This is a genomic window from Mycobacterium sp., assembly GCF_032159565.1.
Lineage (GTDB): Bacteria > Actinomycetota > Actinomycetes > Mycobacteriales > Mycobacteriaceae > Mycobacterium.
The window spans coordinates 1-56996 of sequence record NZ_JAVHWR010000169.1 but is presented as its reverse complement, the minus strand read 5'-3'; the positions used below and the strand labels follow the sequence as shown (position 1 = coordinate 56996).

The following is a 56996-nucleotide window of genomic DNA, read 5'->3' as shown; positions in this document are numbered from 1 at the left end:
TACCGGGTCACCGGTCAGAAGGTGTGGACGACGATGGCCGATCGGGCCGACTGGATGTTCGCGCTGGTGCGCACCGGCCCACCCGGCCGCAGCACCGAGGGCATCACCTATCTGCTGATACCGATGGACAGTTCCGGGATCACGGTTCGGCCGCTGCGCGACATCAGCGGCGCGGCCCACTTCGCCGAGGTGTTCCTTGACGACGTCGAGGTGGCCGTCGAGAACCGCGTCGGCGACGAGGGGCGCGGCTGGTCGATCATGCGCACCTCGCTCGGCCACGAGCGGGCCACCGCGTTTCTGGCCGACGAGTTCAAATACCGAAAGACCGCCGACAGGGTCATCGAGCTGGTGGCGTCTGGACAACTGGACGCCGACCCGCAGGTGCGCCAGGACATCGCCCGGCTCGAATCCGGCGTGCGCACCATCGCGGCCAACAGCGCGCGTGCGCTGGCCGCGGTGCTCCGCGCCGAGGATCCCGGCGGTGTCGCTTCGGTGAACCGCCTGGTGAAATCGGAATTCGAGCAGCACATGCACGCACTTGCACTGCGTGCCGTCGGACCGCACGCGGCGCTGGGCAGTCGGGCAGCCGCCGCAATCGACAAGGGCCGCTGGACATTCGGGTACCTGATGAGTCGCGCCACCACCATCGGCGCCGGCACCGCCGAGATTCAGCGCAACACCATCGCCGAAAGCGTGCTGGGCCTGCCATCGCATCGCGGCGAGGGCAGCCGGGCCGCCGCTGTCGTGCCAGGGGCCCCACTCGCCGTCGCCGACGAGGACGAACGCGAACTGCGCGACGTGCTCTCGCAGACGCTGAGGGCTCGGGTCGACGTCGAAACGCTGCTCGACCCCAAGCGAGCCCACGATGCCTGCGATTCCGCCGCCTGGTCCGCGCTCGTTGAGTTCGGGCTGCCCGGACTGGCCGTCGACGAGGCACTCGGCGGCGAGGGTGCGCGCCCGCAACTGCTCTACGCGGCCATCGAGGAGGCGGGCAAGGCGCTTGCGCCGGTGCCGCTCGTTGCAACCGTGACGGCGCTCGGTGTGGCGGTCGCGGTCGGAGCCAAGGAGGCGGCACAGCGCATCGCGGCGGGCGCCCCCGCGGCATTCGCGGTTCCGCTTGACGACTCCGGCTGGCTGACAGCGGGGCCGGAACTGCCCGAGTGGGACGGGGAGCGGCTGAGCGGCTCGGTACCGATCGTGGCGGGAGCACCCAGCGCCGAGGTGTTGTTGGTACTCGCGCGGACGACTGGGGACGGCGAGGTTCTCGTCGCGGTCGACCCTGCCGGCGACGGCGTCGAGGTGACAGCTCAGCAGCCGCTCGACCTGACCGCGACCGTCGGCGCGCTGACCTTGACCGCGGCCGCCGGGGAAGTGCTGTCCGACGGGGCCGACTTGCGCAACGGGCTGCGCGACGCCCGCCGCCAGGCACTGCTGGCGGTGGCGGCGGACTCGGTCGGAGTGGGTTCGCGGGCACTGGCGATGTCGGTGGAGTGGGCCGGCGAGCGTCAGCAGTTCGGCCGCCCGATCGGCAGCTTCCAGGCGATCTCGCACCGCTGCGCCGACATGCTGGTTGCGCTGGAAGGCGCCCGCAGCCAGGTGCTGGCCGCCGCGCAGGCCGACGAGGACGAATCGGAGTACCTGGTCGACCTGGCCGCGGCCGCAGCGCTCGATGCCGCGGTGTCGGCCACCGAGGGCGCGCTGCAGATCCACGGCGGCCTCGGCTTCACCTGGGAGCATCCAGTCCATCTGCTGTTGCGCCGCGCCGCGGCCAACGCCGTGCTCGTCGGCCGCGCTGAGGCGTTGCGCGACCGCGCGGCCAGTGCGGTCCTGAGTCGATAAGCAGGCGGAGGCAAACGATGGAATACGGCATGGGCGACGAGTTGGCGGAGTTTCGCGCCGAGGTGCGGGCGTTCATCGCTGAGCACGCGCCGGCGATCCCGCCCCGTGCCGGCGTGCGCAGCGCTGAAAACGATGCCGAGTTCAAGGCGTTGCAGGAGTGGACAGGACGTCTCTACGAGGCGGGCTACGCGGGGTCAGACTGGCCGCCCGAATTCGGCGGCCGAAGCGACCGCTCACCCGAGCACGCGATCATCGTTGGAGAAGAACTCGCCCGCGCCAACGCGCCCGGCGCACAAAGCGGTAGCGTGCTGGCCTCCCACGCGCTGCTCCATTACGGCACAGACGAACAGCGCCGACGGCATCTACCCGAGATTCGCGCAGGCCGCGAACTGTGGTGCCAGCTGTTCAGCGAGCCCGGCGCGGGCAGCGATCTGGCGTCATTGCGCACCAGGGCCGTGCGCAGCGGCGATACGTACCTCATCGACGGTCAGAAGGTGTGGACGACCGACGGGCACTGGGCGCGGTATGGCTATCTATTGGCGCGCACCGACTCCGACGCACCGAAGCACAAGGGCATCAGCGCGTTCATCCTGGATATGTTTGCGCCGGGTGTGAGTGTGCGGCCACTGCGCGAGCTGACTGGTACGTCCGACTTCAACGAAGTGTTCTTCGACGGTGTCGAGGTACCGGCCGACGCGATGATCGGGACTCCGGGCCAGGGCTGGGCCATCGCGAACGCCACGCTCGCGCACGAACGCACCAACGTGGGCGGGATCGTGGTGAAGCTTCGACTCGCGGTCGATGCGCTGGTCGATCTCGCCCGCCGGATCACAGTCGACGGTCGTCCGGCCATCGACAGCGATCGGGTTCGCGACCGAATCGGGGAGTTCACTGCCGAGGTGGAGGCGTTGTCGGCGTTGACCTACGCCAACCTGACCCGCTGGCTGCGGGGCGGCGAACGCATGCACGACGCGGCGATGGGCAAGCTCATGTTCAGCGAACTCAATCTGGAAATGGCGCAATTCGCGGTCGAGTTGAGCGGCGAGGCGGGTGTGCTGGTCGAGGGCGACGACAACGTTCTCGACGACGGCCGCTGGCAGGACGAGTGGTTGTACGCGCGCGCCTACACCATCGCCGGTGGCAGTTCGGAGATCATGCGCAACCTCATCGCCGAGCGGGGGTTGGGCCTTCCGCGGAAGTAACTTTCTTATCGCGAGCAGTCGCAAAATCCTTATCGCGAGCAGTCGCAAAATCGCATAAAACCCGCCACGATAGTGCGATTTTGCGTCTGCTCGCGCTAGGTGGCGACCAGTGCGGCGCGGTGCTCGGCCACCGTTCCGTCGACGGCTTCGTCGACCTTGATCCGGCGCAGGAACAGATGCAGGTCGTGCTCCCAGGTGAATCCAATGCCACCGTGCACCTGCAGCGCGGTGCCCGCGACCTCGCTGGCCGCCGATTTCGCGTACGCGACGGCCGCAGAGCAGGCGCGCGACCGGGCGTCGTCGGGCTCCTCGTCCAGCGACAGTGCTGCCGCCCAGAGCGCCGCGCGGCCGGCCTCGACGCCGACGGCCATGTTCGCGCAGTGATGTTTGACGGCCTGGAAGGAGCCGATCGCCGCGCCGAACTGTTCGCGCTGGAGCGCGTAGGAGACGGTCATTTCGAGCAGCCGCGACGCACCGCCGAGCGCGTCGAAGGCCCGGTGTACCGCGAGCGCATCGCGCACATGCTGCAGTGTTCCGGCGGGCAGTGCCACCCAGTCCAGCGCAGAGCCGTCGAGGTCGAGCCGCGCCCAGGATCGGCTGAGATCCAGTGTCGTCATTGCCGACAACTTCGGCCCTCGTACCAGCGCGACGAATTCACCGTCATCGGTCGGCCTCACGACGGCGAAGCCGGTCATGTCGGCAGCCATCGGGACTGGGCTGGTAACCAGGTCGACCGCGCGGGCGAGGCCGACGAGCGGTTCGCCCTCTGCGGCGGTCTCCGCCTCGGGCAGCCCGGCGCGGTCGAGAAGCCAGCAAGCGATTGCGATATCCGCGAGCGGCAATGAGCCCGCCGCGTATCCCTGTTCCTCGCTACACACCGCGAGGTCGACGTGTGTGCCACCGACATCCGGGGTCAGAAGCGCCAGCAATCCAGACTCCGCTGCATGGGCAACCGCGGCTGGATCGACGGTGATCGGAGCCTTGTCGAGAGCCTGTCGCAGGCGTTCGATCGGGTCGTTTCGGCCCAACCAGGACCGCTCCGAATCGGCGAGCTGTTCCTGCTCACCGGTCAGGCCGAAGTCCACCTGCAGCCCCCTTCAGTAAGTTGACCTAGTAAACCATGTCGACTACGTTTGACGAAACAGTTCGGGCAACGGCCGGAGACGCAGGAAGTAGCGATGACAAGCATCCAGACGGCGCTGGGACGGCTGTGGAATGCCCCGGACGACGCTCGGATGATCCAGCGCGACGGGCAGTGGCTGACCTGGGGTCACGTCCGCGAGCTGACCGAGCGGATCGACCGCGAACTCTCCTCCGCAGGGTGCGGACCTGGCGGCCGCGTTGCCGTCGTCCTGGGCAACCGCACGGAGTCGGTCGCGGCGCTCATCGCGATCTTCCGGGTCGATCGCACGCTGGTGACGATCAGCCCCCTGCAGCCGGCCGAGCGGCTCAGCGCAGACCTCGTCGCGTCTGGCGCCGACTATCTGCTGGCGCCGCAGGATCTGTGGAGCGAGCCGCTGTTCGCCGATGCCGTCGAAGAACTCGGCGCCTGGGCATTCAGCGTCGACGGAACCGAGGTCGCTGCCCGCGCGAAGGCGACACATGATCCGCATGAGGGCAATCCGGCGATCGCCATCGAAATGCTGACCTCCGGTACGACCGGGCCTGCCAAGCGCGTCCCCCTTGGCCGCAGGCAGTTGGAGGTTTCACTGTCGGCGGCGCTGCAGCACAACAACCGCCCGCAGAGCAGCGACAAACCACCCCTGACGGGATCCGTCGGCATGGTCACTCTGCCGATTGTGCACATCGGAGGGCTGTGGTCGCTGTTGCAGTCGCTGGTGGCCGGCCGGCCGATCGTGATGCTGGAGCGGTTCTCGGTGTCCGGGTGGCATAACGCGATCAAGGAACACCAACCTATTCTGGTAGGCCTGCCACCGCCTGCCATTCGCGCGGTGCTGAACTCCGACATCCCGCGCGAGGACCTGGCCAGCGTGCGCGCCATCACCTCGGGAACAGCGCCTGTCGATCCCGCACTGGTGGATGCGTTCTTGCAGAGATACGGCATCCCGATACTCATCACCTACGGCGCCACCGAGTTCGCGGGCGCCGTTGCAGGCTGGACCGCCAAGGACTTTCGTGCTTCCTGGGCCGCAAAGAAGGGCAGTGTCGGCCATCCCTTCCCCGGCGTCCGCCTGCAGGTGATCGACGAAGATGGCGCGGAGCTACCCGTCGGGCAGATCGGACGGTTACAGGTGGCCTCGGCGCAAGTGGGGGATTCGCCGGACCGCTGGGTGACGACAAGCGACCTTGCCCACATCGACAGCGACGGGTATCTCTTCATCGACGGCCGCGCCGACGACGTCATCGTGCGGGGCGGGTTCAAGATCGCGCCCGAGACGGTGGTGCGGGCCCTGCGCACACACGACGCGGTCGCAGACGCCGCGGTTGCCGGACTGGCCGACGATCGACTGGGCCAGATCCCGGTCGCCGCAGTCGAACTCAGGTCCGCGATGACCGCAACCGGTGACGAGTTGCGCGCGCACTGCAGGGCATCGCTGACGGCGTACGAGGTACCCGCGAAGGTGTTCGTCGTCGACGAGCTGCCGCGGGGTGCGGCACTGAAGGTCGACCGCCGCCAACTTGTCGCGACGCTCGAGAAGCTCACTGCTGTTGCACAACCCGATTGAAAGGTGACGTGATGGGACGCGTGCAGGACAAAGTCGTTCTGGTGACCGGCGGTGCCCGCGGTCAGGGCCGCAGCCACGCGGTGAAACTGGCCGAAGAGGGTGCCGACATCATCCTGTTCGACATCTGCCACGACATCGAGAACAACAAGTATCCGCTGGCCACGCCACATGACCTGCAAGAAGCCGGGCTCGAGGTCGAGAAGACCGGCAGGCGGGCGATCACCGCGGAGGTCGATGTCCGTGACCGGGCTGCGCTGGAACGTGAATTGGCGAATGCGGTAGCCGAGCTCGGCGGCCGGCTCGACGTTGTGGTGGCCAACGCGGGTATCTGTCCGTTGGGCACCGACCTGCCGATCGGCGCGTTCGCCGACGCGTTCGACGTCGACTTCATCGGCGTGGTCAACACTGTGCATGCCGCGCTGCCGTACTTGAAGAGCGGCGCGTCCGTCATCACGACCGGATCGACGGCAGGCCTCATCGCCGCCCAGCAGGCGGCCAGTTCCGGTGTCGGCCCGCAGGGCCCGGGCGGAATGGGATACAACCTTGCCAAGTCGTTCGTCGGCCAGTACACCAAGGCTCTGGCCCTGCAGCTTGCGCCGATGTCAATCCGCGCCAACGCCATTCACCCGACCAATGTGAATACCCCGATGCTGCAGAGCGATCCGATGTATCGGGTGTTCCGGCCGGATCTGGAGAATCCCACCGCAGAGGACGCCGCACTCAGTTTCCCGTTGATGCAGGCGATGCCGATTCCCTACATCGAACCGCAGGACGTGTCGAACGTCGTCTGCTTTCTCGCATCCGACGAATCGCGCTACGTCACCGGGCTGCCGTTTCTGGTCGATGCCGGAAGCATGCTGAAGTTCTAGGAGGATTCAAGATGACCACCACCGAAGCCGCAGGCGCCGAGACCGCAGCCGTCGAAGGCCGTATCACCGACGAGGACATCGAACGCGCCGAGGCGCAGATCGGTATTGCGGTGAACCAGCGTGACGAGGCATGGAACAAGTTGCCGAGCGCCGACGCCATCACGCATTTCGCGTTCGGATGCGGCGACGACAACCCGTTGTTCCACGATCCGGAGTACGGCCGCGCGACCCGCTGGCACGGCCAGATCGCGCCGCCGACCTTCCCGATCACCACGGGGCTGGATCAGACGCCGAAGTTCACCGATCCGGAACGCAAGAAGCTGTTCCGCGGCCTCTTCCGCGGCACCGGGAAGTACTACTCCGGCGTGAAATGGACGTGGTATCAACCCGTCTACGCCGGGCGGCCGGTGTTGATGGAGTGCTACACACTGGCTGTCGAGGTCAAGGAGAGCCGATTCTCCGGTGGCCGCTCGGTCAAGGAGACCTACCGGTTTCTTTACATCGACGCCGACGGCAACCCGATCGCCACCCGCGACGAGTCGTACATCAACGCCGAGCGGCAGGGTTCGAAGAAGTCCGGCAAGCTGGCAGGCATTGAACGCCAGCACTGGACTGAGGAGGCCTTCGCCGAGATCGAGGCCGCCTACGAGGCCGAGGAGCGGCGCGGCGCCGAACCGCGGTGGTGGGAGGACGTCAACGTCGGTGACGAGCTGCCGATGGTGATGAAGGGGCCGCTGACGGTGGTGGACATCATCAGCATGCACATGGGTTGGGGCTGGGGCGGCTACGGCGTCGGCCCGCTGAAGTTCGCCCACCAGCTGCGCAAGCGGATGCCCGCGTTCTATCAACCCGACGAGTATGGGGTGCCCGACGTGGTGCAGCGACTGCACTGGGATCCCAACCGCGCTCAGGCACTGGGTATTCCGGCGCCCTACGACTATGGGCAGATGCGCGCTGCCTGGGTGAGCCATCTACTGACGAACTGGATCGGCGACGACGGCTGGCTGGCCGAGATGGACCTGCAGATGCGGGGGTTCAACTATCACGGCGACATTCACCGCTGCACCGGCACCGTCACGGAGAAGGGCCAGGGACCGGGGGAGACGGTGTCGATCGACGTATTCGCAACCAGCCAGCGCGACGAGGCAACCACCAAGGGCAGCGCAAAGGTCTTGTTGCCGTCCACGGAAACCGGTGCGGTAGTTCTGCCCGTGCCCGATGTTGACCTGAGAAGGCGTGGGGCGCAGGCCGTCTCGCGGATGTCAGGCAAGGTCGGCGAGGAGATGCGCCGCTTGCATGGAGAATGAGAGGAACCAATGAGGCGACTGGTCCTGGAGGCCGACCACGAGGCATTCCGCGAGACGGTGCGGCAGTTCATCGAGCAGGAGCTCGTTCCGAACGCCGAGAAATGGGAGGCCGACCGGCTGGTCGACCGGTCTGCGTACATCGCCGCGGGTAAGCACGGTTTGATCGGGTTCAACATGCCCGAGGAGTACGGCGGCGGGGGCGTCGAGGACTTTCGATTCAACGCCGTGATCGACGAGGAGATCGCCCGCTACGGCGGACCGGCGCCGTCGCTCAGCCTGCAAAACGACGTCGTAGGCCCGTACTTCTCGTCGTTGTCCAACGACGAGCAGAAGCAGCGTTGGCTGCCGGGCATCACCAGCGGCGAGCTGATCGTCGCCGTCGCCATGACGGAACCCGGCGCGGGCAGCGATCTGGCCGGGATACGCACCTCGGCGGTGCGCGACGGCGACGACTGGATCATCAACGGCGCCAAGACATTCATTTCCTCCGGAATCAACTGCGACCTGGTCGTGGTGGTGTGCCGCACCGACCCCGACGCGGGCCACAAGGGCTTTACCCTGCTCGTGGTCGAAGACGGTATGGAGGGTTTCACGCGTGGCCGCAAGCTCGAGAAGATGGGGCTGCACTACCAGGACACCGCTGAGCTCAACTTCGACAACGTTCGGGTGCCCTCTGCCAACCTGCTGGGCAAAGAGGGGCGCGGCTTCTATCACCTGATGCACAACCTGCCCTCGGAGCGGCTGTCCATCGCAATCTCCGCGATTGCAGGCGCGCGCGAGACCTGGCGCCAGACATTGCAGTATGCCAAGGACCGCAAGGCCTTTGGTCAACCGATCGGTAGCTTCCAGCACAACCGCTTCCTACTGGCCGAGATGGATACCGAACTCGAGATCGGTGAGCAGTACATCGACCGTTGCCTACAAGCTGTGGTCGACGGCGAGCTGACGGCGGTCGAGGCGTCGAAGGCCAAGTGGTGGTGCACAGAGACCGCCAAGAAGGTGATCGACGGGTGCGTGCAGTTGCACGGCGGCTACGGCTATATGACGGAGTACCGGGTGACCCGCGATTACATGGACAACCGCATCATGACCATCTTCGGTGGCACGACCGAGATCATGAAGGACATCATCGGCCGCGACCTCGGCCTATGACCGGCCCGCCGGTGTGGCCTATGACCGGCCCGCCGGTGTGGCCTATGACCGCCCCGCCGGTGTGGCCTATGACCGCCCCGCCGGTGTGGCCTATGACCGGCCCGCGGCGTGGTCTGTGACCCGGCCGTGGTGAACGGCATCTCGACCAGTCGCGACGACGGCGTCCTGCGGGTCCTGCTGGATCGCCCCGACAAGCTCAACGCTGTCGACACCCCGATGCTCATCGAGCTTGTGGCCCGGCTGGCCGACGCGGGGGCCGACGAATCGGTTCGTGCCGTGCTGCTGACAGGAGCCGGGCGCGCGTTCTGTTCGGGCGGCGATCTGTCCGGCGCCGAAACCAGGGGCGCCGTTGAGGCGGCCAACGAGGTGATCCGGGTGATCACCGCATTGCCGAAGCCCGTTGTCGCCGGCGTGCACGGCCCTGCTGTCGGGTTCGGCTGTCCGCTCGCGCTGGCCTGCGACCTTGTGGTGGTGGCCCGTTCGGCGTTCTTCCAACTCGCATTCAGCCGGGTTGGCCTGATGCCCGATGGCGGCACGTCGGCACTGCTGCCTGCCGCGATCGGGCGTGCCCGGGCCGCGCGCATGGCGCTGACCGCCGAAAAGATCTCGGCGTCAACGGCATTCGAGTGGGGGATGGTCTCGCACGTGGTCGATGACGCAGCCTTCGAAACCGAGGTGACCGAGGTGTCGCGCGACGTGGCCGTCGGGCCGACGCAGTCGTACCGGTGGATCAAGCGCGCGTTGGCGGCCGCGACGTTGTCCGAACTCGAGTCGGTGCAGGCGATCGAGGCCGACGGCCAACAGAGACTGGCGAAGACCAGTGACTTTCGTCGGGGCACCGTCGCGTTCCGCGAGCGTCGTCGGCCGGACTTCAAGGGTGATTGAGGAAGGAGGTTCGCATGCAGAAGCCGATGACCGGTGTGCGCGTCCTCGAGGTCGCGCAGTTCACCTTCGTTCCTTCGGCCGGCGCCGTGCTCGCCGATTGGGGCGCCGACGTCATCAAGATCGAGAATCCGGTCACCGGAGACGCGCAACGTGGATTGGTCGCCGTCGACGGGCGACCCGCCATGCACGAGCGCACGTCGTTTGCCCCGGTCGTCGAGGCGCCCAACCGGGGCAAGCGCAGCATCGGTCTTTCGCTTGCGTTGAACCAGTCGCGGCGGGCCTTCTGCGAACTCGTCAAGCGTAGCGATGTGTTTCTCACCAGCCATCTTCCACACATTCGGGCGAAGCTCCGAATCGATGTCGCCGACGTCCGTCGCATCAATCCGGACATCATCTACGTCGCAGGCAGCGGCTACGGGAGCGCGGGACCCGACCGGGACACGGGTGCCTACGACGCGACGGCGTTCTGGGCCCGTGGCGGTAGCTCCGACGGCGTCACACCGGCCGACGCCCGAGAGCCGGCGAACATGCCTGCGGGGGGCTTCGGGGACAACATCGGCGGCATCACCATCGCCGGCGCGGTAGCGGCGGCGCTGTACGGACGGCGCACGACGGGCGAACCCTCGGTCATCGACGTGTCACTGCTTGCGGTCGGCGCATGGACGACGCAGTTCAGCGTGAACCTCGCAATGCAGTACGGCTGCCCACTGCCGAAGACCGACCGCCGGACGCAGGCGCCCGGCAACCCGTTGACGGGGGCCTACCAGTGCGCCGACGGCCGGTTCGTCCAGTTGTCGATGTTGCAGCCGGCCCGTTATTGGCCGGAGTTCTGCCGTCTCTTCGGGTTCGACGAGGCGGCGGCGGACGACCGGTTCAAATCGCTGGAGTCGCTGGCGGCCAATGCCGACGAGGCCACGGCCTTGGTCGCCGACGCCATCGGTTCTCGTAACTTCGATGAGTGCAAGGCACTTCTCAACCAGTCGGGCGGCCAGTGGGCGCCCGTGCAGGATGCCTGGGACGTCGCGAACGACGAGTCGCTGATCGCCAACGGTCGCATCGCCAACCTCGTTGACGCGCAGGGCAACGCGCAGAAACTGGTGGCGAACCCGGTGAAGTTCGACGACGCGTCGCCGAACCTGACCCGCGCCCCGCAGTTCGCCGAACACACCGACGATGTGCTTCGTGAACTGGGCATCGGCGAGGACGAACTACTCGACCTCAAGTTCGACGGCGCGATCACCTGACACCGCCCCGATGACGTGGTTGGCGCATATCGACGCCGTTCATTGCGGCAATGATTGGCCTGCGGTATTCGATGCGACAGGACCGGTCAGCGGACGCGCCCTGATCGGCAAGGCGGTCTATGCCGCGGAGTTACTCACCACACTCGAATCTCGACCGTGCCGGGCAGTGCCCGCCTTGCTCACTGTCAACGCCGATGCCCTGGCGCTCCTTCTTGGCGGGGCGGCCGCAAATCGGCCGCTTGCGCCGCTCGGCCCGAGGCTCACCCCGGCCGAACTGGCCGCCGTCCTGTTCGCAACCGACGCCAGGGTGCTGTTGACGGAGCCCGCCTTCGCTGAAACCGCGCGTGCCGCTGCCGAACTGGCCAACGTCCGCGTCGTGTCGCTCGGATCGCTGCCCTCCTCCGTCGGCCGACTGGATGGGAACTGCGAGGTGGCGTTCCATCTGCACACGGCGGGCACGACCGGTGCGCCGAAGCCGGTGGCTTTCACCCCTTCCGTTCTGGTCGCGCGCGGTGAGGTGCTCACCGAACTGGTCGGGTTCGGGGCCGGGGACCGCTACGCGACCGGCTCGCCGATACATCACATCGGCGGTCTGGGGAACGTCCTCGCGGCACTGGGCGCCGGCGCGGCCATCCTGCCCACCACTCATTTCTCCGCTGCCTGGTGGCGCAGCCTTCGTGAGTTCGGCGCGACTCACTGCCTTTTGGTGCCGAGCATGATCGAAATGTTGCTGCAGGACGGACTCCTCGATGCCGTTCCGCTGCGCAGCCTGATCTACGGCGCCTCGCCGATCACCGAGTACACCCTGAGCCGGGTACTTCACACCCTCCCTGGCGTGCGAGTCGTCAGCCTGTTCGGTCAGACCGAAGGCAGTCCGATCACCAGCCTCGGCCCAGATGACCATCGGCGCGCGGTGGAAGGCGCGCCCCACCTGCTGGGTACGGTCGGGCGCGCTGTTCCCGGATTGCGCCTTGCCATCGACAGTCCGGACGAAACCGGAACCGGAGAGGTGCTCGCGGCGGCATCGCATTTGTCGGTCTGCGGTTTGGATGGCTGGCTACACACCGGCGACCTCGGCGTCATCGATGCCGACGGCTATCTGCGGCTCGTCGGGCGACAACACGACATGGTGGTCCGCGGGGGTGAAAACATCTACCCGGTGGAAGTCGAGAACGTGCTGTGTTCACATCCCCGCGTCGCGGCGGCGGCGGTGATCGGCGTGGCCGATACCCGGCTGGGCGAGACCCTGGCGGCGTACATCGTCCCCGTCGACCGACATGACCCTCCCGACGAGAATGATCTCCGGTCCTTCACACGCGCGCGGCTGTCGGGGTTCAAGGTGCCTGCCACCTGGTCGCTGCTCGATCGGTTGCCGCGCAACAGCGCAGGCAAGCTGAACCGGATGGCGTTGCGGCAGATGCACGATCGGGCGGGAGGCTAACCCGGGTGCTCCCATCGCCGGCACCGCTCGATCAGAATGCGTGCCAACACTTCTGGATGACTGATCATCACCTCATGGCACGCGTCGACGGGAATGATGGTTTCGACGCCGCCAAGCGCCTCGATGCTGTCCCGCTGCGAGGAAACCGAAAGTGCCCGATCGCGAGTCGTCAAGATCCAGGTCCTGGGCACGTCGGTGGGCAGGCCGCTGCGATCGACGGCTTCGGCGGGAACACGCGCCGATTCCGGGTAGAGCCGCGACAACGTGAACCGTCGTTGTTGTCTGGTCATACCATTGCAGAACGCGTAGCGTGCGGCGAACTTCGGCACCTCCCTTGGCTTGCCGATCTTCGCGTAGCGCCGGGCGAACCAGGCCAGCGGCCCGTCAAGAGTGTCCACAATGGCTGCGCCCTGCGGCGGCACGAACGCGGTCGCCAGAATCATCTCTCGCACCCGGGCCGAGCCGAGTTTGGTGACGACACCCGGCACCGTCACACCGGCCATCGAATGGCCGACGATCACGATGTCGCCGAGGCCGGCCTCCTCGATGTCCGCGACGACCGAATTCACCCACTCCCCAATGGTGACGGTGGCGAGGTTCCCCGCCTTGGCGCCGTGGCCGGGAAGATCCATCGCGAGCGTCCGCAATTCCGGAGCCTGGCTGCGCAATTCGACAAGGGTCGGTTCCCAGCAATCACCCGCGTGCTCGCCGCCGTGGACCAGGACGAGGTCGGGCAGTGCCATGTCGGCGAATCCTTCCGGTCAGCGGTGCACGAGTTGGGATGCCAGCATGTCGATGTCGGCGCGGAAGTCGGTGAGGCTCCTGCTGGCAGGCTCGATCGTGATCCAGGTGACGCCTGCTTCGGCGTACGCGTCAAGTTGAGGCGTCACCGCGGAGCAGAAGGCCTTGCTGTCACCGCTCGTCAGCAGTTCGGCCTCGAACGGGACAAACGATACGTCGGCGGCGCAACGACCGAACTCCGCGCGCCGCTTGTTGATGCCGGCGATCCAGTCGGCCAGTGTGGCAATGTCTTCCAGCGGTCGCGCGCGCGTGATCGCCGCCATCTCACCGGACGCGGCCATCGGCATCCAGCCGTCGGCCACTTCGACGATCCGGCGCTGCGCGGCGTTACTGTTCCCGCCGATCCAGATCGGCGGCCCGCCCTCGGTCGGTGGAGGGGGCAAGGCGACGTGGCCTTGCACTCCGAAAGCCGGTCCGTCGTGGTCGCGACAGGCCCATGTCGCCCGCCACGCCTCGATCGCCTCGTCGAGTAACGCGCCGCGGCGACCGAAGTCGGCGCCCAGCGCCTCGAACTCGGACTTGAGATAGCCCGCGCCGGTGCCCAACGTGAAGCGTCCGCCCGACAGCAGATCAAGGCTGGCGGCCGCCTTGGCGGTCAGATACGGATTGCGGTAACCCGAGACCAAAATGTAGGTCATCACCTGAATGCGCGTCGTCGCGGCCGCGGCGAAGCTCAGGGACACGAACGGGTCGAACGCGTGGTGGCCACCGTTGGCCAGCCAGCCCTTGTCGGGATAAGGGTGTTCCGACATCGAGAATCCGTCAAAACCGGCCTCTTCGACCAGTTTCGCGACGTCACCGATCGAGGCGCCCTCGCACCAGTCATTCCAGTGCTTGACTGCGCGCATCGGGAACATCAAGTTGTAGTGCATCGCACTCCTATCTCACTGTGCCTGTTTCAACAACGACCTGGCGATCACTTCGCGCTGGACTTCGGTGGCCCCTTCGCCGAGCCGCTTCACCCTCAGGTCGCGGAACCAGCGCTCCAGCGGCAACTCGTCGGAAAGCCCGAGCGCGCCGTGGATCTGGATGCACCGGTCAAGCACCTTATACGCGGCTTCGGTGCCGAACATCTTGGCCACCGACGCGTCGACGCGGACGTCCCGATTCAGGTCGGCATTCCAGGCCGCCTGATACATCAGTAGCCGGGCCGCACGCAGCTCCACTTCGCTGTCGACCAGCATCCATTGGATGCCCTGTTTGTCGGCAAGCTTGCCGCCGAACACGTCACGGTCCTGCGCCCACGCGCACGCCATGTCCAGTGCGGACTGCGCGATGCCGATCGGCCCCGCTGCGTAGATGATTCGGCCATGCACCAGGAAATCGCTGGCCAGGCTGAGGCCCTGCCCCTCCTCGCCGATCAGCTGTTCCTCGGGAATCCGGACATTGTCGAAGTGCAACTCGTAAGGAGCGAACGACGCCATGACGCCGATGCGGCTGAATATCACACCCGGCGTGTTCTTTTCGAGGATGAATGCCGACACACCGGTCCGGCCTTCACCGGTGCGCGCGTAGACGACACCCCAGTCGGCATCGGGCGCGTGTGAGATCCACATCTTGGAGCCGTCGAGCACGTAGGTTCCACCGTCGCGAGTTGCGCTGAGCTGAATCGCACGCGCGGGGTCCGATCCGCCCGAGGCCTCGGTGATCGCGGTGTATGCCTTCGACATGGTGCCATCGATGATGGGCCGGGCATACCTCTCGAACTGCTCGGGTGACGCCTTGAACATGATGTTCGGTGGATTGCCGCCGAATGCGCCGAGCGCCGGAAAGAAGGCTCCCATACGGCATTTCGCGGCCTCCTCGGCGACGACCACCTGCCCGAGTACGCTGAGCCCGGCGCCGCCGTGCCTCTCGGGTGTCTGGAGCGACCACAGTCCGAGCGCACGGGCCTTGTCCTGCAGTTCGACCAGGCGCTCGCGCGGCAGCCCGATCGCGTCGTGGTCGAGTTTCTCCTCGATCGGGTGCACGTGAGCATCCATGAAGCGCCGCACGGTGTCCCGCAGCATCACCAACTCATCTGGCAGCTCCCATGCACCGGTTTCGCCGGCAGGCGCGGGCATGTCAGACGCGCGACGTCGCGGCCGCCCGCAGATCCCGCGCGCTCTGCAACTGCGGCTCGTGGTTGGCCTCATACCGCTCGATCCATTCGTGCGGCAGCTTGCCCCACGCCTCGCCGATCCGCAGCCGCTGTCCGGAGCTGAACACCTCGGCGGCCACCACATCGCCGACGAAGATGGTGTTTTCGTCATTGTCCAGCGAGCCGGTGACGCGGCATTCGACGTAGCTGTGCGCATCGAGGAGTACCGGTGCCCCCGTGACGCCAGCCTTGGTGCGCAACCGCGACATCTTGTCGCCGTCACGACCGCTGCTGCCACCGAGGGTCATCAGGATCTCCAACGACTTGTCTACCTCGCCAGGATCCGCGGACAGCATGTGCATCACGAAAATGCCCGAGTCGATCAGCATGTCATGCGTGCGGTTGTATTTCGTCAGGCTGACGGTGGCGCGGGGCAGCTCCGGAACGATGCTCGCCGCGCCCGCCGACAACGACATCAGACCGTTGGCGAAGCCGTCGTCGATGGTGGTGACGGCGACGGGGAAGGGTCTCAATCCGGCGAGGACGGCATTGGCTGCCTCGTGGTCGATGGTCATATTGCTCCTCGCGTCCGCGGTGGTCATCGGTTCCTCCTGTTGTTATCCGAGCGTGAAGGGGTCCCGGGTTGCCCCTGAGAGCTCCACCCACACCGCTTTGGTCTCGGTGAAGTCCTTGACGGCGTCGATGCCGTTCTCCCGGCCGATGCCGCTGTGCCCCATGCCGCCGAACGGAACGTGCGGCGCCACAACGCGATAAGCGTTGACCCATACAGTTCCGGCCTTCAATTTCGCCGCGACGCGGTGCGCGCGGTGGACGTCCTTTGTCCACACCGATCCCGCAAGGCCGAATTCGGTGGCGTTCGCCGCGGCGATGGCCTCGTCTTCGTCGCTGAACGTCATGACCGCCAGCACCGGACCGAAGATCTCCTCGGCCACCGCCCGCATCGACGGATCCACGTCAGTCAGCACCGTTGGCTTGACGAAGAACCCGCCGAGCTCACCGGCGGGTTCGCCCCCGTAGGCCACCGTCGCCCCCTGTTCGCGCGCGGATGCGAAGTGTGACAACACCTTTTCGTATTGAGGCTGGTTCGACACCGGTCCCATCTCGGTTGAGGGGTCCTTGGGATCGCCTAGCTTGATCGTCGCCGCCCTGGTAACGATGCGTTCCACCAATGCGTCGGCGACGCTCTCGTGCACCAGAAGTCGTGAGCCGGCAAGGCACGTCTGGCCGGTAGCCGCGAACACCCCGGCGATCACGCCGTTGGCCGCCGCGTCGAGATCGGCGTCAGCGAATACCACCTGCGCCGACTTACCACCGAGTTCCAGCGAGAAGCGGGTCATATTCTCGATTGCGGCCTTGCCGACCGAGATCCCGGTCGCTGTGGAACCCGTGAACGCGACCTTGTCCACGTCGGGATGCGAGGCCAGTGCTGCTCCCGTTTCCGGTCCCCATCCGGTGACGACGTTGATCACGCCCGGCGGGAAACCCGCCTCGGCGAACAACTTTGCGAAGGCGAGTGTCGACGTCGGTGTGTGGTCGCTCGGCTTGACCACAAAGGTGCAACCGGCAGCGAGGCCCGCGGCGAGCTTCCAGGTCAACAGCAGAAGCGGCGAGTTCCACGGCGTGATCGCCCCCACCACGCCGACCGGCTCATGCCGGGTGTAGACGAAGTAGTTCGGCTTGTCTGTGGGCAGCACCTCGCCCTGCAGTTTGTCGGCCAGCCCCGCGTAATAGAAGTAGTAGTCCGGCAGGGACCGCATCTGACCGACCATCTCGCGGACGAGCTTGCCGCCGTCACGGACTTCGAGGTCGGCCAGATTCTCCGCTTCACGCGCGATGATCTCGCCGAGCCGCCACAGCAGCTTGCCGCGATCGGTCGCTGTGAGCTGAGCCCATGGCCCGTTCAGCGCGGACCGCGCGGCAGCAACCGCTCGATCGACGTCGGCCACCGCGCCGTCGGGGACGCGGGCCCAAGGCCGTCCGGTGTACGGGTCGACGCTGTCGTAGGTGGCGCCCGAGGCCGCGGCCGTCGGTTCACCGCCGATGAGCAGTTCGAACTCGACCAGTCGCTGGGTAACGGTGTCAGTCATGCGATCTCCTCATCGAGTCCGCGGCTTCTTCTTGTTGGCGCGGGAATCGGTCCGGCCTGCGCCCGGATTGCCCAGATCTGTGTAGAACTTGCCGTGCCGCGCAGCGGTGCTCGGTGCCAGGTCGCGGGCCTCCCACATGGCGCGGACGGTGCCCTGAACGCTCAGGGGCCGCCGTGCGGCGATCTCGCACGCCAATTCGGTTGCTCGCGAACGCAATTGATCGTCGGGAACGACCTCGGTCACGATGCCTATCCGCAGAGCTGTCTGCGCGGAAATCCGTTCCTCACTGCCGAGCAGCGCCCACCGCATCACCTCGCCGTAGGGCACACCGAGCGCGAGCATGCCCATCGGTTCCAGGGCGGAGACGATGCCGGCATTGGCGTGCGGATCGAAAAAGGTTGCCGTCTCGCTACAGATGGCGAAATCGCATTCGTTGACGAAGTACATCGCCCCGCCGGCCACGATGCCGTGCAGCGCCGCGATCACCGGCTTCCATACCCGGTGCGCTTTCGGCCCCAGCAGCTCGCCTGGGTCTTCCTGGTTGAAGATCGGCTTGTGTGTCCACCAGGTTCCTTCGGACACGTCAATCCCGGTGCAGAAGGCTCGGTCGCCGTTCGCGCGCAGCACGGCGACCCGGATGTCGTCATCGTCGCGGACCTTTGCCCACACCGCGGAAAGCTCGTCGGCCATCTCTTCGGTAAAGCTGTTCAGCTTCTCCGGCCTATTCAGTGCCACCGTCGCGACGTGCTCGCTTACGGCGAAATCGATTGTGCGCAGGTTCTCCAGGTCAGTCACGGGCCGATCCTACATGTGTAACCTGGTTAGCTATCTCGCGTTTGAGGATCTTCCCCGCAGGTCCCAGCGGGAACTCGTCGCGATATTCGAATCGGCGCGGCTGCTTGTAACCGGCCAACTCGGCCCTGCACAACGCCGTGAGTTCGGCGGTCAGCGCGGCACGATCGTTGACGTGGGACTTCGGGATGACAACGGCGACGGGAGTCTCGCCCCACTCGGGATCCGGCACCCCGACGACCGCGACCAGGTCCACGCCTGTGTTCTGCGCGATGACCCGCTCGATCTCGGCGGGGTAGACGTTGAAACCGCCGGAGATGATCATGTCGGTCTTGCGGCCCGTGATGTGAAGATAGTTCTCATCGTCCAGGTATCCCAGGTCGCCGGTGAGCAGCCCGTCCGGCCGGAACGTCGCCGCGGTCTGGGTCGGACGGTTCCAGTAGCCGACCGCGTTGGCGGGGCTGACGATGACGATCTCGCCGACCTCGCCGCAGGGTACGTCGTTTCCGTTGCCGTCCACCACGGTGATGCGGCACATCGGGGTCTCCTTGCCGCATGACGTGGCGATCGATGTCTTGCCTGCAACGATGTCGCGGTGATCCTGTGGAGTCAGGATGGTGGCCTGCCCGCCGCATTCGGTGAGACCGTATCGCTGCTGCAAATCACAGCCGAGCAGATCCATCGCCTTGCGGGCCAGGCCGGGGGGCACCGGCGCCGATCCGTAGGAGATGCGGCGCAGGCTGGACATGTCGCGGTGCGGGCCGTTCTCCAGGATGGCCAGCACCCGATGCAGCATCGTGGGAATGAACGTGGTGAAAGTGATTGAACTGCGCTCGATCTCGTCTATCACCGCGTGCGGATCGAAACGCTGGTGAATCACCATTGTCTGGCCCAGGTATAGCCAGGAGACCGTGCGGACCATGCCGCCCGCGGTGAAGAACGGCGTGGTGGCCAGCATCACGTCGGACCGGTCGGCCTCGGTCACGAGGTTGGTGTCCGCTGCCTGGTAGAGCAGGCCGCGATGGGTGTGCATGACGCCCTTGGCCCGGCCGGTGGTGCCGCTGGTGTAGAGGACGACCGCGATGTCATCGGGGGTGACCGCAACCGGCGGGGCGACGGGTTCGGCCGTCGAGAGGACGGATTCGTACTCTGTACCGATCGTCAGCTTGACCGCCAGTCCGTCGACTTCAGCGGCGAAACTCTGGTACTGGTCGGCGTGGATGATCGCCGCGCGGGCTCCCGAGTCGTCGCGCACGTGCGCAACCTCTTCGGGCGCGAGGCGGATATTGACCGGCACCGCAATGAGGCCTGCCTTCGCCAGCCCGAACGAGATCTCCGGCCATTCAATGCAGTTGCGCGCGATCACCATCACCCGGTCCCCGGGTACCAGCGCGGTGCCTGCGAGATGGTTTGCGAGCCGCTTCGACCGCTCGTCGACCTGCGACCAGGTACGGGTCCGGCCTGCGTCGACGAGCGCCCGCTTGCCGGGATAGCGGCGAGCGTTGTTGGTCGAGATGTCTGAAATGAGCATCATCAGATGAGAAACGCCAAGGTGTCGATCGGGCCGGCTGCATCGATCAGATGAACGATCTTGCGGACCAGTCGGAGGCCGTTCGGTGACCGCCGAAGGGTGTGGACGACCCGGCCCGCCCAGAACCGCTGGCGTACCCGGTATTCGAACAGGGCGAAGTTCGACTCCACCGTCACGGTGTCGTCGATCTGCTCGACGACCTCGCTGTTGGACAGCAGTCTGCGCATCACCGACGGCGGTGTCTGGGAATGCCGGTTGCCGGTGTTCAGCTGTGCCACCCGGCTTTTGATTCGCCTGCGGTTGTCGTTGATGTAGGCCAGCGTCGTTCGTGCATCATCGTCGGGGTGCATGGGAATGCGGTACAGAACGTTCTCGTCATCGTCGGCCCACAACGATTCCCATTCCGAGTAGCGGCCCTCGTCGGCCAGCCGGGATTCCAGATACAGAAACGACAAGACGTCGGCATCCGGTAGCGGCCGTAACACAGGTGTGGACTCAGGTTGAGTCGTGACGGTCATCGCCTCAGGACTTTCCGCCGACTACTGCGGCCCATTGCGAGTAGAAGCCCCGTTGTGGCGTCTCGGCGCTCTTGTCGCGGTTGATGATTCCGGTCTCGTCGGTGATGTCGTCGTCCATCCCGCGCGCCAGCATCAGCCACTCCGGCAGTTCGGCCGCGAGCCCGGCCTGGTTGCGCATCCCGATCTCCCCGTCGTCGGCGATCAGGAAGCCCGCGGGTCCCATCGCGCCCTCGGAGCGCCGCAGCGTGCGTTCGTTGAGATCGTCATGGCCGGGGATCAACACCGCGGTGGTATAGGCGATCGTGCGGTCGGGAGCTTGTGGTTCGACGAACATCACGTTCATCTCCGCCAGAAACAGGTTCGGCCAGATCAAAGTGTGCGGGGGACCGACCACCAGTGCATCGTGCGCCTGATCGGGGCCGTAGGCCCTCTCGAGGGCGTCGACATAACCCGCCAGCTTGGCCCGCGGGATACGGCCGTACCACACGAATTCCTCGTCCAGCTTTCGGTATTCGTCGCTGTAGTCGATCTCCGAATGGCCGCCGCCGATGTCGCGGACCAGAACGTCGACCTTGGTCGGGACATGGGACACCTTCGCCGGCTTGATGGCGTCATACACCGATGCGTGGGTGAACAGCGCGTGGTAGCCGTCGACGTTGTTCTCCACCACCATCTTCCAGTTGGCGTGATGGAGGTGCTTCATCCAGTTGGCCCGCAGGTCGATGCTGCGGTCGGGGGACAGGTTCAACAGCCGGTCGATCGCGTGCGTCGCCCCTCCGAGGTGCTCGGACAGCGAGACGCCGTCGGCCGCCAGCGAGGCGAACACGAATCCGCCATAGCTGTCGATCCTGGGCGCCTGCGCCAGGCCCAGGTCGGCGCGCACCTCGGCGAACCCCTCTCCGTAGCCTTCGCGCATCGGAACACCTTGCAGCGCGCCGGTGTTGCTGAACGTCCAGCCGTGATAAGGGCAGCGAAACGAGTTGGCGTTGCCCTTGTCGGCATTGCACAGTTTGTTCGCGCGGTGTGTGCAGCGGTTCAGCAGCACACGCACAACACCGTCCTTGCCGCGCACCACGACGACGGGATCCGATCCGATCATCCGGGTGAGGTAATCGCCCGGCTCGTTGACTTCGCTTTCGTGCGCGACGTATACCCAGCCGGTCTTGAAGATGGTGTCCATCTCACGGCGGAAGATCTCCGGCGAGGTGTAGACCGAGCCGTGCACGCGGTCGCTGCGAACGACGGTGGCCGCATCGAAATCCTCGGCGGACGTTGTTGTCTCGAGAGTCGTCACTCGGCCTCCAGGTTGACTGCGGGGATCGCCACGTCGCCGAGGCGACGAAATGCGACGTGCACGGTGGCACCGATGCGCGGTGCGGCATCGGTCGGTGTAAGGGTGGTCATGATGATCCGATGACCGCTGTCCATCTCGACGTCGACGATGGGGTAGGGGTCGGTGGCGCGCACCAGTCCCGCTTCCCGTCGGTGCATCATCGTCGCTGCGTGCACGATCCCGCGCGGGTGCACTTGTCTCCAAACGGGTTCGGTGCGACCGCAGGCATCGCAGGTCTGCTGTTCGAGTTCGAGCGCTAATTCGCAGCCTGCGCAGAAGGGCAGCGCGAGGTCGCCGCGCGCCGCGGCGTCGTAGAGCGGGCGAAGGGCGTCGCCGTTGATCGCAGGCGCCAGCGCGGGTTCGAGCAGCCAGTCCTGGCGGGCCGACGTCGTGAGGGCCGTCATGCCGCTCGCTCCAGTATCAGCGCGGCATGGTGATCCATCCGACCGCCTATCCCGCCGACCAGCGCCACGGTGGCGTCGGGGACCTGACGATCTCCGCCGACCCCACGAAGCTGGATCACTGCCTCGGCCAACGGTGTCATGCCCTGCAGGTAGAAGCCGGAGAGTTGGCCGCCGCCGGTGTTCACCGGCAGCACTCCGCCTGGGCCGGCCCGACCGTCCTGCATGAAGACGCCCGCGGGGGTATCGCCGGTGAGCCGGTACTCGTCGAGCAGGGCCAGCGTCACAATCGAGAACGGGTCGTACAGCTCGGCGATGTCGAGCTCGGCGCGCGTGATACCGGCCTCATCGAGCGCGTCGTCTACGGCGCGGCGGCCTCCGCCGAACCATGACTCCGCACCGGCGCGGCGGCGCCGCACGGGATGATCGCGACCTGTTCCGAGAATCCGCAGCCGGGTCGCGCCAATCGAATCTCGGCCCGAAAGAACCACTGCCACAGCGCCATTGACCGGCCGTGCGCAGTCAAGCAGACGCAATGGTTCGGCGATCATCGGGCTGGCCGCATAACCGTCGGAGTCGAGCGGTTCGCGGCTGACCGCGTCTGGGTTGCCCGTCGCCCAGCGCCGAGCCGTGGTCGCCACCGCAGCCAGCGCATCGGCGGAGGTACCGGTGACGTGGAGCCAACGCTGGGCCAGTAACGCGTAGGTCGGGACCGAGCCCAGTAGGCCCGACGCTCGTTCCATACCGCGTGTGCCGGTATTGCCGCCGCTGTGGGCGTACGTCGAACCCGACCCTTTATCCGCGACGAGTGGGGCGTCGGCGAATACGCACACCACCGTGGCCGCTTCTGCGTCCGCGATGGCTTTGCGGGCGCGCTCGACCATCGCGATCGTGGTGGCGCCCTTTATTTCGACGTGCTCCAACAGTCGCAGATTGCCGAACCCACCCTGGGCGGCGAAGCCCACGCCCAACCGGTCGGGCCGCACCCCCTGCGAGGACCCGACCAGCAGCCCGTCCACATCGGCCAGTTCGATGCCCGCGTCGGCGAGCGCCGAGGCGGTCGCCTCGCACGCCAACTGCAGGGGAGTCCCGCCGGGCACCAGTGACATCGGTGTCATCCCCATGCCGACGATGGCGACGCTGTCTCTGTCGCTCATTTCCTGGGCTTCCGTTCACCGCGGTAGTTGCCGACCCTCAGCCAGTCTTCCCGATCCTCCGCCGTGGCCACCGTGAAGCTGGACAGCTCGAGTGGGTCAAGGAAGGCCTCGTCGCCGGTCTCGAGATCCTCGACCAACAGCCGTGGGCCATTGCCGTTCCTGTCGAGCCACAGTCGCACGGCCGCGAACTCGTTGATCAGGATCGCCAGTTCGCGGCGCTTCGGATTGCCGCTCGATGCGTCCATGGCGATGGGCTTTCTGCGCAGGTTGGCTGAATCGGTGAATACCCACACAGTATTACCGCATACTAGTGTCAGAATCAATGTCCGAACGCGGATCGAGTATTGCACGAGATAGCGGTCAACATGCAGACTGGCTGCAGGAACGCTGGAACCACAGAGGCGACACATCTGTCAGAAACAAGTCCCAAAGGAGCAGCATGACCGACACCGCCGTGCCCGGCGCTGTGATCGACACGAATGACTACCGCAGCATCTGGATGTACCTCAAGGAGCTCGAGTTCCGGCAGGGCTTCACCGAGGTACGGGTCAACGGGGCGGCCGTACGCACGCGCTATGCCGAGGCCGGCTCACCGGAGAAGCCACATATTGTCCTGCTGCACGGGACCGGCGGGCACTGGGAGACGTTCGCACCCAATCTCGCGGCACTTTCCGAGCACTTTCACTGCGTGGCGATCGACATGATCGGGAACGGGTTCTCCGACAAGCCCGACTACGACTACGAGATCGCGGTCTACATCGACCATGTGCTCGGCGTGATGGATCACTTCGGCATGGCGCGGGCACATTTGATCGGGATGTCGCTGGGCGCGTGGGTCGCCTCGACGATCGCCGTGAGCCATCCCGATCGCGTTGAGAAGGTCATCCTGATGTCGCCGGCGGGCAAGGAGGCCACGGCGTCGAACATGGCAAGGATCCGTGCCGAACGCACGAAGGCGGTCAACGAACCGACGTGGGAGTCCCTTCACGCGGTGTTCGCGCATCTAATCGCCGAAGAGGCCAACCGGCTGCCCGACCTGATCGGCCTGCGCCAGGCCGTCTATCAGCGCGACGACACCCGCAAGACAATTGATCGTCTGTTGATCCTGCAGGACGCCGCCGCGCGCGACCGCAACCTCATCCCCGAGGAGAAATGGCGAGGCATCACCGCACCGGTGATGATCGTCGCCTCAGGGAGAGACCACGGCGTCTATCAAGAGACGGCCGCCTCGATCGCCGGGCTGATCCCGAACTCGGAGGTGTTCGAGATGCCCGAGGTGCGGCATTGGCCGCACTTCGAGGACCCCGAATCGTTCAATCCTGCCGCTGTCTCGTTCCTGCGCCGATGACGCGGCCCGGGCCGGGGGAGATCGCCGACATCGCTCGTCGGCTCTACACAGCCGAGCAGGAGCGCAAGCCGATCCGGCAACTGTCACTGGACTATCCGGAGATGACGATCGACGACGCCTATGCGGTTCAGCGTGAGCTGGTCGAACTCAAGGTCGCCGACGGACGGGTGGTGAAGGGCCGCAAGATCGGACTGACCTCGAAGGTCATGCAGCGCGCGGTGTCGATCGACGAGCCCGACTACGGGGCGCTCTTCGATGACATGTTCGTCGACGACGGCGGCCGGGTGCCGCCCGGTCGCTTTATTCGTCCGCGAGTCGAGGTGGAGTTGGCGTTCGTCCTTGGCGAGCCGTTGTGCGGGCCGGACGTCACGCTTTCCGAGGTGCTGCGCGCGACCGAGTTCGTCAGGCCGGCAATGGAGATTCTCGACGCCCGGGTACAGATGTCCGACCCCGAGACCGGTCATCTGCGCACGATCGTCGACACCATCGCAGACAACGCGGCCGACGCCGGGCTGGTCCTTGGCGGACGGGAGTTTCGGCCGCTCGACGTCGACTTGCCGTGGGTGGCGGCAGTGTTGAGACGCAACGGCACGATCGAAGAATCCGGGGTGGCCGCCGCGGTGCTCGACCATCCTGGGAACGGCGTCGCCTGGCTGGCGAATCGTCTTGCCCCGCATGGGGTTTCCTTGTGTGCTGGCGAGGTTATCCTGTCCGGGTCGTTCACCAAGCCGGTGTTCGCCGAGCCCGGCGACACTTTCGTTGCCGACTACGGCCCGCAGGGCACGGTGTCGGTGACCTTCGACCGGGAGCCACAGCGGTGACGAACCGGTGGGCCGAGCGAATCGGCGAAGGCCGTCCCCGATTCGGCCTTTGGGTGGCTTCAGGTAGTAGCTATGTCACCGAGATCTGCGCGGGGTCGGGCATCGACTGGGTACTGATCGACCATGAGCATGCCCCCAACGATCTGCGCACCACGTTGGACCAGCTGCAGGTGCTGGCCGGCTACCCGGACGTCGACGTCGTGGTGCGACCGCCCGCGGCCGACCCGGTCTACATCAAGCGGCTGCTCGACATCGGCGCACAGAACATCATCGTGCCGATGATCGACGGCCCCGAGGAGGCGGCCGCCGCCGTCGCTGCCACCCGCTATCCGCCCGCCGGTATCAGGGGGGTGGGTAGCGCGCTGGCGCGGGCGTCGCGGTGGAATCGCATCACCGACTATCTCGCTACCGCCGATCAAGGTGTGTCGTTGACAGTTCAGGTCGAATCGACGGCCGGCCTGGCGGCACTTGGCGATATCGCGGACGTCGATGGTCTCGACGCGGTGTTCATCGGACCCGCCGACCTGGCTGCGTCCATGGGCCGCCTCGGCCAGCCCGAGCACCCGGAGGTGGTGGGCACCATCGAAACCGCACTGAACGAAATCGTCGAGCATGGCAAGAGCGCGGGGGTTAACGCGTTCAACCCGACGTTCGCGCAGCGGTATCTCGCGGCCGGCGCGAGGTTCGTTCTCGTCGGCGCCGACGTTGCTTTGCTCGCCCGCGGCGCCGATCAGCTGGCGGCCCGGTATCGCGGTGGCCGCGAACCGTAAGAACAAAGCTATAACTATCTAGCTGTTTGGCCGTTATGGTTGTTGGATGGATCCCAATCCCGACTACGACGCGAGCGACGAGCTGGAGTACGGCGTCAATTGGTTCGCGTGGATATTGCGCGGCGCCTATCCGCCGCCCGCATACCCGCCCGTTTAGGACGATCGGCCCGCATCAGGCCTGGCGCGCTCGTGGGCCAGGCCTCGGTGGTGCGGTGGATCGGTAGTGGTGTCCGGCGGGTGTGGTGAATTCAGCTGTATGGACGCCCTTCTCGTCGTCACCAGCAACGACCTGCCAGCCCGGTGATTCTTTGGTGTAGTTGCAGCGTTCGCATTTGCCCAGACCGCATCTTGACATGAGGCAACAGGCAAGGCCTGTGGATGAAATCCAGACGGTGGATAAGTCCGTTTGGCCGTTGACTGGCAGCGTCGCCGCCGACTGTGCTCACCGGCGTATCTGACTTGCGCGTCACAATCGACATGGGAACCACTACACGTTCCTAGGTGGAATTCGATGCTGGAGCTTTATTTCTGACTGTTGTGTCACTTATACTCGGGCGTTATGGACCTGGAGTTCTCACCGGATCAAGAGCAGTTCCGCGACCGGGTCCGAACCTGGCTGGATGAGAACAAGCCGACCGAGCCAAGGCCTCGCGACGACGCAGGCATCCGCGAGTACGACCTGGCGTGGCAGCGCACCCAGTGGGAGGGCGGCTGGGCGGGCATCGCGTGGCCGACCGCGTACGGAGGCAAGGGGCTGACCCTGCTGCAGCAGCTGATCTGGTACGAGGAATACGCCGCACGCGGCTTTCCCGGGATCGACGCATGTTTCGTCGGGCTTTCACACGCCGGACCCACGTTGATCACCCGGGCCGCCGAGGATCAGAAATCGTTTCACCTTCCGAAGATCCTGCGCGGCGACGTCATCTGGTGTCAGGGCTTCTCTGAACCCGAAGCAGGCTCGGATCTGGCTGCGCTGCGGACCAAGGCGGTGATCGACGGCGACGAATTGGTGGTGTCGGGGCAGAAGCTGTGGACAAGCTTCGCCACCGTTGCCGACTACCAGGAATTGCTGGTGCGCACGGACAACAGCGGTAGCAAGCACACCGGAATCACATGGGTCATTTGCGACATGTCGACGCCGGGTATCGAGGTACGCCCCATCGAGACCATTGAAGGCGGTTCAGAGTTTTGCGAGGTGTTCTACGACAACGTCCGGATCCCCATGTCGAATGTGGTGGGCGAGGTCGGCGAAGGCTGGTCGGTCGCGATGGCGACGTTGTCGTTCGAGCGGGGTACCGCGTTCACCGCGAACCAGGTGCGGCTCGCCAAGATCATCGAGGACCTGATCGACTACGCCCGTGATCACGTCGGCCCCGACGGTCGTCGACCTGCGATCGCCGACGATGAGATCGCCAGACGACTGGCAAGGGCTCGCGCCTCTGTCGCGTCGCTGCGGGCGTTGACCTACACCAACATCTGCGAGGCGATGAAGACCGAGACGCCCGGCCCGCGCGGCTCGATCGTGAAGCTGATGTATGCCGAACTGGCCAAGGAGATCGGCAAGCTGGCGATGGACGTCGTCGGCCCCGCGGCGATCCGGCGGTCGTCGCGGTGGGACGCGGACGGCTGGGCGGGCTATTACTACTACTCGTTCTCGCAGGCCATCGGAGGCGGGACATCGGAAATCCAGCGCAACATCATCGGTGAACGCGTGCTGGGTCTGCCGCGATGACAGGAGAAGGTCATGGATCTGCTGCCCGGGCCTGAACAGCTCGAGCTCGTCTCGGCCGCGGGTGAGTTCCTGTCCGACCGGATGCCGATCGAACGAATCCGCGCCGACCGGGACGCACAATCGGCTGTGTCGCAACGAATCTGGCGCGAGGGCGCGGAACTGGGCCTACTGACGCTGGGCTTGCCAGAAGAGTTCGGCGGCTCGGGTCGGCCCCTCGGTGATGAGGCGCTGTTGCACGTCGAACTGGGCAGGAACCTGGCACCCGGACCGTTCCTCGCCACCACCCTCGCGGCGCGGATCGCAGCGAGATGTGGCGATAGTGCACTCGCCGACCAGATCGGTTCGGGGAAGGCCCTGGTCTCACTAGCGGTGTTGCGCGGCGACGGTGACGTGAGACCGATCAAAGGCACCTTCGACCTGTTCGATCATGTCGATGCTCGGTATGCGCTCGTGGTCGCGCGCGAGGGGGCGGCGCTGGTCGATATCGCCTCGTTCGGGCGGCCCGTCATCGTCGAATCGGCCGATCCTGGAACTCGGATGGCAACGGCCACTGTGCAATCCGCCGAACCAGTGCACTGGCTGTCGGCCGACAACGAGTGGATCTGGGGTCGTGCAGTAGCGTTGTCGGCCGCCTTTCTCACCGGCCTTGCGAGTGCCGTAACGGAGCAGGCGACCGAATACGCCAAGACGCGGGTCCAGTTCGGCAAGCCCATCGGGATGCACCAGGCCATCAAACACACCTGCGTGAACATGGAGATCGCTGCGCAGGCCGCTCATGCTCAGACGTTGTTCGCGGCGATCGCACTGGAGTCCGGCCGATCCGACGCTCTGCTGCAACTGCTTTCAGCCGTGACGGTTGCCGGGTCTGCCGCCGTGGACAACGCCGCCGCGGGCATCCAAGTGTTCGGCGGAATGGGATACACCTTCGAAAACGACATGCACCTCTATCTCAAGCGTGCCCACGTCTTCCGCCATCTCTTCAGCGAGCCGACCGACGTTCTCGCCGAACTGCTGGCGCAGGACCGCGCACAGTGAACGCAAAGGTCGCCATCGCAGGCGTCGCGTTATCGGATGTGGGCCGCGTCGATGACAAGGGTCCCTATGAGTTGATGGCACAGGCCAGTCGCTTGGCGCTGGCGGACGCCGGTTTGACGCCAGCCGATGTCGACGGATTGGCGTCGACCGGCCAGGGCACCTTGCCTCCTGTCGATGTGGGCGAGTATCTGGGGCTACGGCCGCGGTGGGTGGACTCGACCGCTGTCGGCGGTGCCTCATGGGAGGTAATGGCTTCGCACGCGGCCGACGCGATCACCGCCGGTCACGCCGACGTCGTGCTACTGACCTATGGTTCGACTGCGCGCGCCGACCTCAAGAAGGGCTTGCGCGGCGCGAATATCAACTGGGGTGCGCGCGGGCCGCTGCAGTGGGAGGCGCCCTATGGGCACACCCTCATCTCGAAGTACGCCATGGCGGCGCGTCGGCACATGCACCAGTACGGCACCACCATCGAGCAGCTCGCCGAGGTCGCGGTGTCGGCACGATTCAACGCCGCCGACAATCCGGACGCTTACTACCGTGAGCCGATTTCGATCGACGATGTGCTCGCCGGACCGATGATCGCCGATCCTTTCACCAAGCTGCACTGCTGTATTCGCAGTGACGGCGGTGCGGCGGTGGTACTGGTCAACGCCGACCGGGCCAAGGATCTGCGATCGCGACCGGTATGGGTGCTCGGCGCGGCAGAATCCACCTCACACATGCTGAGCTCGCAGTGGGACGACATGACGGTCGGACCCGCCGCCGTGAGCGGGCCGCTGGCGTTCGCGCGTGCCGGGGTGCGGCCGGCGGACGTCGATGTGGCCGAGTTGTACGACGCGTTCACCTACATGCTGTTGCTCACGCTCGAAGACCTCGGCTTCTGTCCGAAGGGGGAGGGCGGCCGCTTCGTCGAGAAGGGTTCGTTGCGGCTCGGCGGAGAGCTGCCCACCAACACCGACGGTGGCGGCCTTTCGGCATGTCATCCGGGTCAGCGCGGATTGTTCCTGCTTGTCGAGGCTGCTCGTCAGTTGCGGGGCGAGTGCGGACCGCGACAGGTGCCCGATGCAAAGATCGCCTGCGTCAGTGGCACCGGCGGGTGGTTCTGTTCAAGCGGCACAATGGTTCTCGGCGCCGAGGAGCCCTAGATGGATCAGCCGCCGTTGTGCGCGGATCTCGGGAATACCCGGTCCATGTTGGAAGCGGCAGCGCAGGTGCATGGTGACCGGGAAGCCTATGTCGAACCGGGCGCACGGATCAGTTTCGCCGAGTGGATCGAGCGGGCTCGCGCCGTCGCAGCGCAATTCCTGGAGTTGGGCGTTGACAAGGGTGACGTCGTGGCGCTGTGGCTGCCCTCGGGTATCGACTATGCGACGTGTTATGCGGCGGCGGCGATGATCGGCGCGATCACCACCGGGCTGAACCCGAGACTTGGTCCGCGGGAGATCGAATCGATTCTGTCTCGGGCTGATCCGTCATTGGTCGTGGCCGACGAGCGGCTCGGCGCGATCCCGGCCGGCGGACGTCGCGTGTTGCCGCGTGCATCGATGTCCGCCGCCCCCGTCCACGGCGATCTGCCTGCGGTGGAATTGAACCCGCGAGATCCCGTGAGCCTGATCTTCACCAGCGGAACCACCGGGCTGCCCAAGGGCGCGGTGTACGACGCCGCAGGCCTGGCAGCCGGCGCGATGTCGGCAGGTGTGATGAGCGCACCATTTGACCGCAGACTCACGTCTACACCGTTCGCCCACGCCGGCTACATGTTCAAGCTGTGGGATCAACTGACGTGGGGCACCACGTTGGTGGTCCCGCCAGCCCCGTGGTCGGCCGCGGGCATGTTCGACGTCTTGCGCACGGAGAGAATCACCGTTGCCGGTGCGGTACCCACCCAATGGGCCAAGCTGCTCGAAATCGAGGGTGTAGGCCGGGAGTCGCTGGCGCATCTGCGAATTGGAGTCGTCGCAACCGCGCCGGCTTCGCCCGAACTGGTTCGGCGCGTCCGGCAACGGTTCGGCGTCCCACTGGTCGTGCGTTATGCGATGACCGAATGCCCGACGATCTGCGGAACGGCGCCCGATGACCCGCCCGAGATCCAATCCGCGACGGTAGGCCGTCCCGCGGCAGGCATGGAGGTACGCGTTGACGACGGCGGCGTCGTCGAGGTGCGGGGACCGTGTGTGATGCGCGGCTACTGGCGTAATCCCGTGCTGACCGCGGAGGTGCTGCGGGCGGGCTGGCTGCGGACCGGTGACATCGGAACGCTCGACGGGAACGGCTACCTGTCGATCGTCGGCCGGACTGGCGATATGTATATCCGCGGTGGCTACAACGTGCACCCGGTCGAGGTCGAACGAGTGCTTGCCGCCCATCCCGACGTAAAAGAGGCAGTCGTGGTAGGTCGGTCCGCTCCGGTGATCGGCGAGATCGGTGTCGCGTTCGTCGTGCCCATTGATCCGAGGAATCCGCCCACGCTGCAAGAACTCCGGGCTTGGGTGTCCCGCCAGTTGGCGGACTACAAGGCACCGGACGACGTGGTGGTCGTCGATGCGCTGCCCTTGACGGCGATGCTCAAGCCGGACCGGGCGGCACTGCGCGCGGCGACCCCACGGTCCTCATGAAAGAAGATTTACGCTGGCACTTCAACGCGTGACGCTCGATGGGCTCGACATCGAGTACACCGATGCCGGGGCTGGCTTCCGGTGTGCCGTGCCGACCTGGAAGCTCGATGCGGCGCTGGCCCTTCGCGCCGCACCAGCAATCGAGAGCTTCGGCAAGCCGGTGACTCTGGCCTGGGGTACCGATGACAAACTGTTTCCCCTCGATCACGCCCGCCGCCTGCGCGATGCCTTTCCTCAGTCGACCCTCATCGAGGTTCCTTACAGCTCAGCCTTCGTGATGCTCGATGCGCCCGAGCAACTCGCCGCTGCTATCCGCAACCGATGACTGCGCGATGAATGTCTTCTCGAAGACGACAAAGCACGCTAGGCTAAATAGATATATGTATGTCGGATAAGGAGCGTTTGATGGGAAATCTGGATGGACGCGTCGCATTGATCACGGGCGCCGCGCGCGGGCAGGGCCGGGCCCACGCGGTCCGCCTGGCCATAGAGGGCGCGGACATCATCGCGGTGGACATCTGCCGCGACATCGACACCATGGACTACCCGAACGCCACCGCGGACGATCTCGAGGAAACGGTGAAACTCGTCGAGAACGAGGGGCGCCGAATCATCGCGCATCAGGCCGACGTTCGCGACGCCGACGCTCTCGATCAGATCGTGGGAGACGGGGTCAAGGACCTCGGCCGCCTCGACATCGTCATCGCCAATGCCGGCATCATCCGGCTGGGCGGCGGTGGCGACCGCCGTCAGATCTTCCGAGACATCGTCGATGTCAACCTGTTCGGCGTGTGGAACACCGTGGAGGCGGCCATCCCGAAACTCGTCGAGGGTGGCCGCGGCGGCTCCATCGTGCTCACCAGTTCGAGCGCAGGCCTGAAGGGCCCGAATACCGACCGCGCAGGCGCGCAGGCCTACACCGCCTCCAAACGCGGCCTTGTGGGTCTGATGCAGGTGTGGGCAAACCACCTGGCGCAGCATTCGATCCGCGTCAACACGATTCACCCGACGGGGGTGGCCACCGGCATGGTGATGAACGAGACGATGGCGGCCCTGGTCGCGGCCGAGGACGTCGCGATAACGGCGATGCAGAACGCACTTCCGATCCCGGTGCTGATGCCCGAAGACATCGCGGGCGCCGTCGCCTTCCTGGTATCCGACGAGGCGAAGTTCATCACCGGCACCGCATGGCCGCTCGACGCCGGCTTTGCCGTCCGTTCGTAGCCAGGATGTCAGGGCTGATCCGGGCGCAGCTCGATGAACAGCCCCTCGGCTTCGGCGCACAGGACGTCGCCGTGAGTGAGCCTCGCCCGGAGAATCCGTTTGCGGCCCTCCTCGCTGACGAACCAGGCGCTCACCTGAAGCTCTTCGTCGACCGGCGTGATGGAACGGAAGTCGGTGTGCAGATAGGCCGTTCGTGCGGGGGCCCGATCACCGCTACTGGCCAGCCTGCCAAGCACCTCGTCGAAAAGCAGTGGGATGGCGCCGCCGTGTACGGCGCCACCCCCGCCGAGGAAGTAGCGCCCGAACGTGACCCTCCCCTCAACCTTCGTATGGTCGCCCGTGATCGGGACGAAGTTAGGAGACATGGTCTGCCCACGGCCGGGCAGGTCGAGCCGCCGAGCGAAGATCTGCCTGCGCTCCGGGACCGCGGCTCCTGCGAGCCGATCGGTCCACGCGCGCAAGTCCTCCGTCAGCGCCACCGTCGTCTCGGTGGTCGGGGCAGCGGCGGCTACGCCGTCGAGGAAGTCCCGCAGTGCGGTGATCATGTCGCCGTACTCAGCGCCGCCGCCGGGACTGCGAACGCTGGGTTCCTGCCACGTCCGCATCGGCGGGAATCCGCCCCGGGGGTCCTGGTCGTCGGTCACGTTGCGCACCACTCGGTCATATCCGGAGACTAATGCATTGACATTAACTTCGGTCGCTGAGATGCTGGCGTGGCGTGCCTCACAGCACGTCTGTTGAGATCCGCGAGCACCTGTCTAGGGGGCGAAAATGCCGGAAGTCGATTCGGCGCCGCACGGTCCGCTGGCAGGGCTCGTTGTGGTCGACCTGTCGACGACGTTGCCGGGTGCGCAGGCAACGCAGTTCCTCGCCGATTGCGGCGCCGACGTCATCATGGTCGAGCCGCCCGATGGCAGTCCGCTTCGGCAACTCGCGGGGTGGCCCGCGCTACTGCGCGGTAAGCGCAGCATCACCCTCGACCTGCACGACGATTCCGACCTCGACCGGTTGCGTGCGCTGCTGCGCCGAGCCGATGCCATGGTCAACACGCTGCGGCCGGCTGCGGCCGAGCGCCTCGGCTTGACCCCTGAGCTGTTGGCCGAGCGGTATCCGCGACTCGTTGTCGGCGCCATCACCGGCTGGGGCTCGACCGGTCCGTGGCGCAACTACAAAGGTTGGGAAGCGCTGGTCATGGCGAAGACCGGCGTCATGCACGAGAAGCGGGGGCTGACAGCGCGTCCTGGGCCGGCCTACATTGCCGCAGCGTATGCGTCCTGGGGCGCGGCTCACGCTGCGGTGCAGGGCATTCTGGCCGCACTGCTCGAACGGGAATCCAGCGGCCGCGGTCAGATCGTGGAAGCGAATCTCGTCACCGGCATGGGCTCGATGGATCCGTACAACTGGTTCTACGAGATGGTGCTGGAGCGTTATCCCGGTGCATTCGAGCCGATGGACGCGGCCTACGACGACCAGGGGCGTCCCCAGGCGTACCTCATCTATGCGCTGCTGGTGGCGCCGACAAAGGACGGTCGGTGGCTGCAGTTCGCGCAGGTGTCTCCCCGGCTGATCGGCGCATGGCTGACCGAACTCGACCTGATGGGTGAGATCGCAGACCCGAAATGGCAGGGCTTTCCGATGCTGCCGACGCCCGAACTGCGCACCGAATGGTGGGACCTGATGCTCGAGCGGGTGGGGGCCCGCACTCTCGCCGAATGGCAGCAGGCGATGGAGGTCAACAAGGATCTCAGCGGTGAGCTGTTGCGCAGTCCCGACGACTCGCTGAACCATCCGCAGACCGCTCACGAGGGCCGCGCGGTCACCGTGATGGATCCCGACCTCGGTCCGGTGCGGCAGCCCTCGACCCTGATACACGCCGACGGTAAGCCGTTGACCGATCTGCGTCCTGCTCCGCGACTCGGCGAACACAACGACTCGGTGAGCTTTGACGAGGCGACGGGTGCAGCGCCGCCGCCGCGGGACTTGGGTTCCGACCCGCCGCTGGCGGGCGTGACAGTCCTGGAATTCGGAAGCATGTTCGCCGGGCCCTACGGTGCCACTCTGCTGGCCGAGCTTGGCGCGCGCGTGATCAAGGTCGAGCCGCTTGAGGGTGACAACATCCGCACGCTTGTCGCCTTTCCCGAAGCCGGCGGCGGAAAGGTGTTGCAGGGCAAGGAGAGTGTTGCCATCGACTTCACCAAGCCCGAGGGACTCGAGTTGGTCTACGAGCTCGCCAAGCGCTCCGATGTGGTACTGCAGTGCTTCCGCGGCAAGGCGGCCGAGCGCGCCAAGATCGACGAGGCATCGCTGCGGGCCGTCAATCCCGACCTGGCATTTGTGACCACGTCCGGCTACGGCGTCGACGGTCCGTTTTCGCACCGTGCCGCCTACGCACCCTCGATCGGCGCGGCCTCCGGCCTGTCGTTGATCGACAGCCAAGACGACGGCCACGCGCCCGTCGACCTGGACGACACGCACCGCAGGGCGGTGAAGTTGCACGCGGGTGGTGCGGTGCCGGCCGTGCAATCCGACGGGATCGCCGCACACGGCGTCGGCTCGGCGCTGATGGTCGCGCTGTATGCGAAGCGTCGCGGCATCCAGCTCCACAATCTGGTCACCACGATGCTTGGCACCGTGCAGCAGGCACTGGTCGTACACAACACGGCATACGCCGGACGGCCGACGATGCAAGCCGCCGACGACCAGCACTTCGGGCTCACTGCGCTCTACCGGATGTACCGCGCGGCCGACGGCTTCGTCTTCCTCGCCGCACCGCTGCCCCACGAGTGGCCTGCACTGGCAAAGGCCATGGCACCCTACGTCGAGCTGCATATCGACGAACGATTCGCGAGTGCCGAATCGCGCGCGGAGCACGACGAGGCCCTCATCGAGGCGTTGACGCCGGTGTTCGCGACGAAGAGCAAAGTGGAGTGGGAAGACGAGCTGACGGCTCAGGATGTCGGCTGTGTTGAGGTGGTGGAAAGCAACTCCGAGCTGGTGTTGCAGACCGACCCCTACTTCGAGGCGGGCTATGCGGTGCAGGCTTACAGCCCTATTTTCGAGGAGCATCGCCGACTGGCTCCGTTGTGCCGGTTCTCCCGATCGCGTTCCAGGGCCGAAGCGGGCTGCACGATCGGCCAGCACACCGATGCAGTGCTGCGCGAGATCGGACTTGGCGATGCCCGCATCGCCAACCTGCGCTCACGCCAAATCGTCGGCGGCAGCTAGCAGTCAGGCGTCGGTCGATCCACTCATCAGAGCGCGGGTCTCGTACGACACCGGCGCGGTGAGCATGCCGACCCAGGTGTCGACGTAGTTGTGCAACTGCGCCTCGCTGAGCCCGTGGCCCGAGCGGGCGGCCGCAGCCAGCACGTTGATCAGGCTGACGTAAAGCTGGAACGTTCGGCCGCGCCGGATCCGCTCGGGCAGGTCCTGAAGCGCTGCGTCGACGAGCTCCTCCAACCGCTCCTGGGTCCACTCGTCCTCGACGTGATCCGGCCAGTAGTCGCTGCGGGCCCGCGGATCCTCCACGAGCCGCGCCAGAAACGGTGCGAACATCTCGCCCGCCGCGATGCTGTTGGCGAGCGGGCGGGCGAGCAGCCATACGACCGCGCGGGGATCGGCTTCCTTACCCTGCTCACGCATGCTGGCGAGCATCTCCTGTCGGTCTGCTCCGAGCGATGCCTGGCGATAGGAGATCAGCGCTCGGATCAGGCCGTCGCGGGAGCCGAAGTGGTACCGGATCACCGACGTGTTCGACTGCCCGGCCGCCTGTTGGATCTCCCGCAGCGTCACCGCCTCGATGCCCTTGGTGGCGAACAGCCGCTCGGCCACCTCCATCAGCATCACGCGGGTCGATTCGCCGGACGAGTTGCGACGGCGCGTCACGGCCGTCAGCTCCGCTCCCACGTTCGCCATGCACACAATAATAATGCAGATCTATTAGAAAATCTGGACTTCGGCGCGTCGGCCTGCCATCATCGAATGAAGCACAGCAGCCGTTGGAGGACCTAATGAGCGTGATCTGGACGAACTCGGGCGATTCGCATTTCCTGGAGCCCGACGACCTGTGGCAGTCCCGGTTGCCGAAGGCGCTCGCCGACCTGACGCCGCGCGCGGAGAAGGATCCCGACGGCGAGTACGAGACCGTCTCGGTGGACGGACAGATCTTCCGGCGCAAGCTGCCGTCGTCGGCGATGACAGCCTTCATCGAGGAGAGCATGAAGCCGCAGGGCATCCGCGACGCCAAGGCCCGGATAGCGGATCTGGACAAGGAGGGTGTCTGGGGTGAGGTGATCTTCCCGTCGCTGGGCATGTGGGGATCGACCTTCCGCACTCCGGAACTGCTCAAGGCGTGCATGCGCGCCAGCAACGAGTGGGCGCTCGAAGAGATCTGCGCGGTGTCGCCGCGGTACGTGGTGACCGCGCAGGTGTCGACCCTGGTGGTCGAGGATGCAGTCGAGGAGTTGCACTGGGCGGCAGGACAAGGCTTCAAGGCAGTCTTCCTGCCGACCACACCGCATCCCAGCGCTCCGGACTGGCACCGCAAGGAGTGGGAGCCCTTCTGGGCTGCCGCCGAGGAAGCCGGCATGGTGATCGCCTTCCATATCGGCACTGACCCGGTCGACATGACCGTGGGCGGTGCATCTGGCGGGGCGGGGCAGGTCTACCGCGGACCGGGTGGCGCGATCATGAACTACACGGAGACGACGTTCTCGGGTCAGCGCGCGGCGATGAAGATGGTCGCCGGCGGCGCGCTGGACCGGCACCCCAACCTCAAGGTCCTGATCTCCGAGGGGGGCGCGACGTGGGTGCCCTTCCTTGGTGACCGACTGCTGGAGGGCTACCGGCAGCACCACATGGCGGTGCGCCCCAAGCTTTCTCGCAACCCCAAGGAGATCCTGTTCAGCCAGGTTTATGCCTCGTTCCAGCACGACGAGACGGCGGTCGCGGCCTACGACCACATGGGCTACAAGAACGTGATGTTCGGCAGCGACTACCCGCACATGGAGGGCACGTTCGGCCACACACAGGACACGTTGAAGGGGCTGTTCGACGGCGTGAGCGACGAGACCCGGCTTCGGATCACCCAGGGGACGTTCTACGAGCTCTTCCCCGACGTGCCGCCTATCCCCGCCGAAAACTTCTGAGCGCATGGCAAATACATCGGGGTTGCGCGACGTCGCCATCGTGGGCGTCGGCGCGACGCCCTACTACAAGCGCGGTACGTCGCTGCCGAAAACCACCACCGAGCTCGGCTGTGAGGCGATCTTGGCGGCTTGCGAGGATGCCGGGGTGGCAGTGACCGACATCGACGGGTTCGCCTACTACTCGGGCGCCAGCGCCGGGTACACCGAAAAGATGGACACGGCGGACTTCATGGAAACCCTCGGGATTCCCGAAGTCCGGTTCACCGCCGCGCTGACCTCCGGCGGCGGTGGTTCGGCGGGCGCGATCGGACTGGCGCGCGCGGCGATCGTCGCGGGTGACGCTAGCGTCGTGGTCACGTTGATGGCGCTTCAACAGTCCAATCAGCGTCTGGGAACCGTGTTTTCGGCAGTGCCGCCCGACCCCATGACGTCCTTCCTGCAGCCCGCAGGGCTGTCCGGGCCGGGCCATCTGATGTCGGTGTTGGCTCGGCGGCACATGCATCTCTACGGCACTCGACGCGAAGCATTCGCCGAGATCGCCATGTCCACCCGGGTCAATGCGATGAACCGCCCCAAAGCGATGCACCGGGAGCCGCTCACCCTGGACGACTACTTCAATGCGCGGATGATCGCAGAACCGTTGTGCCTCTACGATTTCTGTCAGGAGACTGACGGCGCGGTCGCGGTCATCACCACCAGTGCCGAGCGAGCCAAGGATCTACGCCAGCCGCCGGTGCCGGTGGTCGCCGCCGCGCACGGCGGTGTGCGCGACTGGGGCCGCGCGTTCGCCTGGATGGGGATGCCGGACGAGTACTTCGCGTCGTCGGGCAACAAGCCGATCGCTACTCGGCTCTACCAACAGGCCGGCATCACTGCCGACGACGTCGACGTGGCTCTGCTCTATGACCACTTCACCCCCATGGTGCTCATGCAGCTCGAGGACTACGGGTTCTGCGCGAAAGGGGAGGGCGGCCCGTTCGTCGAGAGTGGGGCGATTCGCTTTGACGGAGGCGCTGTTCCGGTCAACACCCACGGCGGCCAACTCTCGGAGGCTTACATCATCGGGATGACGCACATCATGGAAGGGGTCGAACAGATGCGTGGCACCGCGATCAATCAGGTTCCCGACGCCGAACTGGCGTTGGTCACCGGTGGACCTGCGAGTCTGCCCGTCAGCGGCCTGATCCTGGGGAAAGCCGCGTGAGCATCGTCGAGGCGACCCTGGCGACCACGATCCCCGGCGAGCACGTCCGCATCGCGGTCAACAAGGACACAGAGCCGTTCTGGGCGGCTGCCAAGGATCGTCGGCTGGTCGCACCGCAGTGCGCCGACTGCGGTACCTTCCGGCTGCCCCCGACTCCGTTCTGCCCGAATTGCCAATCGAAACAGGTGGATTGGGTCGAGCTCAGTGGTCAGGCCGTCGTCTACAGCTTCGCCGTCGTCCACGGCTTTCCCGGTATGCCCGACCTGCTTCTGGTGCCTGCGGTGCTGGACCTGCCCGACGCACCCGGCGCCAGATTGGTGTCCAACATCGTCGATGTGGCGCCGACCGACGTGTCGATCGGAATGTCTTTGCGGGTGGACTTCTCGCCCATATCGGACGGTTGGATGCTCCCCATCTTTCGCGTCGATACACCGACCGCTTAAGGAGTGAGTGACGTGTCCGATGACAGTGCGCTGCACGAGAAGCCGCTGGAGTTCCTCACCAGCATCGCCAACACCGGCGGGTCGTGCGACGGCCAGGCGATCCTGCCCGAGGACGATCACTACCGGTGCACCTGCTCGTGTGACAACTGGGACGTCGTCGTCGATGACCCGCAGGAAGGCCTGCGCCAGGCGAGAATTCACACCGCTAGTGTCAGCTGAGCGAGCGGAGAGATCGTGACTGATCGAGGGGAAGTCGAGCGCGAGTTCCGGCGTTATTTCATGACGGGCCCGGTGCTCGAGGACTGGCATGCTTGGGCCAACCTGTTCACCGACGATGCCACCTATTTCGACCACTTCTACGGCACCTTCACCGGGCCCGAAGAGATCACCGCGTTCCTGGAGGGCACGATGGGCGCGGCGCCGCAGGTGTACAGCCCGCTGCTCTGGTACGTCATCGACGGCGAGCGCGTCGCCTACAAGGTCTTCAACAGGGCCGACAACCCAGAACCCGGTGGCGGCCCCATCGAATTTCCGTCGTATCAGTTCATCGAATACGCCGGCGGTGGGAAATGGCGCTCGGAAGAAGATGTGTGGGTATTGGCCGAGATGAAGCGCTTCGCTTCGCAATACGCCGAGGCCGAGGCGGCGAATCCGCAATCGCTGCGGCAGAAGCTGCGCCGGGAAGACTGGGGCCCGTGGGTGGAGTGGGCAAGGCCCGAACCGGAGCATCAGGCCAACCCGTCCTGGTTGGGCAAGGAGGGATTCACCCCCTTCTCCAGCATCCGCGACATCGACTTCGGCGTTCGGTCGCACTGATCGTGCAGGGGGCGCCGGTTTCTTTGACGTTCGACGTCACGGCAGGTGTGGGAACGGGTGAGCGGTTGACTCAGGCAGCATGGGCGTTCCTACCGGACCGGCCCGCCGATGCGTCTGCCGTGCTTCTGTGTCTCGCCGGCGGCACCTACGACAAGCACTACTGGCACATCGACATTGAGGGCTATCCCGGGTACAGCTTCGGTCAGCACCTGGCCGATGCCGGCTTCATCGTCATCGCCGTCGACCACCTCGGCATCGGTGCGAGCACCGACCCCGTTGCATCCGGTTCGCTCGGCTTGCACTTGCTTGGCGCGGGCGACGCCGAAGTGGCGCGACAGGTCCGAGAAGGCCTTAGGCATGGGACATTGCTCGACGGGGTCCCGCCGACCACCACGCCGTTGGTCGGAGTCGGACATTCGATGGGTGCGTGCCTGACCACGATGGTGCAGGCCACTACCCACCCTTACGACGCAGTCGTGCTTCTCGGCTACGGAGTTCAGATCACCAACGTGTACGAAGACACCGCCGATGCAGCCGAACTCGAACAGCGGATCCAGCAGACGATCGAGGCGGCGTGCCAACTCACCGGCGCTAACCCCGGCGACAGTCACACCATCGCGCCACGCGACTATCTCGCCGAACTGGTCTACGCCGGCGAGGTACCGCAGGCGGTCGTCGATGCCGACACCGCGGCACAAAGCCGTGTGCCCGTGCGGGCGGCCGCAGAGGTCACCACGCCCGGTTTCGTCGAGCACTACACCGGAAGCGTCGATGTTCCGGTTTTCCTCGCGTTCGGCGCCGCCACGGACGTCTCGCCGAATCCCCATGCGGAGCCCGCCAACTACACATCCTCTGCCGACGTCACTCTGCACCTGGTGCCCAAGTCCGGCCACTGCCATAACTTCTCGAGTCACCGCGCACAGCTTTGGGACCGCATTGGGGTGTGGGTGCGAGCCGTCACGTCCGGGAGTATTGAATGACGAAGGTCATCGGATTCATCGGTGCGGGGCAACTCGGTGAACCGATGGTGTCGCGGCTGCTTGCCGCCGGTCATGACCTGCTGGTGTACGCCCGCCGGGCCGAGGTGCGCGACCGGGTGGCCTCGCACGGCGCCGCCCTGGCCGATTCGGTGGCGGATCTGGCCTGGCGCAGCGACATCCTGATCTCGTGCCTGTTCTCCGACGCCCAGCTTCGCGAGATCGGACTGGGTCCCGACGGTGTGGTCGCAAACGCCCGTTCGGGTGCGGTTTTCCTCTCACACACCACCGGCACCGTGTCCACGCTGACCACACTGCGGGACAGTCACCCGTCGCCGCCGCTCATCCTCGATGCTCCGGTCAGCGGCACCGTGGAGAGCATCAGCGCAGGAACCCTGACCGTGCTGCTCGGCGGACCGGCCGATGCGGTGCAGACGGTGACGCCGGTGCTGGCCGCATATGCCGACCCGATCGTGCCGACCGGCGAACTGGGCAGCGCACTGGCCATCAAGCTCGTCAACAACCTGCTGTTTTCCTGCAACGCTCAACTGCTGGCCGCGGCAATGCAATTGGGCCAAGCGCTCGGCGTCGACGACGACGCATTACTCTCCGCGCTGCAGGTTTGCAGTAGCGCCAGCCACGCCGCGGCCCAGGCCCATCGCGTCGGCGGAATCCAGCAGTTCACCGAGAGGGCCACGCCTTTTCTGCGCAAGGACATCGCCGCCGCTGCGGAGGCAGCCGGCGAGGCGGGTGTAGACCTCGGATTGCTGGGTGTCGTCGCGCACTCAGGTCCGCTGGAGTTGTGAGGCCGCAGTTCGGGTGCTACGCCTGCTGCAAGTAGTGTTCGACCAGCCCAACGGAGGCTTGCGGATAGCTTTGCGCGGTGGCGTGATCCAGGCCGTCGCGCACCAGCAGCACCGCGAGCCTGTTGTTGATCAGTGACAGCACGAACGCCGCAAGCAGTTGGTAGTAGCCGATGTCACCGGACAGTGTGCCGCCGAATTCCCGGTAGCGGCGCACAAATTCGTCGTCGTCTGGAACGCCCGGTGGCCGGGTGAAACCCAGAGACTCGCACAGGAAGGTCTCGAACATCAGCCACCAACCCAAATCGATATCGGGTGGCCCGGTGGTGGCGGTCTCCCAGTCGAACAGAGCGACCACCGATAAATCGTCGGCGAAGCACATATTCCCGACGCGTGCATCACCCCACACCACCGTCTCTGCATCGGTTCTCGGGGCCGAGTCGAGCAGGACCGTCCACGCTCGGGCGAGTGTTTGCGCACCGACCTTCACGTCGTCGCCGCACCATTCATACCAGCCGGACAACGTCTGCAGGTAGCGCTGCAGCGCGGTGGGACCGTCGGGGGAGCCTGTGCGGAGGAACTCGAGGTCAGCTTCGTCGGTCACCCTATGCACCGCGACGAGCTCGCGTAACGCGTTGTCGCAGAGGAGCTCGCGATCGGGCACAGATAATTCGGCGGTCCATCCGCGCTTGTGCCAGCTGGGCACATCCGACGGTGTTCGACCATAGACCCTACCCATCAGATAGAACGGCGATCCCAAAACCGAAGCGTCCCGCTCGATTCCGACGATTCTCGGGACAGGCACACCGTGTGGCCGCAGCCGCTGCATCACCTCGGCCTGTCTCGGCGCGTCGGGCGTGGAAAACAACTGATGGCTATCGGCCTGCATCCGCAACACGAGATCCTCGGTTCGATGACGCCCTGTCAGATCCGTCCATTCGGCGGTGAAGAAGACGGTCTTACCGGAGTAGCCCGCGTCGGGACTGCTGAACGACGAGATGTCGAAGCTTTCGGCACCTGCAGGCGCAAGCCTTGGGGAAAGCCAGGAACGAAGGACCTCGTGGACCCCTCCGCCCAGCTCACCCCTAGCCGGTGTGTACGCCACCGAACGCCCTCCTGGCCATGAGTGAACACTACTGTCAGAATAGGCGAGTGGCGGGCATCGAATCCAGCAGGGTGGCGCTCGGCGCCTACACGCTGCCGGGGCGTGTCTCCGATCCCCGGGCAGCGATACCGCAGGCGGCGGCAGCACAGCAACTCGGGCTACGGACGCTGTGGCTCAGCGAACGGTGGGGTACGAAGGACCTGGGCGTCCTCGCGGGCGCGATCAGCCAGGTGACGACGACCATCCGGATCGCTTCCGGCATCACACACTTTCAGTCCCGGCATCCCGCTGTCCTTGCGTCGCTGGCCATGACCGCACAGGCCATATCGGGTGGCCGCATGATGATCGGCGTGGGCCGTTCGGTCGATGCGATGTGGACCGCGGTGGGCCTGCCGCCATCGACCAACGCATCGCTGATCGACCACGCCGACATCTTCCGGCGGCTGTGCCGGGGTGAGAAGGTGCGCTACGACGGGCCTGCGGGCATGTTTCCGTCACTGCGGCTCAACGACGTTCCCGATCAACCAGTGCCGCCTTTGGTGTTGGCCGCGATCGGGCCAAGGGGCCTGGCGATGGCGGGCCGGCACTTTGACGGCGTGCTGCTGCACCCATTTCTCACCCCGGACGCTGTCCGACGTTCGGTTCGTGTCGTCCGCAACGCGGAGTGTGCCGCGGGGCGCCCCGAGGGAAGTGTCGGGGTGTATGCCACCGTCGTGGTCGCGTGCGATCTACCTCGCGGCGAGGTGTCCGCGGTGGTCGGCGCCCGTGCGGTGACTTACTACCAGCTGCCGGGGTTGGGGGAGCGGCTGGCGGAGGTCAACAACTGGGATCCCGATGCGTTGACGCGGTTGCGTTCCCATCCGATCCTGGCCGGCGTGAAGGGTTCTGCGGACTCGGTCCTGACCCGGGGCCAACTCGTCGACGTCGTTTCGAGCCTGCCCGACAGCTGGATCGCCGACGCTGCGGCGGTCGGATCGGCTCGTCAATGTTTCGACGTGTTCGAACGTTACCGGGACGCCGGGGCGGACGAACTCGTGCTGCACGGTATGACACCAGATCGGATGAGCAGTCTGCTTTCGTGACGGGGGGCGACGGGCTAACTGCCCAGTCGCAACCCGGTATTGCGAGTGCCGAAGATGTCGGTGGCCATGATCGTCCCGAGCTTGTCCGCGTCCCAGCGTTTCTGGTTGTTCGACACCGTCGTAACCGGTTGCCAGCCCTTGAGCAGTTGTAGGTTCTCGCCGAGCGCTCGGATCACCTGCCCGCTGACGTGACCGGCCTCGGGGCTGGCAAGCCAGGCCACCACCGGTGAACCCAGCGATGGGTCTTTCGGGTCGAAGTCGTCCTCGGCACGCTCGTCGGGTTCGATCGGCGCGGCGGCGCCGGGCATCGTGGCGGACATCCTGGTCCGTCCGCCCGGGCTGATGACGTTCGCGGTGGCGCCGATCGATGCCAGTTCCAGGCTCAGCGTTTGGGTCAGTCCGACGATCGCCGCTTTCGCCGCGCTGTAGTTGGTCTGCCCGAAGTGCCCGTGCAGGCCCGCGCCGGATGTGGTGTTGATGATCCGGCCGTACACCTTCGAGCCCGTCTCCTTGGACTCGACCCGCCACTTGCGCGCAACAGCGCGGCTGGTAAGCCAGCTGCCCCGTACGTGCACCCGCATCACAAGGTCGAAGTCGTCGACGCTCATGTTCCAGATCGCCTTGTCGCGGACGATGCCTGCGTTGTTGACGACGATGTCGAGCCTGCCAAGTTGGGAGTACGCTCGTTCGACGGCAAGATCCACCTGCTCCTCGTCACCGACATCGCTGAAGTCCGAGACCGCCTTGCCGCCACGGCCTTCGATGATCGCGACCACCTCGTCGGCAACCTTGCCTGTGCCCTCACCGGCGAGTGTCGTGCCCAGATCGTTGACGATCACAGTGGCCCCGTGCTTGGCCAGTTCGAGTGCGTGACCGCGACCGATGCCGTGGCCGGCGCCGGTGACAAGCGCGATCTTGCCGTCGAGTAGACCTGTCACGTTGGCTCCTCGCTAGGGGTGAAGACGGTCAGATACGGGCTCTCGGGGTCGTCGGCGTCGACGGGTCGAAAGGAAGCGGTGACTGCCATTCCCACCCGCAACGCGTCGGGTTGGGCGCCTTCGATCGTTGTCATCACCCGTGGGCCTTCGGCCAGTTCAACGATCGCGGCCACGTAGGGCAGCCGCTCGCGAAACGGTGGTAGGTCGTTGGCGTACACCGTCGAGTAGGTGTAAAGCGTGCCGGTTCCACTGGCCCGCAAAGGATGTACGTCATCGCTCCAGCAGTGCGGGCAGAAGGGCCGAGGGTAATGGTGCACCGTGCCGCACGCCCCGCACTCGGCGATCAGCAGCCGGCCCTGCCTGGCGCCGTCCCAGTAGGGTGCGCTGGCCGCATCGATGATCGGAATGTCTGCTCGCGCCACGACTACCCGCCGGTGAACTCGGTAGGGCGTTTGTCGATGAACGCCTGCACGCCTTCTTTGGAGTCGTGGGAGTACGACTGGACCTCCTGTGCCATCGCCTCGGCCACGAACGCGCCTGCGCGATCGGTGTCGGGCGAGTCGTTGAGCAGGCGTTTGGTGAGGGCCACCGCAGTGGTCGGCGCGGCAGCGAGACGATCGGCGAAGTCCGCCACGGCGGTGTCGAGTTCGTCATCCGGCACAACCCGGTTCACCAACCCGAGTGTCAAAGCGTCTGCGGCGGTGAGTCGTTCACCGAAAAATGCCATCTCCTTGGCCTTCTGCATGCCGATGCGGCGCGGTAGCAGATAGCAGCCACCGCCATCGACTACCAGGCCACGTTTTACGAAAGATTCTGCAAAGTAGGCATTCTCGGTCGCCACCACCAGGTCCGACGCATAGACGATGTGTGCGCCGACACCTGTTGCGGCGCCCTGCACTGCGGCGATCACCGGCTTGTTGCAGTCCAGCACGCTGGCCACCAGTTTCTGTGCACCGTTCATGATTCGGCGCATCGGATCCATGACGCGCTTCTCGACCGTGGCGCGCCGGTCGGCCAACGACCCGACATCCGCGCCGGCACAGAAATGCCTGCCGTTGGCGCGCAGCACAACCACCCGCACCTTCTCATCGCCGTCGGCGGCGCCCAGCAGCGCTATCAGCGCGTCGCGGTCCTCCGGTCGTACCGCGTTGGCGGCCTGGGGCCGGTTCAGCGTGATGGTCATGACGCCGCCCGCCATGTCGGACAGTATCGTCGGCTCGTTGCTCACGGTGTGTAGCTTGCCGTCAAGTGTTTGATGCCGTTGACGAAATTCGAACGCAGCATCACCGGCTCGCCAACCGAGGCGATGTCGGGGTAGCGGTCGAAGAGCATCTTGAACGCTACGTTGAGCTCGAGCCGGGCCAGATGTGCGCCGAGGCAGAAGTGCGGGCCGGGACCGCCGAACGCGACATGGTTGTTGGGGGTGCGCGCGATGTTGAACACCTCTGGATCGGCGAACACCGCCGGGTCGCGATTGGCGGCCGGATACCAGACGACGACCTTGTCTCCCGCGTTGAAGGTGTGGGTTCCGGACGCGAGCGCCACCCCGTCGCGAGTGACCGTGCGACGCATGTGGATTACCGGGCTCGCATAGCGCAGGATCTCTTCGACGGCGGTCGACGCCAGGGTCTCGTAGTCGGCGACGAGCCGGTCACGCTGCTCGGGATGACCGCTGAGGATGTGCAGGCCGTGTGTCAGCGCATTGCGGGTGGTCTCATTGCCCGCACCGATCAGCAGGATGAAGAACTTCGCCAGTTCCCGCGGCGTCAGGTTCTCCTCGTCGGACGTGACGAGCTTGCTGATCACGTCGTCGGTCGGGCGGCCGATGCGGTCCTCGGCGATTCCCTTCAGGAGCTCGATCAGCTCTTCGCTCGTCTCGGTGATGGCCGCCTCGATACCCGCAGCGGTCTGGTCGGGAACATATTCGGGATCGGATGCACCCAGCACCACGTTCGTGGCCCTCAAGATGAACTGTTCGTGCTCGCGGGGCACGCCCAGCATGTTGTCGATGATGCGCAGCGGCAGCAGGGTCGCGAAATCGGCGACGAAATCGCACCGGCCCGACGCCGGCATTTCGTCGAGGATCTCGGCGGTGGTCTCCTCAACCAGTCCACGTAGCTCGGAAAGCATCCGCGGGGTGAAGCCGCGCGAGACGATCTTGCGCAGCCGCATGTGTTCCGGATCGTCCATGTCGATGATGGAGCCGCGGTACTCGCGCATTTCCGGGGTCTGATCGAAGATCTGGGTGCCCTGCCCGGAGCCGAACTCGGTGGGACGCCTGCTGATGTCGACCACGTCGGCGTGAGCGCCGACCGCCCAGAAACCGCGGGCCTTCGGCGCGTCCTGGCGATTGGTACGGACGAACACCGGACGCCCCGCCTCACGGAGCCGTCGATACAGGTCCGGCCGTTCGGCAGGGCACTCCTGCCACCACCCCAGGTCGATGAGTGGGGCGAACTCACGTTCGTCTGTATGCACGAGCACCCGTCAATTCTGGCATTAGTGTCACTAAAGTACAACAGCCTGTAGCCAGCTGAAAGAGCCGAATATGAAACGACGGCGCTACGCTCTATTGTACAGTTCTGACTATCCTGTCATTACCGCGAAGGGATGTATGAGTGGATCTCGGGCTGCGCGACAAGGCGTACGTCATCATCGGCGGATCGGCGGGGATGGGTTTGGCCGCCGGGCACGTACTCGCTGCAGACGGAGCCTCGGTGGTCGTCGTCGGACGTGACCAAGCCCGAGCCACTGACGCCGCCGCCGCACTGGCGGATTCCGGCGCCGCAACCGCCTTCGGTCTGGCGCACGACGCGAGCCGACCAGGTGAGGCGGTGGCCGCCGTCGGAGAAGCGGTCGGGCTGCTCGGCCGGCTGGACGGGATCGCGATCACTATGGGCACCGCGGGCATGATGCCGATCGACTCCGATGACGAGGCGTGGGAGGCCGCATTCCGCGATGTGCTGCTTGCGACCACTCGAAGTGTGCAGGCTGCGCTGCCGCATCTGGCCGACACCAAGGGCTCGATCGTCACCACTGCGGCGTATTCGGCGCGGGCTCCGCATGAGCCGCGGCTGCCGTATGCCAGCCTCAAGGCCGCCGTGTCGACGTTCACGCGCGGCATCGCACGAGAACACGGCAAGAACGGCATCCGGGCGAACTGCATCGCGCCGGGAGCGGTGGAAACCGATGCGCTGCACGCGATTCGCGGCTACGTCGCCGAGAACAAAGGTTATCCCTATGACGAGGCGCTCGAGCGTGCGCTGATCGAGGACTTCGGGTTCGACGCCGCCCTCGGGCGCCCGGGACAACCCGACGAAGTCGGTGCGCTGATCGCCTTTCTGTTGTCGCCGCGGTGCGGCTTCCTCACCGGGCAGACCATCGGAATAGACGGAGGAGCGCCCTATTGACGTCCTCCCCTGGCTGAGGCCGGGGGATTTCAACCCCATCTACCTACCTATGCGGCAGGAGAGCAGAGTTGAGGTTCACGGTTCGCAGACCGGCTAGCGCCGAGGTCTCTCCGTGCTGTCACCGCCCGTCCGGCGGCGATGTTGCGTGCAGCATTCACGTCGGCGTTGCACAGCCCTGCGTTGCAGGCTTCGCACTCGAAGACCGCTTGGCTCTTACGGTTTTCGAGCGCGACATGCCCGCACGCGGAGCATCGTTGCGACGTGTACGTGGCCGGAATCTGCTCGACCCGACCAGAAGCCTTGTGCAGCAAACGCGCAGCCAACAGACCCCATCCGCTTCTGCTGATGCCACGGTTCAGACTCCGCTTTTGTGCGACCCGCACTCCGGGCTGCTCGACCGTTCTTCGCGCGCTGCGGGTCATCGCGCGCACGTCAAGAGCTTCGATGCGGACCGTGTCGAAGCGCCGCGCGATATCGGTGGTCGTCTTTTCGACCCAATCCTTCCGACGATCGGTCTCCCGCGCCTTAAGTTTTGCGATCGCCAACTTCGTGCGAGCGCGTCGGTGCGAGCCAAGCTCGGCGCGGGCGAGGCGCTGCTGCAGTACCCTCAGCCGCTTCGACTCACCCGGGGTGAGACTAGGTGGGTGGAGCAGTTCACCGGTCGACAACGCGGCCGACACCACAACCCCGCGGTCGATACCCACCACGCTGCCATCGCTGGGACCGGTGATCGGACCAGCGACGTGGGCGAAGGCGATATGCCAGCGGCCGGCCCGATCACGGGTGACCCGGTAAGACTTCACCCCTTCAGGGACCGGCCGCGACAGCCAGAAGCGCACCCAGCCGACCTTGGGCACCCACACCCGACCCAACCGGCGATTCAGACGCTTGACTTGATACGACTTGACCCCGACCTGCCGAAACCCTTCATGCACAGCGGCTTTGCGCCACCTCGGGCGGCGGTGCGTCCCACAGAAGAAGTTCCGCATCGCCTGAGCGAAATCGCGCAACGCCTGCTGCTGCACCGTTTGGGAGCCGGCCGCCAGCCAGTCATACTCGGCGCGGGCTGCCGTCAACTGAGCGCACTGCTCGTGATAGCCGGGCGCGTGACGTCCCGGCCGCCAGTGCAGTTGCTGTTCGACGGCCAGGTTCCACACATACCGAGCGTGGCGACAATGCTCCGCCAACTCCACTTGCTGCTCAGTAGTAGGAAGCAACCGATATCGCGCCACCCTGGCAACGTAATCGCCACCACCGACAAGTCACCGAAAGGAGAGGCCGTGTTTCCTCCCCCTGTTAACGCCAGCGATTTCCACGCCGCAAGTCACCGATGAACCTGCGGGTCGGCATCATCGGAGTGGGCTGGGGAAGCCATGTACAGGTCCCCGGCTTCCGCGCGGCGGACGGCTTCGAGCCGGTGGCGCTGTGTGCGCGCACGCCGGAGCGGCTGGAACGTGTCGCGGCCAAACTCGGCATCGCCGACACCTCGACCGACTGGGAGTCCTTCGTCACGCGCGACGATCTCGACGTCATATCTGTCGCGACACCGACGGTGCTGCACCGCGACATGACATTGGCGGCGCTCGATGCGGGCAAGGCCGTGCTGTGTGAGAAGCCGTTGGCGGGCGATCTGGATGCCGCACGCGACATGGTGCGCGCCGCCGACAAGTCGAGCCGGCCCACCGCCTGCTGCTTCGAGAACCGTTGGAACCCGGACTGGTTGGCGGTTGCGGACCTGGTCGGCAAGGACTTTCTCGGCAAGCAGTACCTCGCCAGGGTAAGTCGCAGCGCGTCGTACTGGCATCCGAGCCATCCGCCGCAGGCGCGCTGGATGTACGACCGCGATCAGGGGGGCGGATACCTCGCCGGGATGATGGTGCATGACCTGGACTTTCTGTGCAGCCTGCTGGGGCGACCGGAGTCGGTGTGCGCCGAAGTCCGCACGAGTGAACCGGTTCGCGAACTGCCCGACGGCGAAACCCTGACCGTCACCGCCGACGACACCGCAGCGCTGCTGATGCGGATGGAGTCCGGAATCACCGCCATCCTCAGCGTGTCGGTGATGGGTGCGCACGCCGACCATTACCGCCTCGAATTGTTCGGCGCCGACGGGACCATCATCGGCGACGGCGATCTCCGCTCTGCCGAATATCTTTCGGGGCTGGCCACCGACGACGGCCTGAGTCCGCTGGCGGTCGGTGAACGTGAACCCGCTCACCCCGAGCATCTGCCGAAGGGCTTGGCCGGACATGCGGCGCGGGCGATGGCACTGATGCTGCAGGACTGGCTGCCTGCGTTCGACGGTAAAGAGAGCGCAGCCGCGACGTTCGACGACGGACTGCTCAGCCTTGCGGTGATCGACGCCGCGCAGCGCTCAGCCCAAGGGGGCGGCTGGGAACGCGTACACGCAACCGTCTAACTCCGCCCAAACCGACGTTTGGGCGCGAAAGTGTGAGATGGTTGCGCCATTTCGACCATCTCGGCGTCGGGCTCGAAAGCTCCGTTAGCCGCCGGACACCTCGGCGGCCGGATATATCAGTACCCCACGGATGTTCGCGCCGGCGTGCATGTCGGCGTAGCCGTCGTTGACCTTCTCCAACGGATAGGTCCTGGTCACCATCGACTCCAGATCGACCTGGCCGGCACTGGCCATTTCGAGGATTTTGGGGATGTCCGCGCGCGGATTTCCCGACCCGTACAGCGTCCCCACGATCTGCTTCTCGGTCAAGGTGAGGTCCATCAGGTTCGCTCTGATGTCGCGTTCCAGCATCGGGTGGATGTTGGTGACGACGACTCGTCCGCGCTTGGCCGTCATGGCCAGCGCCTGCCCGATCAGCTGGCCGTCGCCAACACCCATCGCGCAGATGAACCGGTCGGCACCCCGATCCCAGGTTGCCTCGGCGACAACACCTTTGGCCTCTGTCCAGTCCGCGGCGGTGTGGGTGGCGCCCATCTTGCGGGCCTCTTCCCGCTTGTACTCCGACGGATCGATCACGGTGATGGTGCGCGCACCGGCCAGTCGGGCACCCTGCACGGCTGCCGCGCCTATACCGCCGACCCCGGCGACCACCACCGTGTCGCCCGGTCGCACATCGGCGGCGTAAACGGCCGACCCCCATCCGGTGATGAACCCACATCCCAGCAGGCAGGCCAGGTCGAGGCGATAGTGCTCGGGGATCTTGACGCAGCTCGCTTCGTGCACGACGGTGTGGTGTGCGAAAGACCCTACGCCGCAGGCTAATGCGAGATCCTGACCGGCAGCGTGGTGGCGGGCCGTCTCGTCGTAGATCTGCATGCCTGAGTAGATCTTGGCGCCGAGGTCGCACAGGCTTTGATGACCCGTGGAACACGATCGGCAACGGCCGCATGACGGGATGAAGCTGAACACCACGTGGTCACCCGGGGCAAGCCAGGAAACGTGGTCGCCCACCGCTTTCACGACGCCCGCGCCTTCGTGGCCGCCTATGCACGGAAGCCTGATGGGCATGTCGCCGGTGACGAGGTGGTCGTCGGAGTGACACATACCGGACGCATGCAACTCGACCAGGACCTCTTGCGCCTTGGGCGGATCGAGATCGATGGTCTCGACCGACCACGGGCTGTTGCGCTCCCAGAGCACCGCCGCCTGCGTCTGCATCAACTGTCCTTTCTGGGTGGGCGCACGATGGCCTGATACTCGAGGAATCCGGCGATTCCCTCCGGGCCGCCTTCGCGGCCGATGCCCGACATCTTGAAACCGCCGAACGGGCTGCCGAAGTCGAGAACTGCGGTGGAATTGATCGCCACCGACCCGACTTGCAGTCGCGACGCCACGTCGGCGGCCCGGTCGTCGTCGGCCGACCACACCGCGCCGACCAGTCCGTAGCGCGAGTCATTGGCGATGGCGACGGCCGCCGCGTCGTCCACCGAATCGTCGTATGGGATCACGACCGCGACGGGGCCGAAGACCTCTTCGCGCGCGATCTCCATGTCGTTCGTCGCCGAGACGACCGCGGGAGTAATGAACCATCCGGGCCCACCGGTGCGGTCCCCACCCGTGAGCACGGTGGCTCCCTCGTCCCGCGCCCGCTGAAGGAATCCCTCGATCCTGTCAAGGGCCGTTTCGTTGATGACGGGTCCGATCTGGGTGGACCTGTCGGCCGGGTCGCCGACGTCCAGGTCGGCAACCGCCGCGGTGAGCGCGGCCACGAACTCATCGTATCGACTGCGGGGCAACAGGATTCGGGTGAGTGCCGCACAGAGCTGGCCGTTGTTCCCCATCACCCCGGTGACGAGTCCGGCCACCGTCGATTCCAGCGGCGCGTCGGGCAGCACGATCGCTGCGGACTTCCCGCCGAGTTCGGTGCTGCACCGGCGGATTCGCGATCCGCAGGACGCGGCGATCTGTTCGCCCACCGCGGTGGACCCGGTGAAGGTTATCTTGGCGACGTCGGGGTGCACAGTAAGCGCCTCGCCGGTGGATGCCCCGCCGTTGACGACGTTCACCACGCCGTCGGGCAGGCCCGCTTCCTCGATCGCCTCGGTGAGCACGGCGATGCTCAGGGGCGCATCCGGTGCGGGCTTGAGCACGACGGTGCACCCGGCGGCGAGCGCAGGCCCGAGCTTCAACGCGGCGATGAAAAGTGGCGTGTTCCACGGGATGATCGCGCCGACCACACCGACCGGCAGCTGCCGGACGCGCACGGTGCCGCCGGCAAACGCGGGGCGGGTCGATTCGAATACGTAGTCGGGCGTGATCGCCGCATAGGCCCGAAGGACTCCGACGGCGGTCAGCACCTGCCCGAACGTGCTCCAGGACCGCGGCGAGCCGATCTCGGCAGTGGTGAGGTCCGCGAGCAAGCCCTTGCGCGCGGCGAGCGCGTCGGCGAGTCGTCCGATGGCTGCCGCCCGGTCGGTGGCAGACGCATCGCGCCACGGTGGCGAGGCCAGCGCCGCGCGAGCGGCCGCGACAGCGGCATCCACCTCGGCCTGACCGGCGGTGCCCACCGTGCCCAGCAACTCACCGCTGGCCGGCGACCACACCTGCAGCCGGCCTTCTGCGCCGGTTTCCGGCGTCCATTTCCCGGCGACGTAGCTCGCCGTGAACTCCAACATAACGGCTGATTCTGGCAGGAATGTCATCTTTGGACAAGCGGCTATACGTGCAGAAAACGGAAATATGGTTCCGCACGAGCCGTTTTTCTGACAGTATTGGTCACTATGAGTTCATCGCTGGACGCAGGTGACGGCCCGGTAGCGGGGTCGCCGTGGGAGGTCATGGTCGAGCGCGGGAAAATCGCCGAGTTCGCCGACGCCATGGGATCCGACAATCCCGCCTATCGCGGGCCCGACGCGATGATCCCGCCGACCTTTCTGACCACCGCTGCCCGCTGGGCGCCCCCGGGTTCTCGGGTGGACGTCGGGTTCGACCGCAAGCGGTTGTTGCACGGAGAGCAGGAGTACGTCTTTCACACGCTACCGCCGAGATCGGGTGACGTGCTGACCGCCCACGAGCGGATCGTCGACCGCTTCTCCAAGCCGGGCAAGCGTGGCGGAACGATGCGGTTCGCGACGGTACTCACCGAGTACCGCTCTTCCGACGGGACGTTGGTCGCCGAGGCCAAGGCCACCTTCATCGAGACCGCGGCCCGGCGATGAGACCCGGCGAAGAGCATGGGACCCAGACCGCGCCCGCCCTGGTACGACCCGGCGTCGAGGCGCCGCCCCGTGAGTTCGGCCCGTTGACCCGGCAGATGTTCGTCCGCTATGCAGGCGCATCGGGAGATCTCAACCCCATGCACTACGACGACGAGCTGGCGCGCTCCGCCGGCTACCCGTCGGTGTTCGGCCAGGGGATGCTGACCGCTTCGCTGCTGGCGACGTTCGCCACCGATTGGCTCGGCGCCGACACAGTTCGCCGCTTCGCCGTCCGTTTCCGCGAGCAGGTCTGGCCCGACGACGTGCTGACCTGCGCCGGTACCGTCGCCTCGGTCGTGTCCGACGGCGATGCCGACCGGGTGACGGTCGAATTGGCGGTTCGGCGGCAGACCGGTGGCGTTGCGGTCACCGGGACGGCCGAATTCCTGATCTCGCGAAATGCGGCGCCGCGCGGCGCCGACCGCGCCTTTCGGCCATAGGCTGGTTGCACCATGTCCGAAGCCTCCATCGTCCGCCGATCCAGCTACGGCCCCTCCAGCCCGGCGGTCGGCGCCCGCGGAGCAAGCACCCGCACCCGGATCACCGAGGTGTCGCTCGAACTGTTCGGCCGGCTCGGCTACTTCGACACCTCCGTCGATGCCATCGCAAAGGCGGCCGGCGTCTCGCGCGCCACGCTCTACCAGTACTTCCACGGCAAGGACGAAATCTTCCTCGAACTGCTGAACGAATGCGGTAGCGCCCTGTTCCGGGTGGCCCGCCGGATCGGCCCCCTGGGTCCCGACGAGGTCGGGTTCGACAACCTGAATTGGTGGCTGGGCGAGTGGAGTTGGGTATTCGAGAAGTACTCCACCATGTTCGTGCAGTGGACCGCGATCGCGACTTCGGACACCAAAGTGCGCCCGCAGATCACGTCGTTCGTGCGGAGTTACAACCACCGCGTCGCCGAGCGGCTCGCCGCTTCGGGGGTGAGCGGCCTCGACCCCGAGGCGGCGGCGATGATGATGACGGCGCTGGTGCATCGCATCAACCTGTTCGTGCACACCGATCGCGCCTACGGGCGTAGCGCGAAATCGGCGGTGGACACGTTGTCGGTGTTCCTGCAACTCGCACTGTTCCCCGACACGCCGCCGTCGGTGTTGACCTCGCTGCGTTTGCATGCCAGCGCCGACCCGGCTGCAGATGTTGATGCGATCGAGGTGCCGCCTGCACCCGATATCGAAGGCCTTTCGATCAGTGACCGGACCGCGAACCTGAGCAAGCGGGCGGTCAACACGGTCACCGCATTGGCCGACGCGGGTGCAAGCCAATTTCGGGCCCGCGGCTATCGCAGCACCAGCGTGGATGACATCGTCGAGGCGGCCGACGTCGCCCGCGGAACCTTCTACAAGTACTTCAGCGACAAGCAGGACCTGCTCGCCGCGGTCGGCGCCGAAATCTATGAAGCGGGAAGGGCGTTCGCTGACCGCATCGCTCAGGTTGATCCGCTGGACGCCGAGCCCAGCCTGCGGAACTGGGTGGCCACCTACGTCGAGTTCTACGACCGCTATTCGGGCTGCATCGATGCGTGGGCCGAAGGCACCGCCGACAATCCCGTCATCGTCGCGATAGGGGAGAACGGCCAGGTCCTGATGGACATCGGCGCGGCCAGGATGTTGATCAGCCGGCCAGGGCCTTACCCCTTCGATCCGATCGTCGCCGCGCTGATCGTGCGCGCTCTCGTGACGCGGGTCCCGCAGGCCGCGCTCGATCTGCCCGAACCCCTCGACGACGACAGCGTCGTAAATCTCTTGATCAGCTGTATCAAGCGCGGGTTCTTCGGCCGAGCGTCGTAACGCCGCTACTCATCAGCTCGTCAATCTCCCGCGGCGAATAACCCAAGTCGCACAGTATGTTTGCGCTGTGCGCGCCAAGTGCGGGCACATCGCCGAGCGACGGGTCGATTCCGGCGATCGCGGTGGGCGGCAGATGCGCCATGGCGACGCCGCCGGGTGTGCGGAACTCGCGCAGCCGGTTGCGCTCGACCAGCACGGGATGGTTCCACACCTGCTCCACGTCATTCATCCGCGCGTTCGCCACCCCGGCGTCCTCGAGGCGCTGCGCGAATTCCGCGGTGGTCAGCTCCGCGATCGCCGCGGTGATGATCGACTCCAGCTCGTCACGGTGAGCGACCCGATCGGCATTATCGACAAACCGCGGATCGCGGACCAACTCCGGCCGGTCCAGCACTTCCTCACACAGTCGGCGCCATTCGGGTTGGTTCTGCACCGACAGCAATACGCTTCCGCCGTCGCCGGCAGTGAACGGTCCGTACGGCGCGATGGTCGGGTGCCGCGCTCCGGTCCGCCGCGGAGCACTGCCGCCGTAATGGCCGTACATGATGGGCTGTGCCATCCACTCGACCAGTGCGTCGAGCAGTGACACCGACACCGAGCGAACCTCACCCGTCGTTGCCCTGACGTACAGCGCACCGAGAATTCCTGAAAAAGTGAACATGCCTGCGGCGATGTCGGCGATGGAGACCCCGGCTCGCGCGACGTCG

56 protein-coding genes and 1 pseudogene (1 of these 57 running past the window's edge) are annotated in these 56996 nt (G+C 65.9%); 33 read left to right on the top strand and 24 right to left on the bottom strand.

Annotation, left to right across the window (positions count from 1 at the left end):
- Both QOC76_RS22700 and QOC76_RS22695 read left to right on the top strand, forming a co-directional pair.
- Positions 1-1839: the 3' portion of an acyl-CoA dehydrogenase family protein gene (locus QOC76_RS22700; RefSeq protein ID WP_526360640.1), read on the top strand. 423 nt of this gene lie to the left of the window's left edge; the window shows 1839 of its 2262 coding nt (coding positions 424-2262); its start codon lies off the left edge, out of view; the stop codon is at positions 1837-1839.
- A gap of 17 nt (positions 1840-1856) precedes the next feature.
- Complete coding sequence (locus QOC76_RS22695; RefSeq protein ID WP_526360612.1) at positions 1857-3041, top strand: acyl-CoA dehydrogenase family protein; 1185 nt, start codon at positions 1857-1859, stop codon at positions 3039-3041.
- A gap of 95 nt (positions 3042-3136) precedes the next feature.
- Here QOC76_RS22695 and QOC76_RS22690 read toward each other — a convergent pair whose 3' ends face one another.
- Positions 3137-4126 carry an acyl-CoA dehydrogenase family protein gene (locus QOC76_RS22690; protein WP_526360610.1) on the bottom strand — a complete coding sequence of 330 codons (990 nt, stop codon included), beginning with the start codon at positions 4124-4126 and terminating at the stop codon, positions 3137-3139.
- A gap of 93 nt (positions 4127-4219) precedes the next feature.
- Between QOC76_RS22690 and QOC76_RS22685 the strand changes: the two genes are divergently transcribed.
- From QOC76_RS22685 to QOC76_RS22655, 7 genes are all read left to right on the top strand, one after another.
- Positions 4220-5728 carry a class I adenylate-forming enzyme family protein gene (locus QOC76_RS22685; protein ID WP_526360608.1) on the top strand — a complete coding sequence of 503 codons (1509 nt, stop codon included), beginning with the start codon at positions 4220-4222 and terminating at the stop codon, positions 5726-5728.
- Positions 5729-5739: 11 nt separating this feature from the next.
- Positions 5740-6597 (top strand): mycofactocin-coupled SDR family oxidoreductase, encoded by an 858-nt coding sequence (locus tag QOC76_RS22680; protein ID WP_526360606.1) that lies wholly within the window; start codon positions 5740-5742, stop codon positions 6595-6597.
- Between the two features lie 11 nt (positions 6598-6608).
- Entirely contained in the window at positions 6609-7904 is a 1296-nt protein-coding gene (locus tag QOC76_RS22675; protein WP_526360604.1) for an FAS1-like dehydratase domain-containing protein, read from the top strand.
- A gap of 9 nt (positions 7905-7913) precedes the next feature.
- Positions 7914-9056: an acyl-CoA dehydrogenase family protein gene (locus QOC76_RS22670; protein ID WP_526360602.1), complete on the top strand. Its 1143-nt coding sequence runs from the start codon at positions 7914-7916 to the stop codon at positions 9054-9056.
- 129 nt (positions 9057-9185) lie between these two features.
- Complete coding sequence (locus tag QOC76_RS22665; RefSeq protein ID WP_526360638.1) at positions 9186-9941, top strand: enoyl-CoA hydratase/isomerase family protein; 756 nt, start codon at positions 9186-9188, stop codon at positions 9939-9941.
- A gap of 14 nt (positions 9942-9955) precedes the next feature.
- Entirely contained in the window at positions 9956-11185 is a 1230-nt protein-coding gene (locus tag QOC76_RS22660; RefSeq protein ID WP_526360600.1) for a CaiB/BaiF CoA transferase family protein, read from the top strand.
- Positions 11186-11195: 10 nt separating this feature from the next.
- On the top strand, positions 11196-12626 hold the full coding sequence (locus QOC76_RS22655; protein ID WP_526360598.1) for a class I adenylate-forming enzyme family protein: 1431 nt from the start codon (positions 11196-11198) through the stop codon (positions 12624-12626).
- Here QOC76_RS22655 and QOC76_RS22650 read toward each other — a convergent pair.
- Genes QOC76_RS22650 through QOC76_RS22595 form a run of 12 tightly spaced genes read right to left on the bottom strand, consistent with a single transcriptional unit; the run spans position 12623 to position 23592 of the window.
- Positions 12623-13369, bottom strand: coding sequence for an alpha/beta fold hydrolase (locus tag QOC76_RS22650; RefSeq protein WP_526360596.1), 747 nt, complete (start codon positions 13367-13369; stop codon positions 12623-12625). The genes QOC76_RS22655 and QOC76_RS22650 overlap by 4 nt on opposite strands.
- A gap of 18 nt (positions 13370-13387) precedes the next feature.
- On the bottom strand, positions 13388-14299 hold the full coding sequence (locus QOC76_RS22645; RefSeq protein WP_526360594.1) for an LLM class F420-dependent oxidoreductase: 912 nt from the start codon (positions 14297-14299) through the stop codon (positions 13388-13390).
- Between the two features lie 12 nt (positions 14300-14311).
- Positions 14312-15490: an acyl-CoA dehydrogenase family protein gene (locus QOC76_RS22640; protein ID WP_526360592.1), complete on the bottom strand. Its 1179-nt coding sequence runs from the start codon at positions 15488-15490 to the stop codon at positions 14312-14314.
- Between the two features lies 1 nt (position 15491).
- The gene (locus QOC76_RS22635) at positions 15492-16082 is read right to left on the bottom strand and encodes a flavin reductase family protein (RefSeq protein WP_526360636.1); all 591 of its coding nucleotides are present in this window, start codon (positions 16080-16082) and stop codon (positions 15492-15494) included.
- 42 nt (positions 16083-16124) lie between these two features.
- Entirely contained in the window at positions 16125-17615 is a 1491-nt protein-coding gene (locus QOC76_RS22630) for an aldehyde dehydrogenase (RefSeq protein ID WP_526360590.1), read from the bottom strand.
- Between the two features lie 9 nt (positions 17616-17624).
- Positions 17625-18410 (bottom strand): enoyl-CoA hydratase/isomerase family protein, encoded by a 786-nt coding sequence (locus tag QOC76_RS22625; protein WP_526360588.1) that lies wholly within the window; start codon positions 18408-18410, stop codon positions 17625-17627.
- A complete protein-coding gene (locus QOC76_RS22620; RefSeq protein WP_526360586.1) occupies positions 18403-19938 on the bottom strand; it encodes a class I adenylate-forming enzyme family protein in 1536 nt (511 codons plus the stop codon). The genes QOC76_RS22625 and QOC76_RS22620 overlap by 8 nt, the downstream gene beginning before the upstream one ends.
- Before the next feature lie 2 nt (positions 19939-19940).
- Positions 19941-20456: an aromatic-ring-hydroxylating dioxygenase subunit beta gene (locus QOC76_RS22615; RefSeq protein ID WP_526360584.1), complete on the bottom strand. Its 516-nt coding sequence runs from the start codon at positions 20454-20456 to the stop codon at positions 19941-19943.
- A 4-nt stretch (positions 20457-20460) separates the two neighbouring features.
- Positions 20461-21750 carry an aromatic ring-hydroxylating oxygenase subunit alpha gene (locus QOC76_RS22610; protein ID WP_526360582.1) on the bottom strand — a complete coding sequence of 430 codons (1290 nt, stop codon included), beginning with the start codon at positions 21748-21750 and terminating at the stop codon, positions 20461-20463.
- Entirely contained in the window at positions 21747-22193 is a 447-nt protein-coding gene (locus tag QOC76_RS22605) for a Zn-ribbon domain-containing OB-fold protein (RefSeq protein WP_526360580.1), read from the bottom strand. Before QOC76_RS22605 ends, QOC76_RS22610 begins: the two co-directional genes overlap by 4 nt.
- Positions 22190-23347 carry a thiolase family protein gene (locus tag QOC76_RS22600; protein ID WP_526360578.1) on the bottom strand — a complete coding sequence of 386 codons (1158 nt, stop codon included), beginning with the start codon at positions 23345-23347 and terminating at the stop codon, positions 22190-22192. Before QOC76_RS22600 ends, QOC76_RS22605 begins: the two co-directional genes overlap by 4 nt.
- Entirely contained in the window at positions 23344-23592 is a 249-nt protein-coding gene (locus QOC76_RS22595) for a hypothetical protein (RefSeq protein ID WP_526360576.1), read from the bottom strand. Before QOC76_RS22595 ends, QOC76_RS22600 begins: the two co-directional genes overlap by 4 nt.
- A 194-nt stretch (positions 23593-23786) precedes the next feature.
- On the opposite strand from QOC76_RS22595, the gene QOC76_RS22590 reads away from it, so the two are divergent.
- The 10 genes and pseudogenes from QOC76_RS22590 (at position 23787) to QOC76_RS22545 (ending at position 32895) form a co-directional block, all read left to right on the top strand.
- Positions 23787-24695, top strand: a complete 909-nt coding sequence (locus QOC76_RS22590) for an alpha/beta fold hydrolase (protein WP_526360574.1) — start codon at positions 23787-23789, stop codon at positions 24693-24695.
- On the top strand, positions 24692-25516 hold the full coding sequence (gene hpaH, locus QOC76_RS22585) for a 2-oxo-hept-4-ene-1,7-dioate hydratase (protein ID WP_526360572.1): 825 nt from the start codon (positions 24692-24694) through the stop codon (positions 25514-25516). Before QOC76_RS22590 ends, hpaH begins: the two co-directional genes overlap by 4 nt.
- Complete coding sequence (locus tag QOC76_RS22580; protein ID WP_526360570.1) at positions 25513-26286, top strand: aldolase/citrate lyase family protein; 774 nt, start codon at positions 25513-25515, stop codon at positions 26284-26286. Before hpaH ends, QOC76_RS22580 begins: the two co-directional genes overlap by 4 nt.
- 46 nt (positions 26287-26332) lie before the next feature.
- Positions 26333-26443 (top strand): annotated as a pseudogene (locus tag QOC76_RS22575) (CAP domain-containing protein); the annotation flags it as partial.
- Between the two features lie 402 nt (positions 26444-26845).
- Complete coding sequence (locus tag QOC76_RS22570) at positions 26846-28018, top strand: acyl-CoA dehydrogenase family protein (RefSeq protein WP_526360568.1); 1173 nt, start codon at positions 26846-26848, stop codon at positions 28016-28018.
- Positions 28019-28030: 12 nt separating this feature from the next.
- Positions 28031-29053: an acyl-CoA dehydrogenase family protein gene (locus QOC76_RS22565; RefSeq protein ID WP_526360566.1), complete on the top strand. Its 1023-nt coding sequence runs from the start codon at positions 28031-28033 to the stop codon at positions 29051-29053.
- A complete protein-coding gene (locus QOC76_RS22560; RefSeq protein ID WP_526360564.1) occupies positions 29050-30201 on the top strand; it encodes a thiolase family protein in 1152 nt (383 codons plus the stop codon). Before QOC76_RS22565 ends, QOC76_RS22560 begins: the two co-directional genes overlap by 4 nt.
- The gene (locus QOC76_RS22555) at positions 30202-31671 is read left to right on the top strand and encodes a class I adenylate-forming enzyme family protein (RefSeq protein ID WP_526360562.1); all 1470 of its coding nucleotides are present in this window, start codon (positions 30202-30204) and stop codon (positions 31669-31671) included. It abuts the gene before it with no gap.
- A 28-nt stretch (positions 31672-31699) separates the two neighbouring features.
- The gene (locus QOC76_RS22550; protein WP_526360560.1) at positions 31700-31996 is read left to right on the top strand and encodes an alpha/beta fold hydrolase; all 297 of its coding nucleotides are present in this window, start codon (positions 31700-31702) and stop codon (positions 31994-31996) included.
- An 80-nt stretch (positions 31997-32076) separates the two neighbouring features.
- Entirely contained in the window at positions 32077-32895 is an 819-nt protein-coding gene (locus QOC76_RS22545) for a mycofactocin-coupled SDR family oxidoreductase (RefSeq protein WP_526360558.1), read from the top strand.
- 8 nt (positions 32896-32903) lie between these two features.
- Here the strand turns inward: QOC76_RS22545 and QOC76_RS22540 are convergent, their stop codons facing one another.
- Positions 32904-33440 carry a hotdog domain-containing protein gene (locus tag QOC76_RS22540; protein WP_526360634.1) on the bottom strand — a complete coding sequence of 179 codons (537 nt, stop codon included), beginning with the start codon at positions 33438-33440 and terminating at the stop codon, positions 32904-32906.
- A gap of 226 nt (positions 33441-33666) precedes the next feature.
- Between QOC76_RS22540 and QOC76_RS22535 the strand changes: the two genes are divergently transcribed.
- Entirely contained in the window at positions 33667-36120 is a 2454-nt protein-coding gene (locus QOC76_RS22535) for a CaiB/BaiF CoA-transferase family protein (protein WP_526360556.1), read from the top strand.
- Between the two features lie 3 nt (positions 36121-36123).
- Here the strand turns inward: QOC76_RS22535 and QOC76_RS22530 are convergent, their stop codons facing one another.
- Entirely contained in the window at positions 36124-36810 is a 687-nt protein-coding gene (locus QOC76_RS22530) for a TetR/AcrR family transcriptional regulator (protein ID WP_526360554.1), read from the bottom strand.
- A gap of 95 nt (positions 36811-36905) precedes the next feature.
- On the opposite strand from QOC76_RS22530, the gene QOC76_RS22525 reads away from it, so the two are divergent.
- From QOC76_RS22525 to QOC76_RS22495, 7 genes are read left to right on the top strand one after another with little or no spacing between them, the layout of a single operon-like run.
- A complete protein-coding gene (locus QOC76_RS22525; RefSeq protein ID WP_526360552.1) occupies positions 36906-38042 on the top strand; it encodes an amidohydrolase family protein in 1137 nt (378 codons plus the stop codon).
- A 4-nt stretch (positions 38043-38046) separates the two neighbouring features.
- Positions 38047-39246 carry a thiolase family protein gene (locus QOC76_RS22520; protein WP_526360550.1) on the top strand — a complete coding sequence of 400 codons (1200 nt, stop codon included), beginning with the start codon at positions 38047-38049 and terminating at the stop codon, positions 39244-39246.
- Positions 39243-39689: a Zn-ribbon domain-containing OB-fold protein gene (locus QOC76_RS22515; protein ID WP_526360548.1), complete on the top strand. Its 447-nt coding sequence runs from the start codon at positions 39243-39245 to the stop codon at positions 39687-39689. Before QOC76_RS22520 ends, QOC76_RS22515 begins: the two co-directional genes overlap by 4 nt.
- A gap of 12 nt (positions 39690-39701) precedes the next feature.
- Complete coding sequence (locus tag QOC76_RS22510; protein ID WP_526360546.1) at positions 39702-39908, top strand: hypothetical protein; 207 nt, start codon at positions 39702-39704, stop codon at positions 39906-39908.
- Between the two features lie 15 nt (positions 39909-39923).
- Positions 39924-40505 (top strand): nuclear transport factor 2 family protein, encoded by a 582-nt coding sequence (locus tag QOC76_RS22505; protein ID WP_526360544.1) that lies wholly within the window; start codon positions 39924-39926, stop codon positions 40503-40505.
- 2 nt (positions 40506-40507) lie between these two features.
- Entirely contained in the window at positions 40508-41485 is a 978-nt protein-coding gene (locus tag QOC76_RS22500; protein WP_526360542.1) for an alpha/beta hydrolase, read from the top strand.
- Complete coding sequence (locus QOC76_RS22495) at positions 41482-42288, top strand: NAD(P)-dependent oxidoreductase (RefSeq protein WP_526360540.1); 807 nt, start codon at positions 41482-41484, stop codon at positions 42286-42288. The genes QOC76_RS22500 and QOC76_RS22495 overlap by 4 nt, the downstream gene beginning before the upstream one ends.
- Positions 42289-42304: 16 nt before the next feature.
- Here QOC76_RS22495 and QOC76_RS22490 read toward each other — a convergent pair whose 3' ends face one another.
- Positions 42305-43390: a phosphotransferase family protein gene (locus QOC76_RS22490; protein WP_526360538.1), complete on the bottom strand. Its 1086-nt coding sequence runs from the start codon at positions 43388-43390 to the stop codon at positions 42305-42307.
- A gap of 56 nt (positions 43391-43446) precedes the next feature.
- Between QOC76_RS22490 and QOC76_RS22485 the strand changes: the two genes are divergently transcribed.
- On the top strand, positions 43447-44472 hold the full coding sequence (locus QOC76_RS22485; protein ID WP_526360632.1) for a TIGR03857 family LLM class F420-dependent oxidoreductase: 1026 nt from the start codon (positions 43447-43449) through the stop codon (positions 44470-44472).
- 14 nt (positions 44473-44486) lie between these two features.
- Here the strand turns inward: QOC76_RS22485 and QOC76_RS22480 are convergent, their stop codons facing one another.
- From QOC76_RS22480 to QOC76_RS22465, 4 genes are read right to left on the bottom strand one after another with little or no spacing between them, the layout of a single operon-like run.
- On the bottom strand, positions 44487-45410 hold the full coding sequence (locus QOC76_RS22480) for an SDR family NAD(P)-dependent oxidoreductase (RefSeq protein ID WP_526360536.1): 924 nt from the start codon (positions 45408-45410) through the stop codon (positions 44487-44489).
- Positions 45407-45832: a Zn-ribbon domain-containing OB-fold protein gene (locus QOC76_RS22475; protein ID WP_526360534.1), complete on the bottom strand. Its 426-nt coding sequence runs from the start codon at positions 45830-45832 to the stop codon at positions 45407-45409. Before QOC76_RS22475 ends, QOC76_RS22480 begins: the two co-directional genes overlap by 4 nt.
- 2 nt (positions 45833-45834) lie before the next feature.
- Positions 45835-46608, bottom strand: a complete 774-nt coding sequence (locus QOC76_RS22470) for an enoyl-CoA hydratase/isomerase family protein (RefSeq protein ID WP_526360630.1) — start codon at positions 46606-46608, stop codon at positions 45835-45837.
- Positions 46609-46634: 26 nt separating this feature from the next.
- Positions 46635-47894: a cytochrome P450 gene (locus tag QOC76_RS22465; RefSeq protein ID WP_526360532.1), complete on the bottom strand. Its 1260-nt coding sequence runs from the start codon at positions 47892-47894 to the stop codon at positions 46635-46637.
- Between the two features lie 134 nt (positions 47895-48028).
- Between QOC76_RS22465 and QOC76_RS22460 the strand changes: the two genes are divergently transcribed.
- Positions 48029-48820 carry an SDR family NAD(P)-dependent oxidoreductase gene (locus QOC76_RS22460; protein WP_526360530.1) on the top strand — a complete coding sequence of 264 codons (792 nt, stop codon included), beginning with the start codon at positions 48029-48031 and terminating at the stop codon, positions 48818-48820.
- A 47-nt stretch (positions 48821-48867) separates the two neighbouring features.
- On the opposite strand, the gene QOC76_RS22455 is transcribed toward QOC76_RS22460, so the two are convergent.
- Positions 48868-50052 (bottom strand): transposase, encoded by a 1185-nt coding sequence (locus tag QOC76_RS22455; RefSeq protein WP_526360528.1) that lies wholly within the window; start codon positions 50050-50052, stop codon positions 48868-48870.
- Between the two features lie 98 nt (positions 50053-50150).
- Between QOC76_RS22455 and QOC76_RS22450 the strand changes: the two genes are divergently transcribed.
- Positions 50151-51239: a Gfo/Idh/MocA family protein gene (locus tag QOC76_RS22450; RefSeq protein WP_526360526.1), complete on the top strand. Its 1089-nt coding sequence runs from the start codon at positions 50151-50153 to the stop codon at positions 51237-51239.
- Between the two features lie 84 nt (positions 51240-51323).
- Here QOC76_RS22450 and QOC76_RS22445 read toward each other — a convergent pair whose 3' ends face one another.
- Both QOC76_RS22445 and QOC76_RS22440 read right to left on the bottom strand, forming a co-directional pair.
- Entirely contained in the window at positions 51324-52457 is a 1134-nt protein-coding gene (locus QOC76_RS22445; protein ID WP_526360524.1) for an NDMA-dependent alcohol dehydrogenase, read from the bottom strand.
- Positions 52457-53941 carry an aldehyde dehydrogenase family protein gene (locus QOC76_RS22440; RefSeq protein ID WP_526360522.1) on the bottom strand — a complete coding sequence of 495 codons (1485 nt, stop codon included), beginning with the start codon at positions 53939-53941 and terminating at the stop codon, positions 52457-52459. Before QOC76_RS22440 ends, QOC76_RS22445 begins: the two co-directional genes overlap by 1 nt.
- Positions 53942-54019: 78 nt before the next feature.
- Between QOC76_RS22440 and QOC76_RS22435 the strand changes: the two genes are divergently transcribed.
- Genes QOC76_RS22435 through QOC76_RS22425 form a run of 3 tightly spaced genes read left to right on the top strand, consistent with a single transcriptional unit; the run spans position 54020 to position 56289 of the window.
- Complete coding sequence (locus QOC76_RS22435; RefSeq protein ID WP_526360520.1) at positions 54020-54457, top strand: FAS1-like dehydratase domain-containing protein; 438 nt, start codon at positions 54020-54022, stop codon at positions 54455-54457.
- Positions 54454-54936 carry a MaoC/PaaZ C-terminal domain-containing protein gene (locus QOC76_RS22430; RefSeq protein WP_526360518.1) on the top strand — a complete coding sequence of 161 codons (483 nt, stop codon included), beginning with the start codon at positions 54454-54456 and terminating at the stop codon, positions 54934-54936. The genes QOC76_RS22435 and QOC76_RS22430 overlap by 4 nt, the downstream gene beginning before the upstream one ends.
- Positions 54937-54948: 12 nt before the next feature.
- Entirely contained in the window at positions 54949-56289 is a 1341-nt protein-coding gene (locus QOC76_RS22425; RefSeq protein WP_526360516.1) for a TetR/AcrR family transcriptional regulator, read from the top strand.
- Here QOC76_RS22425 and QOC76_RS22420 read toward each other — a convergent pair.
- The coding region (locus QOC76_RS22420; RefSeq protein WP_526360514.1) for a CaiB/BaiF CoA transferase family protein at positions 56258-56996 on the bottom strand (739 nt) is incomplete at its 5' end. The genes QOC76_RS22425 and QOC76_RS22420 overlap by 32 nt on opposite strands.

Coding starts and splice junctions, on each gene's coding strand:
- QOC76_RS22695 (WP_526360612.1), top strand. CDS start 1,857: ATGGAATACGGCATGGGCGACGAGTTGGCGGAGTTTCGCGCCGAGGTG.
- QOC76_RS22685 (WP_526360608.1), top strand. CDS start 4,220: ATGACAAGCATCCAGACGGCGCTGGGACGGCTGTGGAATGCCCCGGAC.
- QOC76_RS22680 (WP_526360606.1), top strand. CDS start 5,740: ATGGGACGCGTGCAGGACAAAGTCGTTCTGGTGACCGGCGGTGCCCGC.
- QOC76_RS22675 (WP_526360604.1), top strand. CDS start 6,609: ATGACCACCACCGAAGCCGCAGGCGCCGAGACCGCAGCCGTCGAAGGC.
- QOC76_RS22670 (WP_526360602.1), top strand. CDS start 7,914: ATGAGGCGACTGGTCCTGGAGGCCGACCACGAGGCATTCCGCGAGACG.
- QOC76_RS22660 (WP_526360600.1), top strand. CDS start 9,956: ATGCAGAAGCCGATGACCGGTGTGCGCGTCCTCGAGGTCGCGCAGTTC.
- QOC76_RS22655 (WP_526360598.1), top strand. CDS start 11,196: ATGACGTGGTTGGCGCATATCGACGCCGTTCATTGCGGCAATGATTGG.
- QOC76_RS22650 (WP_526360596.1), bottom strand. CDS start 13,369: ATGGCACTGCCCGACCTCGTCCTGGTCCACGGCGGCGAGCACGCGGGT.
- QOC76_RS22645 (WP_526360594.1), bottom strand. CDS start 14,299: ATGCACTACAACTTGATGTTCCCGATGCGCGCAGTCAAGCACTGGAAT.
- QOC76_RS22640 (WP_526360592.1), bottom strand. CDS start 15,490: ATGCCCGCGCCTGCCGGCGAAACCGGTGCATGGGAGCTGCCAGATGAG.
- QOC76_RS22635 (WP_526360636.1), bottom strand. CDS start 16,082: ATGACCATCGACCACGAGGCAGCCAATGCCGTCCTCGCCGGATTGAGA.
- QOC76_RS22630 (WP_526360590.1), bottom strand. CDS start 17,615: ATGACTGACACCGTTACCCAGCGACTGGTCGAGTTCGAACTGCTCATC.
- QOC76_RS22620 (WP_526360586.1), bottom strand. CDS start 19,938: ATGCTCATTTCAGACATCTCGACCAACAACGCTCGCCGCTATCCCGGC.
- QOC76_RS22615 (WP_526360584.1), bottom strand. CDS start 20,456: ATGACCGTCACGACTCAACCTGAGTCCACACCTGTGTTACGGCCGCTA.
- QOC76_RS22605 (WP_526360580.1), bottom strand. CDS start 22,193: ATGACGGCCCTCACGACGTCGGCCCGCCAGGACTGGCTGCTCGAACCC.
- QOC76_RS22600 (WP_526360578.1), bottom strand. CDS start 23,347: ATGAGCGACAGAGACAGCGTCGCCATCGTCGGCATGGGGATGACACCG.
- QOC76_RS22595 (WP_526360576.1), bottom strand. CDS start 23,592: ATGGACGCATCGAGCGGCAATCCGAAGCGCCGCGAACTGGCGATCCTG.
- QOC76_RS22590 (WP_526360574.1), top strand. CDS start 23,787: ATGACCGACACCGCCGTGCCCGGCGCTGTGATCGACACGAATGACTAC.
- hpaH (WP_526360572.1), top strand. CDS start 24,692: ATGACGCGGCCCGGGCCGGGGGAGATCGCCGACATCGCTCGTCGGCTC.
- QOC76_RS22570 (WP_526360568.1), top strand. CDS start 26,846: ATGGACCTGGAGTTCTCACCGGATCAAGAGCAGTTCCGCGACCGGGTC.
- QOC76_RS22565 (WP_526360566.1), top strand. CDS start 28,031: ATGGATCTGCTGCCCGGGCCTGAACAGCTCGAGCTCGTCTCGGCCGCG.
- QOC76_RS22555 (WP_526360562.1), top strand. CDS start 30,202: ATGGATCAGCCGCCGTTGTGCGCGGATCTCGGGAATACCCGGTCCATG.
- QOC76_RS22545 (WP_526360558.1), top strand. CDS start 32,077: ATGGGAAATCTGGATGGACGCGTCGCATTGATCACGGGCGCCGCGCGC.
- QOC76_RS22540 (WP_526360634.1), bottom strand. CDS start 33,440: ATGATCACCGCACTGCGGGACTTCCTCGACGGCGTAGCCGCCGCTGCC.
- QOC76_RS22535 (WP_526360556.1), top strand. CDS start 33,667: ATGCCGGAAGTCGATTCGGCGCCGCACGGTCCGCTGGCAGGGCTCGTT.
- QOC76_RS22530 (WP_526360554.1), bottom strand. CDS start 36,810: ATGGCGAACGTGGGAGCGGAGCTGACGGCCGTGACGCGCCGTCGCAAC.
- QOC76_RS22525 (WP_526360552.1), top strand. CDS start 36,906: ATGAGCGTGATCTGGACGAACTCGGGCGATTCGCATTTCCTGGAGCCC.
- QOC76_RS22520 (WP_526360550.1), top strand. CDS start 38,047: ATGGCAAATACATCGGGGTTGCGCGACGTCGCCATCGTGGGCGTCGGC.
- QOC76_RS22495 (WP_526360540.1), top strand. CDS start 41,482: ATGACGAAGGTCATCGGATTCATCGGTGCGGGGCAACTCGGTGAACCG.
- QOC76_RS22470 (WP_526360630.1), bottom strand. CDS start 46,608: ATGGCGGGCGGCGTCATGACCATCACGCTGAACCGGCCCCAGGCCGCC.
- QOC76_RS22450 (WP_526360526.1), top strand. CDS start 50,151: ATGAACCTGCGGGTCGGCATCATCGGAGTGGGCTGGGGAAGCCATGTA.
- QOC76_RS22445 (WP_526360524.1), bottom strand. CDS start 52,457: ATGCAGACGCAGGCGGCGGTGCTCTGGGAGCGCAACAGCCCGTGGTCG.
- QOC76_RS22440 (WP_526360522.1), bottom strand. CDS start 53,941: ATGACATTCCTGCCAGAATCAGCCGTTATGTTGGAGTTCACGGCGAGC.
- QOC76_RS22435 (WP_526360520.1), top strand. CDS start 54,020: ATGAGTTCATCGCTGGACGCAGGTGACGGCCCGGTAGCGGGGTCGCCG.
- QOC76_RS22430 (WP_526360518.1), top strand. CDS start 54,454: ATGAGACCCGGCGAAGAGCATGGGACCCAGACCGCGCCCGCCCTGGTA.
- QOC76_RS22425 (WP_526360516.1), top strand. CDS start 54,949: ATGTCCGAAGCCTCCATCGTCCGCCGATCCAGCTACGGCCCCTCCAGC.